This window comes from Pantoea sp. EA-12, assembly GCF_030053355.1.
Lineage (GTDB): Bacteria > Pseudomonadota > Gammaproteobacteria > Enterobacterales > Enterobacteriaceae > Pantoea > Pantoea vagans_C.
Window position 1 is genome coordinate 1 of sequence record NZ_JASGBY010000013.1, and the last position, 57,671, is coordinate 57,671.

Below are 57,671 nucleotides of genomic sequence, written 5' to 3' on the forward strand. Positions count from 1 at the left end.
TCTTAACCACCTCGCCAAAACCTACCAAAATATGGTGTTGGTTTATTAGCGCTGATTTAGTGGGGATCCCTCAGCGCTTCGGCGGGGTTTTTGCTTTTTTGAATCTGGAGAACTTACAATAGAGCGAATGATGCTGTGAGGAATAACTGTGATTTTTGCCGGTAAAGAGATCGCCACCGATGCGGAAGGCTATCTAAAAAGTAGCGCAGACTGGAGCGAAGCCCTCGCTGCAGAGATTGCAAAAAACGAAGACATTGAGATGAGCGAAGCCCACTGGGAAGTGGTGCACTTTGTGCGCGCCTTCTATCAGGAGTTCAATACCTCGCCAGCGGTGCGCATGCTGGTCAAAGCCATGGCACAGAAATATGGCGAAGAGAAAGGCAATAGCCGCTATCTTTTCCGACTCTTTCCCGAGGGTCCGGCCAAACAAGCCACCAAAATCGCCGGCTTACCTAAACCAGCTAAATGTCTGTAGTTAGCCAGTGGTAAACCGCTTCGGAATTTGCGCTGGCTGATGCGGCTCAACCAAGACCTTATCAACGCGTGCGCTGCGCGGCCCACCCGCTTTCAGCCACGCGACTAACGCTTCAACCTGTTTATCATCACCCGCTGCCAGCACTTCCACGCTGCCATCGCGGAGATTGTGCGCATAGCCTGTTACCCCGAGTTCATTTGCCTGCGCTTGGGTGTAATAGCGAAAGCCAACCCCTTGCACAATCCCATGTATCCAGATTTTGTAGCACGTGTTCGCCATGGCATTCTCCCCTTTGTACATTGCATTTTGCCGCCATCCACCGGAAAATGGCGCCTCATTTTTTCAGGTAAGCATAGCAAACATGACCGTTCGATTGATTCTCGCAAAGGGACGTGAAAAATCCCTGCTCCGCCGCCATCCGTGGGTGTTCTCTGGTGCTGTTGCACGTATGGAAGGTAAAGCCCAGTCTGGCGAAACCATTGATATCTGTGATAGCAATGGCAAATGGCTGGCCCGTGCCGCTTATTCTCCGCAATCACAAATTCGCGCACGCGTCTGGAGTTGGCAGCAGGATGAGTCAATCGATATCGCATTCTTTGTTCGCGCCTTTGAAAAGGCACAACAGTGGCGCGAGTGGTTGGCGAAGCGTGACGGGCTTGATAGCTATCGTGTGATCGCCGGTGAGTCCGATGGCATGCCAGGCGTGACCATTGACCGTTTCGGCAACTTCCTGGTGTTGCAGCTTCTCTCTGCAGGTGCTGAGTACCAGCGCCCTGCCATCCTCTCTGCCTTGCAGCAGTGCTTCCCAACCTGTTCGATCTACGATCGTTCCGATGTTGCAGTGCGTAAAAAAGAGGGTCTGGAGCTGGCACAAGGTCCGGTAACCGGCGAACTGCCGCCTCCGTTGCTGCCGATCACTGAACACGGCATGAAACTGTTGGTGGATATTCAGGGCGGCCACAAAACCGGTTACTACCTCGATCAGCGTGACAGCCGATTCGCCACCCGTCGCTATGCGGAGAATGCCCGCGTGCTGAACTGCTTCTCTTACACCGGCGGATTTGCAGTGTCTGCGTTGATCGGTGGCTGCCGCGAAGTGATCAGCGTCGATACTTCACAGGATGCGCTGGATGTCGCAAAGCAAAACGTAGAGATAAATGGCCTCGACCTTTCTCGTGCACAGTTCGTGCGCGATGACGTGTTCAAATTGCTGCGTCGTTACCGTGACAGCGGTGAGAAATTTGACCTCATCGTGATGGATCCACCCAAATTCGTTGAGAATAAGAACCAGCTGATGGGCGCTTGCCGTGGTTATAAGGATATCAATATGCTGGCGATGCAGTTATTGAATCCCGGCGGTATCCTGCTGACGTACTCTTGCTCAGGCCTGATGGCGACTGATTTGTTCCAGAAAATCATTGCCGATGCCGCCGTCGATGCCGGTCGTGATGTACAATTTATTGAGCAGTTCCGTCAGGCAGCCGACCATCCTGTGATCGCCAGCTATCCTGAAGGGCTTTATCTGAAAGGGTTTGCCTGCCGCGTGCTGTGACTTGAAAACCTGAACCCTGCCTCCATATTGGTAGCAGGGCAAAGTTTTGGGAGGTCACAATGATTACCAGCAAATTTGGAATTGGACAGCAAGTCCGACACCGTCTCTCCGGGGTGCTCGGCGTTATCGTGGATGTCGATCCGGAGTTTTCGCTTGATAAACCCGAGTTGGATGATGTTGCGGCCAGTGAAACATTGCGAATGGCACCCTGGTACCATGTGGTGATGGAAGATGAAGAAGGCGAGCAGGTTCATACCTACGTCGCTGAAATTCAGCTGGCAGGAGAAACCTCCTTCGAACATCCTGAGCAGCCGTCCATGGACGAGCTTGCCGCTTCGATACGGCAGCAGCTGCAGGCACCCAGCCTGCGCCATTAAAGTAAACGGCGACCTATGTCGCCGTTTCTGTTTAGTGAGTTGACTGCAATAATCCCAGTCGCGGAATTTCAATTTTAGGACATCGGTCCATAATCACTGTCATACCCGCATCCTGCGCCAGTACCGCCGCCTGTTCATTAATGACACCCAGTTGTAGCCAAAGCGTATCTGCACCAATCGCAATCGCTTCTTGCGCTACGCCCCACGCTGCTTCCGCATTACGAAAAACATCAACCATATCGACTTTACCCGGAATATCCGCCAATGCCGCATAGGCGGTTTGGCCCAGCAGTTGCTGCCCAGCCAGTTTTGGGCTGACCGGAATCACTTCATATCCCTGATCGAGCAAGAACTTCATCACACCGTAACTCGGGCGGTCAGCACGATCGCTGGCACCCACCAGGGCAATGCGTTTGGTCTTGTTCAGCACATCGCGAATCGTTTGGTCATTCATGCAATTTCTCCTTTTTCACTCGCCTGAGTGTAGATGGCTATGCCTTACCTGTTGCAAGCCTTACAGCAGGAATCTTTGCGCGGCAGCACGAATAAATATGTAAAAATGTAAATTTACTGCCATAATGTAATAATTTGCTACACATCACCGATTTATCCCCACCTTCCGGGAGTTGAAATGAAGCTGTCTTTGGCTGTTACGGGTTTACTCGTGTTGCTCGTATCGGCATCCTGCCATGCCATCACCTTAAAGCTCGATCCTGAGATCGATCTGCTGGTGCTGGATGGCCGCAAAATCTCAGGCTCGCTGCTGAAAGGCGCGGACAGCCTTGAGCTGGAGCGTGGACAGCATCAATTTCTGTTTCGCGTTGAAAAACCGGGGTCAGACGCCACGCATTTTCAGTCGGTGCCGATGATTGTCACGTTTAATGCCAACGCCAGTTCGGTTGCCATTCGTTTACCCTCGCTCGATAATCGCCGTGAACGTAACGCCTTTGATAAGGCACTCAATTTCCAGCTGATTGATGAACGCGGTAATGAAATCGCCAGTGTGCGCGACCGTTTGCCAAAAGAGAGTGATAGCGATCTTGAAAAGGCGATGGTGAATTATAACCGTAATGCTCAGGCGGCTTCCGTTCCACGTTTTGCTCTGCAATCAGCCAGTTTGCCTGATGCCAAATTGGACCTCGATTTTGCCTGGCAGGATGCGGGCGACCTCCCCTCCCTCCAGCGCTGGTTTGAGCGTTTTGATGCCGCCACGCGTCAGCGATTTATTAGTTGGATGAAAACCTTACGCGCAAGTTGATAGTGATGAAATGCCAAGGGTAAACTCGTGCCTTAATCACTATCGCATGAGAAGAAACAGGAAGCCCTATGGAGCAGACCGTTCGTACCCTTGAAGTCAAAAAGCATATTGCCCTCGTCGCACACGACCACTGCAAAGCCTCGCTGCTGGAATGGGTCAAAGCCAATCAAACCGCGCTGCAACCCCATACCCTTTATGCCACCGGAACCACCGGCAATCTGATTAATCGCCATACGGGTTTAGACGTGAATGCCATGCTGAGCGGCCCGATGGGCGGCGATCAGCAGGTCGGTGCATTGATTTCAGAAGGGAAAATTGATGTGCTGTTTTTCTTCTGGGATCCGCTGAACGCGGTGCCCCACGACCCGGATGTTAAAGCACTGCTGCGCCTCGCCACGGTATGGAATATCCCGGTGGCGACCAATCGCGCCACCGCGGACTTTATTATTCAGTCACCGATGTTTGCGCAGCAGGTTGAGATCCAGATTCCTGATTATCAGCGTTACCTCGCCGAGCGCTTAAAAGCCTAATCCTCAGGCCTTCCGACTCTGCGGTACACCTAATTCGCGGAAGTGATCGACAAAGACGGAAGGCCGATCTTTATCAAACAGCAGCCACACCTGCTGTCGTGCACGGGTTATTGCCACATAGGCCAGCCGACGCTCCTCAGCATCCGGAAAGTCCTCTGGTTGCGGTAACAAGCCCTCTTCCATGATCGATTCAGGTGCCTGCGCAGGAAAACCATCGCGCCCCTCGTGAAGCCCAAGCAGCATGACAAAATCGGCCTGCTGTCCTTTGCTGGCGTGAATAGTCATAAAATCAATCTGTAATTTCGGCCAACGCGTTTTGGCTTTTTCCAGTATCGCCGGGCGCAGATGATGGTAGCGGGCTAACAGCAACACACGCTCTTCTGGCCTGGCATAACCGCTCAATTTATCTAACAACGGCTCCAGTTGCTCTTGTGGCAGCAGCGTCACGGATTTCTTATTGCCCTTGCTCAGACTGTTTAACGGCTTACGCAACTGGTGTGGATTCTGCTGCACAAAGCGGTTGGCAATCTCACCGATCCGGTCGTTAAAGCGATAGGTGGTGTCCAGCACACAGCGATCGCCCTCACCGAAATAGTGATGGAAAGCGGTAGTCAAACTCATTTCTGCCCCGCTGAAGCGATAGATTGCCTGCCAGTCATCCCCCACCGCGAAAAGGCTCGTACGCTTATTTTGCTGGCGCAGTGCGGTTAACAAGGCTGCACGCTGCGGTGAGATGTCCTGGAACTCATCCACCAGAATATGTTTCCACGGGCTGATAAAGCGTCCTTTTTCCAGAATGGCAATCGCCTGATGAATCAGCCCAGAGAAATCGACTGCACCCTCTTCTTTGAGTGCGGTTTTCCAGGCTTTCAGCAGCGGAGCCATCAGCTTAACGCGCTTACTGAAATTATCGCGGAAATCTTCGGGTACATCCGCTATCATCGCCGCTTGTGCGCCGCCATGCATGCGCATCAAGCCAAGCCAGCGTTCCAGACGCGAAGCCAAACGTTGCGCCAGCTTGTCATCTTGCCAGTAAGGCCCTTCTGCAACATCCCATTCCAGTTCATCTTGCAGCCATTGCCGCCAGCCGCTCGCCTGCGCTTTTTTGCTGTTGCACTGTTCACGCCAGGTATCGATCAATAATTGACGGCGCGCCTTACTGTCGCTTTCCAGCTTGCTGATCACCGGCTGCTTATTGCTGCCTTCACGGATAATATGCAGCGCCAGGGCGTGGAATGTGCGGGCCTGAATGGCGCTTTCGCCTAAGCGCGACTGAATGCGCTCGTTCATCTCTTCCGCCGCCTGGCGGCCAAAGGCCAGCAGCAATATCTGATCTGGCTGCGCCAGTTTGCGCTTTATCAGCCACCCCGCCCGTGCCACCAGCACTGACGTTTTACCACTTCCCGCCCCGGCCAATACCAACAGGGCATCCTCGCCGTTGACCACGGCTTCACATTGTGAGGGATTAAGCGGTGTGGTTTCGACCGTAGAGAAGAATTCGTGATAATCCTTGATAACCTTCGCCGTCCATTCACGATTACGCTGGCGGATGGCTGCGTCACCTTGCTCAAGCCACTGCTGACAGAACTGCCACAGTGCACGGCAGTTTTCAAAGCTCGCGAGGCGAGATAGTGGCAGCGGCAAAGCTGAGAACTGGCGTGTAATGTTCTCTTTCACCGCCGCTAACTCACTGCGTTTCAGCCAACGGTCCTGCTGGGTGAAGGCCAAAATTTCGTGTTCCAGCGCGGTTAACACCTCCGCACTGACCTCACTCATCTCCTGGCTCCACTGCTGCCAGGCCTGCTGGAGATAATGGAAGAAGCGTTGAGTTTCCTGCCATTCGGTACCATGCAGACGCACCACTTTCTCGTCTGGTAGCTGAAATTCAAGCTCTCCCCAGACCATGCCGCGCTTGCAGGTAATATTAATTAATTGGTTAAAAGGGATCAGATATTCATGACGATCGCCACTGACTTCCACTCCGGCGGCCAGCAACCGTACCCGATTGTAGGGATGCTGAGCCAGGCGCTTACCCATTGATGTTGCTTTCAGTTCCATGTCCGCACCGTCATGTGGAATTCGATTATCGCGCAGTTTACCTGTCAGACTCTTGGCGCTCCAGCCTTAAAACGCGCTAAACTTGGCGGCACATATTGCGGATTGCAAAAGGAAAATCGCGTTATGCGCACCGTACTCAACATTCTTAACTTTGTTTTGGGTGGCGTGTTCACCACGCTAAGCTGGCTGTTTGCCACTCTTGTCAGCATCGTGCTGATTTTTACCTTGCCATTAACGCGCTCCTGCTGGGAAATCACCAAACTGTCATTGTTACCCTTTGGCAATGAAGCCGTACATGTGGATGTACTGCGCCCAGACAGCAAAAGCAACGTGATGAATGCCGGCGGCACCTTCTTAAATATCTTCTGGCTGGTGTTTTTTGGCTGGTGGCTGTGCCTGATGCACATCTCTGCCGGGGTTGTGCAGTGCCTGACTATCATCGGCATTCCCGTTGGCATTGCTAACTTTAAAATTGCCGCTATTGCGTTATGGCCGGTCGGTCGTCGCGTGGTGTCGGTGGAAGAGGCTCAGGCTGCGCGTGAAGCTAACGCGCGTCGTCGTTACTGAGGCCGCCTCCAATGCTTCAGAACGCGATGCCTGGCTGGCGACGTTATCTGTTCAATAGTAGCCTGCGCTACCTGCTGCGCATCTTTTTCGCGCTTGCAGGCTGTGCGGCAGTGCCGTGGTGGTTGCAGCAGATCGAATGGACGATTCCCTTAACGCTTGGCGTGGTGGCTGCCGCGCTGGCAGATCTTGATGACCGATGGACCGGTCGCCTGCGCAATTTACTGATTACGCTGGTGTGTTTTTGCGTTGCGTCGGTGTCGGTTGAGCTGCTATTTCCTTATCCATGGGCCTTCGCTATTGGTCTGGCGCTCTCCAGTTGGGGATTCATTCTGCTGGGTGCATTGGGGCAGCGTTATGCCACTATCGCGTTTGGTGCGCTGTTAATCGCCGTCTATACCATGCTGGGGATTGGTCTTTTTCCTCAGTGGTGGATGCAACCCGCGCTGCTATTGATTGGCGCATTGTGGTACAACCTGCTGACTTTTATCGGTCACCTGATCTTTCCTGTGCGGCCCGTGCAGGAACAACTGGCAGCCAGCTTCTCGCAACTGGCGCGCTATCTGGAAGCTAAAGCGAATCTGTTCGATCCCGACGCAGGTGAACAGGACGACGCCAATATGGTCGCCACAGCCATGGTGAATAGCCAACTGGTCGCGCAACTTAATCAGACAAAAACCGCCATCCAAAGCCGATTGCGGGGCGATCGCGGTTCACGCAGCACACGTCGTAGCCTGCACTATTACTTTGTCGCACAAGATATTCACGAACGCGCCAGTTCTTCTCATCTCCAGTACCACTTGCTGCGCAGCGACTGGCGATATAACGAAGTGCTGTTCCGCTTCCAGCGACTGCTCAATATGCAGGCGCAAGCGTGTCGTAAGCTGGCTGAAAACATCTTATTGCGCCAGCCGTGGCATCATGACAGTCAGTTTGAACGCACCTTCACCCGGCTTGAAACCGCCCTTGAACGTCTGCAACAGCAAGACCCGCAGGATCCTCACATTCGCGCGCTATTTTGGTTACTGCGTAATCTTCGCGCGATCGATGCGCAGTTGGCCTCGATTGAATCGGAGCAAATGCTGGCCGATCCTCCCGCTTCTGGCGATACCCACCTGTCTCGCGAGGGACTGAGCGGATGGCAAGATATTCGTCTCCGTTTGAGTCGCCATCTGAGCCCCGGCTCTGCACTGTTTCGCCATGCCGTGCGCATGTCGCTGGTGCTTTGTGTCGGGTATGCCTTCATTCAGATTACCGGTTTGCATCGCGGCTACTGGATTTTGCTAACCAGCTTGTTTGTCTGCCAGCCTAACTACAATGCTACGCGCCGACGTCTTGCCCTGCGTATTGGCGGTACACTGGCCGGCATTGCCATTGGCTTGCCGGTTTTGTGGTTAGTGCCGTCAATTGAAGGGCAACTGGTGTTGATTGTGTTAAGCGGCGTGCTGTTTTTTGCCTTCCGCCAGATTCAATATGCGCAAGCCACGCTGTTCATTACCTTGCTGGTACTGCTTTGCTTTAACCTGTTAGGTGAAGGCTTCGAGGTCGCTCTGCCACGCATAGTCGATACGATACTAGGTTGCGGATTAGCCTGGCTGGCAGTCGCCTTTGTCTGGCCAGACTGGCGTTTTCGCAAGATTAGCGCGGTAGCTGACCGCACGCTTAACGCCAACTGCCGTTATCTCGATGCCATTATGGAGCAATATCATCAGGGCAAAGATAATCGCCTGGCCTATCGCGTGGCACGACGTGATGCCCACAATGCTGATGCTGAGCTTGCTTCGGTGGTGTCGAATATGAGCAGCGAGCTGAAGTTGCAGCAACCGCTGCGCGAAAATGCGTTTCGGCTGTTGTGCCTCAACCATTCGTTCCTGAGCTATATCTCGGCTTTGGGGGCACACCGTGAGCAACTCACAGACCCTGAACTCCTGAGCACATTAGATGATGCCGTGTGCTTTGTTGAGGACGTCCTGCAAATTGAGCGTGTGACGGATGCACAAGCGTTAGAGATGCAACAACAGCTAATGCAACGCTTAAGCACGTTAAAAAACAGTTCAGAGATGCAGGCACCCTTAGTGATGCAGCAGTTAGGTTTGCTAATCGCGTTGCTGCCTGAAATTGCCCGCCTGCGTCGCACCCTGGCCAGCCACTAACGTTGTGAACGCTCCACTTTGGGATCGAGGTGGAGCGTTTTTACATACCAGGCGTACAACTCTTCTCGCGTGACCACCGGCAGTGCTGCCTGATGATGGCCCGAAATGGCGCCTTCCAGAGCCAGCAATGTTTTTAAGCCAATGTGCTTGTTGACTGCACGCAGTTTCAGCCAGCTCTGACGTGATCCCATTTCGTGCAGCAACCTTACCGAACTGATGCCAACTCGATGCAACATCATCTCCATGCGTAAACTCAGGTTAGGCAAATCTTTTAAGCGCAAGGTGACGGTGCGCGTGGCGATTTCGTCCTGAGCGGCTTGCAGTGCACTGGCAGAGAGCTGCAAAAGTTGTTCAGCGTCCTGCCATAACGTTGCATCTACCTTGTAGTAGTTCAATTGCACAGGTATGCCACGTTTACGATACACCAGCGGCTCAAGTGCGCGTCTGGCGTGGTAGACCTGAAGCGCTTCACTCGCACGCAGGTAAAGTGCATCTTCATTGATGTAGGCAAAAATCACCTTCTCTACCGTCAGCGCATATCCCCCAAACTGGGTGCGCGATTCGATCTTTCCGAGAGGTGCTAACTGCGTTTTCGACTGCATAACCATAGATTTGTTGGTTTTCATTACATCTCCTTTCCGTGAATTCTCATTAGAGAAAATTCCATAAAAACCTGGATATTCATTTGGTTAGAAGATAAAAAAATCCCATTAGCTGTTCAATGAATAAAAACATTTTGGCAGGATGTTGTGCAAAATTTGCGAGGTGTTTTCAGAAATTGAGGTTGATCTTTATCCAGGAAGGCATTACTGTATATTCATACAGTCAATCACTGAGTGATTAAATTATGCGTACTCAATACTCTGGCCTTGCTGATCGTTCTTCCCGTTTTGCGACCCCAAGCTTAACGCAACCTTCTCTGGGTGGAATCACTGAACTGCGCTACAGCGAACAACCGGGTATGATGCAGATGCTGCTACTGCCGGTGCTGAAACAGCTCAGTGAACAATCGCGCTGGCAGCTATGGTTAACTCCTGCCCACAAGCTGAACCGTAGCTGGATGCAGCAGTCGGGTCTGCCGTTAGAGAAGAGTATGCATATTACCGAATCAGAGCGACTCAGCACGGTGGAAAGCATGGTGAAAGCGTTGCGTACCGGTAACTACAGTGTCGTATTGGCCTGGATTCCATACGAATTGAACGATGAAGAACGTCTCGAACTTGAATTAGCGGCGTCGGAAGGTGAAGCGCTTGGCTTAATAATGCGTCCACAAGGTCATGAACGCGTCCTGACAAGACAACCCAATCCGTCAAAAATTCCGTCAGATTTGTTTCATTAAGTAAAACCAGGAATTTTCTCACGCTATTTTTTCTTTAGAATGCAGCTAAGCCACTGATTCTTTTCCCGCCAGCTTTGACAATGGTTTAGCCGCTTTTTCTCAATCTGCTAGCGAAGATTTTGCCATGTGATTTGTTAAAATGTGTGTATAAATCCCTGTTTTTTTACTCGCTGACCTCACATCATACTTGTAACTTTCCAATCTCGTTGTAGACTTTATCTCGCCAGGGTGCTCAATAACCTCCGTTTTTTCGGTAGAGTCAAAAGCGAGCGTTTAGACCCGGCGAAGGATTAACACAAAGAGCAACCTTTTTGCTCATTGCCTATTTGGATGATAACGAGGCGCAAAAATGAAAAAGACAGCTATCGCAATTGCAGTGGCACTGGCTGGCTTCGCTACCGTAGCGCAGGCCGCTCCTAAAGATAACACCTGGTACACCGGTGCTAAACTGGGCTGGTCTCAGTATCACGATACTGGTTACTACGGTAACGACTACGAGAACAACAACGGTCCAACTCACGAATCTCAGCTGGGTGCTGGTGCCTTCATGGGCTATCAGGCTAACCCATACCTGGGCTTCGAGCTGGGCTACGACTGGCTGGGCCGTATGCCTAACAAAGGCAGCGTGACCAATGGCGCGTTCAAAGCACAAGGCGTCCAGCTGGCAGCTAAACTGAGCTACCCAATCACTGACGACTTCGACGTGTACACCCGTCTGGGCGGCATGGTATGGCGTGCAGACTCTACTCAGACCAACCCAACCGTTGGCCGCATCAGCAACCACGACACCGGCGTTTCTCCGCTGGCTGCTGTTGGTGTTGAGTACGCACTGACCAAAAACTGGGCAACTCGCCTGGACTATCAGTGGGTTAACAACATCGGTGACGCAGGTACCGTTGGTGCGCGTCCAGACAACAGCATGCTGAGCGTCGGCGTTTCTTACCGTTTCGGTCAGGATGAAGAAGCTGCACCAGTTGTTGCTCCGGCACCAGCTCCAGCGCCAGTTGTTGAAACCAAGCGTTTCACTCTGAAGTCTGACGTGCTGTTCAACTTCAACAAAGCGACCCTGAAGCCAGAAGGCCAGCAGGCTCTGGATCAGCTGTACAGCCAGCTGAGCTCAATGGATCCTAAAGATGGTTCTGTTGTAGTACTGGGCTTCACTGACCGTATCGGTTCAGAGCAGTACAACCAGAAACTGTCTGAGAAACGCGCTCAGTCTGTAGTTGATTACCTGGTATCTAAAGGTATCCCTTCTAACAAGATCTCTGCACGCGGTATGGGCAAATCTAACCCAGTGACTGGCAACACCTGTGACAGCGTGAAAGGCCGCAATGCCCTGATCGACTGCCTGGCGCCAGACCGTCGCGTTGAAATCGACGTGAAAGGTATCAAAGACGTTGTAACTCAGCCACAGGCTTAAGTTATCACGCAATAAAAAACCCCGCTTCGGCGGGGTTTTTTTATGTCTCTGACATCGCGAATGAACAATTTCGCTATTCGTTCTCCGTTCCGCCTTTGCCCAGAATCGCTTGCAAATCCTGCTTCAGAGTCGACATCTGACTGGCATACTTCTCTTTACGTTCTGCATCTTCAATCAACTGCACAATGGTCTCTGACAGCGTGTTGCTGCGTCGCTGGGCCAATCCCGCCAGTCGTTGCCACACAAGATACTCAAGATCGATAGACTTTTTGCGCGTATGCTGATGCTCCGCATTGAAGTGGCGCTTACGGCGTGCACGGATGGTTTGCTTAAGTCGATTCTCGAGATCAGGATGAATATGCTCAGCAATCCACTCACCAACGTCAACGGGGCTATTTTCCATCGTCAGTAAGGTATCCACCGCCGCCTGGGCAGCGCTGAGCTCAAGGTGACGGGTGATCGGCTCACCTTCCCGATGCTTTTTCACCAGGTATTTCCACTTCCATCCACTTTCAAGATTTTCGAGTTGCTGGTATTTCATCGGAATCTCATCGTGATCACGTAACAAACTAAGAATAACAGCTTTTTTCATGGATGCAGCAAGGAAAAACATGTTGCGGTCATCACATTTCGGGCTGGAACTCCGCAGTGCTTAACCCGGTTGATTCCTGTATAATCGCGCTTTTCCTGAATCTGACTAATGCGAATATTTTGACCAGCACTCAAATTACGTGGCAAGCCCTGCAGCCGGATAGCACCCGCTACCAATCCATTTTCTCACATGTCTCACTGGAGGATAGCGATAGTCTTGCCGCGGTTCAGCCGCGTCTGCTGAATGCGCTGGCGCATTTGCATCATCAATCACTGGGTTTTCCGCTGCTGTTACTGCGTAGTCAGGAAAACAGCGACTACCTCGCCTGCATTGCCGAAGCCGCCCAACGCTTCCAGCCCGACGACGTCACGCTGTATGGTGGTGATTATCATGTGATGGGCGATAACATCAGCTTGATACCACCCAGTGACGCCAATCGCCCTTTCACCAGCCAAGGCGGTGTGCATTACGCTGACTGGATTGAATCGGAACAGCTGTTTGGCTGCGTTCGTCAATACAAAGACCGTATTCAGCCGGAACCGGGCCTGATTCACCGTGCCAACGGCGGAACCCTGATCCTTTCCGTCAACACATTGCTGGCTCAACCGCTGCTGTGGCTGCGTTTGCGTAAGTGCATCGAGCAAGAACGCTTTGACTGGTACTCACAGGATGAGCGCCAGCCGCTGCCGGTCAGCATCCCTTCTTTGCCACTGCAACTGCGTCTGGTGCTATGTGGTGACCGTGATGCACTGGCCAGCTTCCAGGAACTGGATGCTGAAGTGCATGAAATGGCGCTGTACAGCGAGTTCGAAGAGAACCTGCAGGTCAATGATGAAGAGGACATGACCTTCTGGTGCCAGTGGACACTCACACAGGCAGAGCAAGCTGGGCTGGAGCATCCTGAAGCGGATTTCTGGCCGCTGTTGATCACGGAAGGCGTGCGTTTTACTGGCGATCAGGACACGTTACCGCTCTGTCCACGTTGGTTACGTCGCCAGTTGCAGGAGACTGCGCTGCACGGTGACAACATGAATGCTGAAGCATTGAAAGATGCTTTGGAAGCGCGTGAGTGGCGCGAGAGCTACCTTGCTGAGCGCATGCGCGATGAAATCCTGCTTAATCAGATCATGATTGAAACGGAAGGTGAAGTGGTTGGGCAGATCAATGGTCTGTCCGTGGTGGAATTCCCAGGCCATCCGCGCCCGTGGGGCGAGCCTTCACGTATTACCTGTGTGGTGCATCCTGGCGATGGCGAATTCACCGATGTTGAACGCAAAGCGGAGTTAGGCGGCAACATTCATGCGAAAGGCATGATGATTATGCAAGCCTACCTGATTGCCGAGTTGGAACTTGAGCAGCAGCTCCCCTTCTCTGCGTCGCTGGTGTTTGAACAATCCTATTCCGAAGTGGATGGTGATAGCGCCTCACTGGCTGAGCTGTGCGCCTTAATCAGCGCCCTGGCGAATCAGCCGCTCAATCAGCAGATTGCTGTAACCGGTTCGGTTGATCAGTTTGGTAATGTGCAGCCTGTCGGTGGCCTGAATGAGAAAATTGAAGGCTTCTTCCAGATTTGCCAGTCTCGCGAATTGACCGGTAAACAAGGGGTGATTCTGCCTGCCAGCAACGTACGTCATTTAAGCCTCAGCCAGGCAGTGGTCGATGCGGTGAAACAAGAGCAGTTTCACATCTGGGCGATCGAAAGCGTTGATGAGGCACTGCCGCTGCTGACGGGTGTGGCGTGGCAAAGTGAGAACGGTGAGTCACTGTTAAACACCATTCAAGAGCGCATTGCCCAGTTCAATCAGCAAGAAATACGCCATCGTCCATGGCCGTTACGCTGGCTCAACTGGTTTAACCACCGCTGATTGATTTGCCCAGCGTACAACTGTTCGCTAATATTCGGGCTTCACTAAAAGAAGGCATATTGAGAACATGGTAGATAAACGCGAATCCTATAGCAAAGAAGACCTGGTTGCCTCAGGTCGCGGCGAACTGTTTGGCGAAAATGGACCGCCGCTTCCCTCTGATAACATGTTGATGATGGACCGCGTGGTCATGATGACCGAAGACGGCGGTAAATTTGACAAAGGTTTTGTGGAAGCCGAACTGGATATCCGCCCTGACCTGTGGTTCTTCGATTGCCACTTTAAAGGCGACCCGGTAATGCCTGGCTGCCTCGGCCTCGATGCCATGTGGCAGTTGGTTGGCTTCTACCTGGGTTGGCTGGGTGCCGAAGGTAAAGGCCGTGCACTGGGCGTGGGTGAAGTGAAATTCACTGGCCAGGTTCTGCCAACGGCGAAAAAAGTGACCTACAAAATTCACTTCAAGCGCGTGATCAACCGTAAACTGGTGATGGGCGTGGCTGATGGTGAAGTGTTTGTCGACGGTAACCTGATTTATACCGCGACCGATTTGAAAGTGGGTCTGTTTAAAGACACCTCTGCTTTCTAATCTGCCAAACGAAAACCTCCGCACGCAGCGGAGGTTTCTTCCTTATTGATAGACATTCGACAGTGCTAGGCCACCGCCGACCTGTCCTCCATGGCCTGACGCCAACCTCCCAACCAGTAAGACCGCGCATCGATCATTTGATAAGGGCATATCTCTTTTGAGCGCCCCGTAATCCCGGCTTGATAGCCTCGTGAATGTGCTCGTTCCAGGCGGTCTCTCTTCTGTCTCTTCATGCCTCGTTTCCCTCATTTCAGGTCTGGTGGAATCTGGGTGGAAAGAAAGAGTGGTGTTTTAATGTTCAACCACAGTAATGTTCTAACCCCAAGCAGAAGAAAGGTCAATGCGCAAAATTCACGCCAATGTCATCATTTCGCCGTTAAATCGACATATATAATTGTCAATTCCCTGTATATCTGGCTGATTCGACAATAAAAAAAGCCCCTGATTTGACTGCGATCACACAACAGCAAATCAAGGACTTAGCATAAGCATCGAACAAATCTTAATTTAGCGAAATGACACTATTTGCGATTTGTTGCGCAGTTTGCTGCCAGCCGAGAGCCAGAGTGCGTACTAAAGCATCATAGCCATCTTCCGATTGCGGCAGCGTCAGATTAAAGCCATGTTTGATTAGTCGCCCTTCATGTTGCAGTAACCACTCGCCGCTGACCACCACCTGACCATCATAACGCCCCTGGAATCCAGTGACGTTAACGGACAACGTATCGTGGGTATCACCGAGCGGTGAACCGGAGACGAGGCGCCCCGGCAGTGCTTTACTTAAGTTTGTCACCAGCGTTTGCTGCAGTTGCTGGTCAAGCGGGCTGGCCCACAAGTTATTGGCGGCAATCACATATTTCACATCGCTGGTTTGATACACCAACCCATTGCCCGCCATGTAATCGGGCACCGTCACCTGCTCGACCCAAATCATCGGCTGGTTGCCACTGGATGCACTGTCCACCCGAGCCATATTGCTGCCCGAAGGCAGCTGGTAATAGGTGTTTTCGATGGTGCTGCTGCACCCTGCCAATAGCAGCAGCGCACCCATAATCAGCCCTTTTCTCACTGTTTCGCCCTCTTTGGCTGCGGGTCCTCGCCCGGTTTAGCTTCAAACACCAGCGCGTTGCTCTTGGTATTGAGCGTCTTCAGTACCGGCTGCAGTTCACGAAGTACCTGATCCAGTCGCTGCATATCCCCCACCAGCTTGTTGTAAGCTGGCGATCCCGGTTGCAGCCCTTTCATACTGCGATTCAGCTCACGTAAGGTTTGCTGCATATCCTCAGGTAACTTTTTCATCGCCGGGCTGGCAGTGATTTGATTCAGGTTATCCAGCGTTTTCTGCATGTGCTGCATCGTACGCTGGCTCTCTTTCAACGTTCCGGTTGCTTGCTCAAGCAACGGATTGAGAGGAAGCGCGTTGATCTTATCCAGCGCGGCGACCAACTTCTGTTGAATCTGACTCAGCCCACCGCTGACGGTTGGGATCACTTCCAGACCCGCCACTTCGTTCGGCCCTTTGTACGCCGGCGCATTGTCGTAGAAATCCAGATCCACAAACAGCGCACCTGACAGCAGGTTACCGGTTTTTAGCGTGGCGCGCAGGCCGCGCTTCTTACCATCCTGCAGATGTTGCTCAAGATTGAAATCACCACCCAGTCGACTGATAAAACGATCGGGTTCGATGCGAATCAATACAGGTACACGATAATCCGTGTTCAACGCCTGATTCACACCGGGAATGGTGTAAGGCACCTGAGAAACAGTTCCCAGACGAATACCGCGGAACTCAACCGGAGCACCCACCTGCAGGCCACGAATTGAATCGGTGAAGAACAGCAGGAAATCTGTGTGCTGAGTGTAGAGTGAATCCTGGATGCTGCGCTGATCGTCAAACAGGTGGTACTCCGCCTTGTTAGCCGCCACCTGCCCCAGTTCCGCGCCATCTGGCACGTCAAAACTGACGCCACCGCTAAACAGCGTGGTCAGCGATCCCATTTCAACCCGCATGCCGGATGCCGACATATCAACGGCAATGCCGCTGTCTTTCCAGAAGCGCACATTGGTAGTGACAAGACGATCATAAGGTGCGGCGATAAACAGCTGATAGGTCATCATTCGCTTTTCGGTATCAAAGGTACTTGTTTCAACCGTACCGACACGGTAGCCACGGAACAGCACTGGATCGCCTGCATTAAGCTGGCCGGCCTTTTTGCTATCCAGCGTCACACGAATACCTTTAGCATCCGGCGGAGCCAGCGGAGGCGCATCAAGTAGCTGATAACGTTCAGGTTGGTCGCCTTTAGTCCCCGGCTGAAGTTCGATATAGGCACCAGACAGCAAAGTGCCAAGGCCGGTGATCCCTTCGCGACCAATCTGCGGTTTCACCACCCAGAACACGCTGTCACCATGCAACAGTTTTTCCATACCTGAATTGAGGCGTGCCTTGATCTCCACGTGGTGCAGATCATCCGTCAACACCGCACTCTCCACCACACCGACGTTAACGCTGCGGCTTTTAATGGTGGTTTTTCCGGCCTCGATGCCTTCAGCGCTCTCGGTGATCAACGTCACTTCCGGGCCCTGATGGCTAAAATGATAAAACAGGATCCAGCCACCAATTAATAGCGTGACGATGGGTACGATCCATACCGGTGACCAGCGTTTAATCTGGTCTACCTCAGCAGTCCCGTGATGGTTGTCCGTCAAGACGCGGCTCCTTACGTTCAGTTTCCCGTAGTCGATCCCAAATCAGGCGCGGATCAAAGGTCATGGCTGCAAACATGGTGAGAATCACCACCATTGCAAACAGCAGCGCGCCTGGCGCAGGATAAACACTCATCAACCGTCCCATCCGCACCAGCGCGGAGAGAATGGCGATCACAAACACATCGATCATTGACCAACGGCCAACAAATTCCACCACCTCATAAATCAGGTGCATTTTTTCGTCATCGCGCTGCCCGCGCCCGCTGGCGTGCCAGCAAAGCCAGGCAATCGCCAACATTTTCAATGTCGGCACCATAATACTGGCGACAAAGATCACCAGCGCTACCGGCCATGACCCATCACTCCACAGCAGAATCACCCCGGCCATGATGTTTGACGGATATTGTGAACCCAGCGTTTCGGTCACCATGATCGGCATAATATTTGAGGGGATGTAGAGCATCACGGAGGTGACCAGTAGCGCCAGCGTCCATTGCAAACTGTGTTTCCGCCGAGCTGGCGCGACTACGCCACAACGTGGGCACTCCCCCTGCGCACTGGATAATATCGCGGTACAACAAGGGCAACTGCGTAGTCCCTGCTTCAGGCCACTGATCCCCGCCATTGGCACGATGGGCAGTGGAGGAAGAGGGTCGATGCGCTGCCATACCCAGCGGCGATCGACACACTGAAAAGCACGCAGTTGCAAGACACAAAACAGGCACCACGGCCAGAAGCTGCTGCCCAGACCAATATCGCCATATGCCATCAGCTTGACGAAACTCACCAGCACACCAGCCATAAAGATTTCGGCCATGCCCCAGCTACGCAGCTGGAAAAGAATACGCGCCAGCCCCAGCCTGAGGCTATGCGGCATCCGTACCCGATTGACCAGCAAAATAATGGTGATCATGCAGAAAGCCGGAATGCCCTGCACAAACAGCATAAACAGCGTGGCCAGGCTGCGATAGTCTTCGCGGTCCATCACTTGAGGAATTTCGAGCAGCGAAATCTGGCTGCTCAACCCGGCAACATGCATGTTAATGAACGGAAAAAGATTCGCCAGCACCAGCATAAAGAGTGCCGCGCAAGCGTACCCGGTTGGGCGTTTGCGCGGCTCATGCCAGTTAGCGGTGAGCGTGGTGTGACAACGTGGACAACGCGCGCGGCTGCCCACCGGCACGGCAGGCAGTTTCACGGTTAAATCACATTGTGGACAGAGTATCCACTGATGCGCCTGATCCGTTGCACACATGCTGACTTCCTCTGTGTTACGCGCCGTTTTTCAACGCTTCTAACTCTTCCCAGCGCTCAAACGCCACTTCCAGCTCTTGTTCGGTTTGCGCTAATGCATCCAGGACAGGCTGGGTTTTATCGTGTGGCTGGCTGAAAAAGTCCGGATGGCTCATTTTCGCCTGCAATTCACCGATACGTGTTTCCAGTTGCTCCAGTTTTTGCGGTAGCTGTTCCAGTTCACGCGTCAGGTTATAGCTTAGCTTGCCTGCGCTACGTTTGGACGCATCGGTTTTTTCGACCGGTTTTGCCGCTGGAGAAGCGCTTTTCACCGCAGACGATTTAGTCTGTTTGTAAGCACTCCGCTGCAGCTGCGCATCATGGTAGCCGCCGACAAAGGCACCGATCTCACCATTACCCTCAAAGATCCAGCACTCAGTGACGGTGTTATCCACGAATTGACGGTCATGACTGACCAGCATCACGGTGCCCTGATAGCCATCCACCAGCTCTTCCAGCAACTCCAGCGTTTCCACGTCGAGGTCGTTGGTCGGTTCATCAAGAATCAGCAGGTTGCTTGGCTTAAGGAACAGACGCGCCAGCAACAGGCGATTACGCTCACCGCCAGACAATGCACGCACCGGCGTCATCGCACGTTTAGGATGGAACAGGAAGTCTTGCAGATAACCCAGCACGTGGCGCGGTTTACCGTTAACCATCACTTCCTGTTTGCCTTCCGCGAGGTTGTCCATCACGGTACGATCCGGGTCCAGTTCAGCACGGTGCTGGTCAAAGTAAGCAATTTCTAACTTGGTGCCACAATGCACGCGGCCGCTGTCGGCTTTAAGCTGATCCAGCATCAGGCGCAGTAAAGTGGTTTTACCGCAGCCGTTCGGACCAATAAGCGCAATTTTATCGCCGCGCTGCACCTGAGTAGAAAAGTCACGCACCAGCGTTTTGCCCTCCACGCTGTAGTTCACATTCTCCAGCTCGAAGACAATTTTACCTGAGCGCGCGGCTTCGCCGACCTGCATATTGGCTTTGCCCATCACATCGCGGCGCTCAGAGCGTTCACGACGCAGCGCCTTCAAAGCACGCACACGGCCTTCGTTACGGGTACGACGCGCTTTGATGCCCTGACGGATCCACACTTCTTCCTGCGCCAGTTTGCGGTCAAACTCAGCGTTCTGCATCTCTTCCACACGCAGCGCTTCTTCTTTACCCAACAGGAACTGATCGTAGTCACCTGGCCAGGAGACCAGTTTGCCGCGATCGAGATCGACAATGCGCGTCGCCATATTGCGGATGAATGAACGGTCATGCGAAATAAACACGATGCTGCCGGTAAAGGTCTTGAGGAACGTCTCCAACCAGTCGATGGTTTCGATATCGAGGTGGTTAGTCGGTTCGTCGAGCATCAACACGCGCGGATTGCTGACCAGCGCACGGCCGAGCGCCGCTTTACGCAGCCATCCGCCGGAGAGTGAAGAAAGCTCGGTATCCGCTTCTAAACCAATCTGCTGCAAGACGTCGTTGATACGGCTGTCCAACTGCCACAGATTCTGGTGATCCAGAATGGTTTGCAGACGCCCCATCTCATTCAGGTTTTTCTCGCTCGGATCCTCCATCACCAGATGGGAAATCGCGTGGTAAGCCTTGAGGTGCTCCGCCTGCTCCGCCACACCTTCAGCAACGAAGTCATAAACCGAACCGGTAATATTGCGGGGAGGATCCTGTTGCAGGCGCGAGACCACCAAATCCTGCTCATAAATAATGCGGCCATCATCCAGCGGTTGTTCACCGTTGATGATTTTCATCAGCGTGGATTTGCCTGCGCCGTTACGGCCGACCAGACAGACACGTTCGCCTTCTTCGATGTGCAGTTCGGTGTTATCCAACAGCGGCGCATCGCTGAAAGAGAGGTAAGCGCCATGGATACTGATCAGTGACATAAAACTTATTCCTTACCGGCGTGGCTAACCAGCCAGCAGTTGTGAATTTGACGATTGCGCGCAAAATCTTGCGACAACGTTTTTTGGGTAATTTCCTGCGCCTGCAGACCCAGACGGGCTAAACCATCGAGATCCATTTTGAAGCCGCGCTTGTTATTAGAGAACATAATGGTCCCACCGCGACGCAGCAGACGTTTCAGATTCTGCATCAGCATCATGTGATCGCGCTGCACGTCGAAATCCTCTTCCATACGTTTGGAGTTAGAGAACGTCGGCGGATCGATGAAGATCAAATCAAACTGCTCGTCACTGTCACGCAGCCAGCTCAGGCAATCCGCGTGCATCAAACGGTGTTGGCGTCCGGTCAGGCCATTAAGACGCAGGTTACGCTCAGCCCACTCCAGATAGGTACGCGACATATCCACTGTGGTGGTGGTTTTTGCCCCACCTAAACCGGCGTGCACACTGGCCGTACCGGTGTAAGCAAACAGGTTAAGGAAATCTTTGCCCGCGCTCATTTTACCCAGCATCTGACGCGCCAGACGGTGGTCGAGGAACAGACCGGTATCCAGATAGTCAGTGAGATTCACCAGCAGACGCGCGTCAAACTCTTGAACTTCGAAGAAGTCACCCTTCTCGCCTAATTTCTGATACTGGTTTTTTCCTTTCTGCCGCTCACGGGTTTTCATCACCAAACGGTTGGCGGGGATCTCCAGCACGCTCAGAGTCGCACTGATGACGTCAAACAGACGCTGGCGCGCTTTATTGGCATCGACCGTTTTAGGCGGTGCATACTCCTGAATCACCACCCACTCACCGTAACGGTCAACCGCCACGTTATATTCTGGCAGGTCGGCATCATACAGGCGATAGCATTCGATGTTGGACTGACGCGCCCACTTCTCCAGCTTCTTCAGGTTTTTGCGCAGACGGTTGGCGAAGTCTTCCGCGATCTGTGCGCTACCTTCACCACTGTTCGCGGCCAGCTGGTAGTTTTTCTGCACGCATTCCAGCGGGCCATTTTTCGCTTTGAACTGGCGATCGGCGCGCAGTTGCAGGCAGCTCAACAGTTCGGGGGAAGCGCTAAACAGCGACAAATTCCAGCCACCAAATTGCTGTTTCATGATACGGCCAAGCAGGCTGTGCAGGGCGATCAGTGCTGGTTCACTTTCCAGACGCTCACCGTAAGGGGGGTTGCTCAGCACCGTGCCCGTCACATCCTGACCCGCCAGCGGATTTTTCAGCTTGATGACATCCTGCTGCGCGAAGGTAAAGAGTTCGAACACCCCTGCACGACGCGCATTAGCACGGGCGGACTCCAGCACACGGCTGTCATTGTCATAACCATAGAAACGGGCAGTCGCGGAAGCGGTACCGATGCGCGCTCGCTCTTTCGCTTCGCTGTGCACTTCCTGCCAGACCGCTTGATTGTGTTTTTTCCAGCGATTAAAGCCCCAATGGGTACGTAACAGGCCTGGTGCGCGATCGGTGGCGATCAATGCGGCTTCCAGCAGTAAGGTGCCGGAACCACACATTGGATCGATCAGCGGCGTGCTGCTCTGCCAGCCTGAGCGCATCACAATGGCGGCGGCCAGCGTTTCTTTCAACGGCGCCGGGCCGGTTTGCTGGCGATAACCACGCTGATGCAGCGCATCGCCACTAAGATCCAACGCGATGCTCACGCGATCTTTATTCAGCCACGCATTAATACGAATGCCCGGCTGTTCACGATCAACGCTTGGACGTTCCAGGTTCTGACGCGTAAAGCTATCTACAATTGCGTCTTTGATGCGCAACGCACCAAACTGGCTGTTGCGGATCACTTCGTTGGTGCCGCTGAAGTGGATAGCAAAACTGGTGTTGCTGTCGAACATCTCGGTCCAGGGGATACTTTGCGCCCCAACATACAGGTCGAGATCGCTCCAGACGCCAAATTCTCCCAGCGGCAGCAAAATACGCGAAGCCAGGCGGCTCCACAGCAGGCTTTGGTACATTACACGGTCGTCGGCTCGGAAGTGGACGCCGCCCTGCACCACCTGCAAATCCTGCGCACCCAGCGCGTCCAGCTCAGTTTTTAACAGCTCTTCGAGCCCACGCGCCGTACTGGCAAACAGAGAATTCATATCGTCACTTTTTACTCTTGCTAAAATTGTTGCGCATTATAGCGAATCAGCGTCCTATGTCATAAAGTTAGCTTCTTTTTGTCTTGTTGGAGTTTTGATGATTACGCTCTCTCGCCTCTACATTCATCCGGTCAAATCCATGCGCGGTTTGCAACTGTCTCATGCTCAGGTGCTGGAGAGCGGTTTAGCGTTTGATCGCATCTTTATGGTGACAGAATTAGACGGGACGTTTATTACCGCCCGGCAGTATCCGGAGATGGTCCGCTTTACCCCAGCGCTGTTGCCCGATGGCTTATTTCTCAATGCGCCCGACGGCAGCCAGGCGCTGATCCGCTTCAGCGATTTCACCGCCCAGCAGGCACCGACTGAAGTGTGGGGCAATACCTTCACTTCACATATCGCGCCTGCAGAGATTAACCAGTGGCTGAGCGGTTTCTTCCCGCGCCCGGTACAGTTGCGCTGGACCGGAATCGCGCCAACCCGCCGGGTGAAACGCTTTGAAAGCGTGCCGCTCAGTTTTGCTGACGGTTTTCCTTTCCTGCTGGTGAATATGTCGTCTTTACAGGATCTCCAGCAACGCTGCCCCGCCAGCGTCCGGGTTGAGCAATTCCGTCCTAATCTGGTGGTCAGTGGTGCCGATGCCTGGGATGAAGACAGCTGGAAAACCCTCAAAATTGGCGATATCACCTTTGAGATGCCCAAGCCCTGTAGCCGCTGCGTGTTCACCACCGTTGGCACCGAAAGCGGACGTAAACACCCTGAGGGCGAACCGCTGGCCACGTTGCAACGCTTCCGCAGCGGCCAGGATGGCAGCGGCGATATCGATTTTGGCTTGAATCTCATCGCGCTGAACAGCGGCGTGATTCGGGTGGGCGATGCCGTCACCATTCTTGAGCGACAGACGCCGCGAGCTTATGGTCCAGGTGAGGTGGTAGAAACGCTGAAGCCGGCCGCCAGCAACCAGGCTGAAGTGACCATTGGCTATCAGGGAAATGCGTTTATCGGTGACAATCAGCAAGTGTTGCTGGAACAGCTGGAGATGCAGGGCTTTCGCATCCCTTACTCCTGTCGTGCCGGGATTTGCGGCAGTTGCAAGGTAACGCTGGTATCTGGCGAAGTAAAAGCGTTGAAGAAAAGTGCAGTGCGTGCAGATGGCACCATTCTCAGCTGCAGCTGTATTCCGGCAGGTGACATCGAACTGGCGTAAGCCTTTAAACAGCTCTCGCCAGGTGGGCCGCTTGTTCCTGCTGGTGAGGATGCAGGCGATCGTTCATAATCTTGATTGCATCGCCTAGCTGCATGCCTTTACCGGCAACCGATAACGCATTTTGTGCCAGCAGGCACAGCGCCGCATTTTCACCGCTCTCAACCACCAGCAACTGCGCCCGCTCTCCGCTGTCCGCTAATGTCACGGCGACCATATCGCCCGCACTGGGCTGCCAGCTTTGCGCATGGCTGGTGAAATGCCAGCTTTTCGGCATAAGAGGTTTGAGAAAACGGCTGGCGACCAAGGCATTTAATACTAATTCGGCACGTTGATCGCCTTTTAATCCACTCTGACGGCAACGTTCTTCAAAAGTAAAATAGAGCGCGGCGTCATCCACACAAAAACCGCTTTCATTAAATGCATCCGGCGTCAGCATTTTACGCGAGAAGCGCGAGCGAAATAACATGCCGTCTGCCAAATCCAGCATCATGCGGTCATGCTCTGCGTCGAAATACCAACGCCAGTTGTCATCAGGTTTAATTTTCATGATGTGCCCTGTAGTTTATCGCTGCGCTAAACGGCGCTTAATTTTAAAAATATGATGCTAAAGAAAAGCTGAAAAGTGCATCAGCAGCACAAAATATAAACGAGCCGAAGGGATAAATAAACCCCCCGGCGCGGGAAAGTGAGAAATGTCTTAGAGGTGGGTCACGATATCTTTAATTAACGTTGGGCCTTTATAAATAAAACCGGAGTATATCTGTACCAAGGTTGCACCGGCGGCGACTTTTTCACGCGCAGAAACCAGTGAATCAATGCCACCCACACCAATAATCGGCAGACGGCCCTGCAGCTCCTGCGACAAGCGGCGGATCACTTCCGTGCTGCGGGATTGCACCGGACGGCCACTTAATCCACCCATTTCGTCAGCATATTTTACGCCCGCCACCAATGCACGATCGAGGGTGGTATTTGTCGCAATCACACCGTCAATTTCATGGCGCACCAAACTGTCGGCAACCTGGATCAATTCTTCTTCTGAAAGATCCGGCGCGATCTTCACCGCCACCGGCACATATTTAAGCTGCCGTTCTTGCAGTTCTTTTTGTTTTAATTTGATCGCAGACAGAAGATCGTCCAGCGCTTCGCCATATTGCAGCGTGCGTAATCCCGGCGTATTCGGTGAGGAAATATTGATGGCAATATAACCAGCATGGGCATACACCTTCTCCATGCAGATCAGATAATCGTCTTTACCCTGCTCTACCGGCGTGTCTTTATTTTTGCCAATATTGATACCGAGGATACCTTTAAAGCGCGCCTTTTTAACGTTCTCGACTAAGTGATCGACACCGTGATTATTAAAGCCCATGCGGTTAATAATCCCTTCCGCTTCCACTAAGCGGAACATGCGCGGCTTATCATTACCCGGTTGTGGGCGTGGCGTGACAGTCCCCACTTCAACAAAACCGAAGCCCATCGCACCGAAAGCATCAATGCACTCCGCATTCTTATCCAGCCCTGCGGCCAGGCCCAGGGCGTTCGGGAAAGTCAGTCCCATGCAACTGACCGGGCGCGATGGCAACGACTGGCGAATCAGCCCTTCCAGCGGGGTACCGCTGATAAAACGTAATTGTTGCAAGGTAAGTTCGTGCGCACGCTCTGGATCAAGCTTAAACAGCGCCGGCCGGACAATAGGATATAACATGCACTCTCCTGAATAGCGGAAGCGAGGGAAGTCGGGTGCACGCAAATTTGTGCGCCAGAATGGTAAAGGCCTCCGGCGCAAAAGTAAATTACTCAACTACATGGCGATTTGATCGGTGTCAGCGACGCGTAGAATAACGTCCAAGTTGAGTGCGGCACGCCTGCAGCCCCAGATAAATTGGCGGGCAATACCACAGCAGTTTGAGGCGCGCACTGTTTCGCAGCACCTTGCTCACAAGTTGATTCACCTGCGGCTGCCATTCGGCCGGGATCACCATGTGGTTTTTTCGTATCTGTGTGAGGCAACCGTGCATCACCGTTTGGTAATAGTTATCGAGCAAAGCTTCATCCAGCGGCAATTGTTGATCGCGCAAAAACTGTTCGCTGCTGTTGCGTGCAATAAAGTAATTTTTCACCCAAGAGAAATCGCGGGTGCTTTGCGACAACGAGCTGAACATAAAGCGTTTGTAGTAATAACTCTGGCTGGTGCAGTAAATACCGCGTGCAAGCATATAAAGCGCGAACATAAACGGTGCGTCTTCGTGGTTCTGAATCGGCAGGAAACGCAAACCAAGTTGGTCGATTAGACGGCGCGAAATAATGCTACTCCATACCACGCGATGTGCCGACTGATACTGCATCAAACTACGCAAACTGGCGCTGCCGCCTGGCAGCAGGCCGTAAACGTGGCGCTGATGAATGGTCTGATAATGGCGCTGTGCAACGGGCACATCGTAAAACATTTTTGCGCCGAAACAGAACAGATCGATTTCTGTATGGCGCGCCTGCACGCGACGAAAATCGGCGAACAGCTCGCTGGATACAAAATCGTCGGCATCCATGAAATAGACAAAGTCGCCAGTGGCCGCCGCCAAACCCTTCATGCGTGCCGCGCTGACGCCATCGCGTTCGCCACTCAGAAGCGTGACTTGCGGATACTGTTCAGCAAAAGCCGTCAACCACGCCACGCTGTTATCGCTTGAGCCATCATCAATAATGATGATCTGTTCGGGCGGCGATGACTGGCGCAGCAGTGAACCCATCGCTTCTGCCAGCCAGGGGGCGCAATTCCAGTTCGGCACAATCACCGATACGGTAGGAACACGACGTGCAGTGATCATGTTCATCCTCTTTCCTCAACGTTAAACAGCGGAACTTTCAGACGCTTCAGCACCACACTGTGCAGCAGGCAGCACACGCCTAAATTGAATAAGCCGATCGCGCCCAACCACAACAGGTTGATCCAGCGGTTTTGATCCCACGTAATTGGCAGGAAAGTGCTCAGCCAAGCGATCAGCGCTGAAACCGCCCAAATCAGCATCACGTCGCGCGTTAACCAGGTAAAATGGATGCCCGGCGCAAAACGGCGGTGTACCAGCCACGCCCATCCCACTAAGTAGAAGATGTTTTGCCCCAGCCACAGCCAGCCGGTGCCCAACGCACCGAAGTGCATAGCGCACCAGATATTAAGCGGCACCAGAATAATGGCAAAGCAGGTGAAACCTTGCATATGCAGCTTGAGGTTGCCGTTGATGTATTGCAGGTGATATAGCAAACCGCAGATCGCCTGAATGCCGCTGCCCAACGCATATAAACTGAGCACAAATGCCATCTCATCGACGATCTGGGTTTTCTGTGTCCATGCCCACAGCAGCGGCCCGGCATAGCAGGCAATAGTCATACTCAGCGGTGCCATAAATATCGACACGGCTTGCGTGGTGTAGCGATAGAGTCTCAGGGATTCAGCATCCCCCTCTTTACGGGTTTTCATACCGGTCATGCGGGGCACTATCGCCTGCATGATCGGGCTACTGAGCAGAAGAATCCCTGTCGCAGCGGTAGCGACCACGGTAAATGAACCGTACTCGCTGAGCGGTAAAGTTTTCGACAGCACCAAACGGTCAATCTGGGAAATAAAGGTCCATACTGCGCTGGAGAAAGCGGCACTCAGTGCGAAGCGTATAAATGGTTTCAGCACCTCTTTCAAATCGTCGCGCTTCTCTTTACGCGCCGCGCTCGGAATAAGCTGGCAAGATTTGTAAATGCAGCACGCCGCTTCGACAATTGACACCAGTAGTTGCCAAATAAAGAACGCCAACACTGGATTAGAGAACAGCTGAATCACCAGAACCGCGCCAAAAGTACGCAGCGTTGTGATAATCAAGTTGACTGCGTTCAGCCATACCTGATGCTCAAAGCCAACAATCACGCTGCGATAGGGGCTGGTGCGCCAGCGAATCGCGGCGGTGATGACCATGATCGCCACACAAATCACCACGTCGTTGGCAGGCAGATGACGCGCATCAAGCCAGTGTGTAGCAATCCACGGCGTCGCCAGCCAACCCAACATCACTAGCACAATAGTTGAAAGCAGGAAAAATTTGGTGAGCGTGTTGAACAGCGCCGGAAACCACACGTACTCTGTCTGATTAGCGCGGTATCGCGCCGCTTCACGCATCAACGTGGTGGAGACGCCAGCATCCAACAATTGTAACCAGGTTAACAAGATCGAAAAGAAACCCACTAAACCGTAGGCTTCCATTCCTAAGTGCTGAATATAAAGTGGTACAACCAAAATACCTGACAGAGTCAGATAGATCTGCCCAACATAGTTGGCAATTGCGTTACGTTTTATAGACATAGGTATTTAGGCATCTGGGTATTAATCTCAGTAGCCTTCAGCGTGACATAAATTTATTCAGCCGCACACAGGAGTTATTCTTAAAATTAACTCTGGCGCTAAGCTCCAGGTTTTTTCCTCATCTTCATTAATAAAAAATAGATGTCCGGTTGTTTCAACATCAGTTTTTCCATCGAATTGCGTGCGGGAAAGCTTGCGGAAAAGTACGTTATGGCGTGCCGCACATTATTAGAGAATTTCCCGGCGGTGTTCAACTCTTGCTGAACCAACTGGAGTAAACCATTGCGCAAATAAGTTTCGCGATAGTGTTTTCGCTCCGGGATATAGTGTGATAAACGGGTGATTTTTTCATAATCAGTAATAAATTGTTGATAGGAAAATGGCGACTGATCCTGTAATGACGTCTTCATTGCCATTTCGCTGGCGTAATCGAGCAGCCAAACCGATTGTGTATTCAGCAAACCCACCAACATCACATCCTGTACGCTTTGCAGCGGCTCGGCCAGTTTGGCTATACCGGAACGAAGCACCACGGCGAATGCACCCTGCTGCCACCACTGCTTCTCCTGCAATTGTTGAAACAACTGTGATGAGCCATGTAAACCATTCGCCAGCTCACGGGTAGCCAGCGAAATGATGAAGCAATTCAGCTCCGGTCGCTGGTCGCTAAGCTTCGCGATATCCTGCAATAAACTGGCTGGCAATGTGCCACACTCGGCGCTAAACAGTACGAAGTCATCTTCTGCAGGCGCGCCGTGCGGAAAAGTGGGTAGCAACGACGCGCACAATCCGTTATTCCCCGCATCGGCCTGCAACCAATAACTCACCAGCTGAGGATCGGCCACATCAGGTGATGAATCACGGGCATAAGAAGCAGATGTGGCCCGCACTTCAGTAGAAGACTGAGCCAGTGAAGTTCTTCCCATATTCCTCTCCCCAACGTAATAAGGTTGACGCAATGGCGTCACTTGCCACACCAGGTGGCGTAAATGAAAAAGAAAATTTCGTTATCGATATTTAGCGGAATTAAACTCAACCGATTATAAACAGGCATGAAATGATAATTCCAACGTAGCCAGGCCAGATAACTGGGATCAGACTCTCAATTGTTCAATACGACTACAGAAAAGGGAGAATCGTGTCATATAAATACCCAATAATTGTAAGCAGAATAAAATATAATTTGTAAGACTGTTAACCTTTGATGTATCCAACACCCTTTAATTGCCCGCTAAAAAGCCACGCTATGATAGAGTCGAAAACCGTTTCCCTGGCGATATTCCGAATCTGCGCATTTCCAAAAAACATCAAACTCATTTTTATACTTTATTTTCAGACGTTACCCTGACAATGGGGTTGCGATTTAAAAATGTTTAAGGATGTATCGGTGGTTACACCTCTAATTTAACCATGCATCATATTTTTTAATCATTGATTGCAGTTTTTACCCGGTGCGGCTTAATTGAAATGCATCTATTGCAAAGTACTTTTAGGAATAAACCTAACTTTTTCTGTCGCTCATCGCCCCCTCCCTTGTATGCCTGGCGTAATCCCACTTCGCGACTAAAGATTTCCGGATAAATCATTTAAGCCTCGCAGGCTGCTCTGCCAGTATTGAACACATCAGTTCTCAATATCAGATAATTAATAACTTTCAGTTATAAGGAGTGACCATGCGGGTTATTACGCTGGCGGGCAGCCCTCGCTTCCCTTCACGCTCTACGGCACTGCTCAGCCTGTGCCAACACGCGCTGGAAACACGCGGTGTTGAGGTGATTCCATGGAATATTCACAACTTTCAGCCGGAGGACCTCCTGTATGCACGCTTTGATTCCCCCGCACTGGCGGCACTTAAAGCCGATCTGGCGATCGCCGATGGCCTGATTGTCGCCACGCCCATTTATAAAGCCTCGTTTTCTGGCGCGTTGAAAACGCTGCTCGACTTGCTGCCGGAACGAGCCCTGGAACATAAAGTGGTGCTGCCACTGGCCAGCGGTGGCAGTGCTTCGCATTTACTGGCGGTGGATTATGCCCTCAAGCCGGTGCTTAACGCCCTTAAAGCGCAGGAAGTACTGCACGGCGTATTTGCCACCGACGGTCAGATTCTACATTACGACCGCCAACCAGAACTGGACCAACAACTGGCCGATCGCATTGATGATGCCTTGGATACCTTCTGGCATGCGTTGCATCGTCGCCATCAACCCTATGCTCACGCGGTTTAAAGGAAGAACAATGAAAAGGATGTTTACGGGCTTACTGTTACCGGCATTTGCCGCGCTCTTTTCTTTGAGCGGCAGTGCTGGCGCGTCTGATACCCCAGACCAGTTGCGCATTGGCTATCAGAAGGGTTCCGTCAGTATGGTGCTGGCCAAATCACACCAACTGCTGGAGCAGCGTTTCCCGCATACCAAAATTAAATGGATCGAATTTCCAGCGGGACCGCAGATGTTGGAAGCCCTGAATGTCGACAGCATTGATGTGGGCAGCACCGGCGATATCCCACCGCTGTTCGCGCAGGCTGCAGGCGCCGATCTGCTGTATGTCGGTTCGGAGCCACCCAAGCCGCAAGCGGAAGTGATTCTGGTGCCGAAGGATAGCCCGATCAAAACCGTTGCCGACCTGAAAGGCCATAAAGTGGCGTTCCAGAAAGGTTCCAGCTCGCACAATCTGCTGCTACGCGCACTGGAGCAGGCTGGGCTGAGTTTTAAAGACATCCAACCGACTTATCTGACCCCTGCCGATGCCCGCGCCGCTTTCCAGCAAGGCGATGTGGATGCCTGGGCGATTTGGGATCCTTATTACTCTGCCGCACTGCTGCAAGGCAATGTGCGGGTCCTGGTGGATGGCAGCAAGCTCAATCAAACCGGCTCCTTCTATTTAGCCACGCGCAAATACGCGCAAGCTAATGGCCCTTTTGTGCAACAGGTATTGCAGGCATTTAGTGATGCCGATGCACTCACTCGCAGCCAACGTGACCAAAGCATCGACTTGCTAGCGCAAGCCATGGGCTTACCGAAGCCGGTGATTGCCAGCTACCTCGACCACCGTCCACCGACAACCATCACGCCGGTCAGCGCCCACACCGCGCAGGCCCAACAGCAAACGGCCGATCTGTTTTACGCCAACCATTTGATGCCGGTAAAAGTGAATATCGCTGACCGTATCTGGCATCCACAATCGGCCCAGCCATAAGGAATTGAATCATGAGCGTATCCGTATTCTGGTTTCTCCCGACCCACGGTGATGGGCACTACCTCGGCACCGCAGAAGGCTCACGTCCTGTAGACCACGGCTATCTGCAGCAAATTGCACAGGCCGCCGATCGCCTCGGTTTTGGTGGCGTACTGATCCCTACTGGCCGCTCCTGTGAAGATGCATGGCTGGTGGCGGCGTCACTGATTCCGGTGACACAGCGTCTGCGCTTCCTGGTGGCGTTACGTCCTGGCGTGATTTCCCCCACGCAAGCGGCACGCCAGGCTGCAACGCTGGATCGTCTATCCAATGGCCGCGCACTGTTTAACCTGGTAACCGGTGGCGATCCCGAAGAACTGGCGGGTGATGGCGTGTTCCTCGATCACCGTGAACGTTATGAAGAGTCCGCTGAGTTCACCCGCGTATGGCGTCGTGTTTCCGAGGGCGAGACGGTGGATTACGAGGGCAAACACGTCAAGGTGCGTGGTGCGCGTTTGATGTTTAAACCGGTGCAGCAACCCCGTCCGCCACTGTGGTTTGGCGGTTCGTCAGACGCTGCCCAGGATCTCGCCGCAGAACAGGTCGATGTCTATCTCACCTGGGGTGAGCCTCCGGCATTAGTGAAAGAAAAAATTGACCAGGTGCGGGCCAAAGCCGCCGCACAGGGCCGCAAAGTGCGTTTCGGTATTCGCTTGCACGTGATTGTGCGCGAAACCAATGAAGAGGCATGGCAGGCGGCCGATCGTCTGATTGCCCACCTCGATGATGCCACCATTGCCAAAGCGCAGGCTGCCTTTGCCCGCACCGATTCCGTCGGCCAGCAGCGTATGGCTGCGCTGCATGGCGGCCGCCGTGACAAGCTGGAGATCAGTCCGAATCTGTGGGCCGGTGTCGGTTTAGTGCGTGGCGGAGCCGGTACCGCGCTGGTGGGTGATGGCCGCACCGTGGCGGCGCGCATGCAGGAGTATCAGGACTTAGGCATTGAGACTTTTATTCTCTCGGGCTATCCGCATCTCGAAGAGGCTTATCGTGTCGGCGAACTGCTGTTCCCGCATCTTGATTTAGCCATCCCGGAAGTGCCGAAGCCACGCGTAGTGCAGGCACACGGTGAAGCGGTGGCGAATGATTTCACACCACAGAAAGTGTCACAGAGTTAAGGAGTTGATGATGGCAAAGATACAAAAACAGCTGACGAATGCCCTGCTCCCCTGGGCGCTGCCGGTACTGCTGATTGTGGTGTGGCAACTCGCTTCACAAGTGGGTTGGCTGTCAACCCGCATCCTTCCGTCCCCGGAAAACATCATCATTACGTTCTGGAAGCTGACCGTTAGCGGAGAGTTATGGCAAAACCTGGCAATCAGCGGCTGGCGTGCCGCCATTGGTTTCGCCATCGGCGGATCGATTGGTTTGATTCTCGGGCTGATAACCGGCACATCACGCGTGGGCGAACGTTTACTGGATACCTCGGTGCAGATGCTGCGCAACGTGCCGCATCTGGCTCTGATTCCGCTGGTGATCCTGTGGTTCGGCATTGATGAATCGGCCAAAATTTTCCTGGTGGCATTAGGCACACTGTTCCCGATCTACCTCAACACCTATCACGGCATTCGCAATATTGATCGGGGTCTGGTGGAGATGGCGCGTAGTTATGGTCTTTCCGGCTGGAGCCTGTTTATCCAGGTGATCTTGCCCGGCGCCCTGCCTTCCATCATGGTCGGTGTCCGCTTTGCTCTTGGGCTGATGTGGTTGACGCTGATTGTTGCCGAAACCATCTCTGCCAACTCCGGCATTGGTTATCTGGCGATGAATGCCCGTGAATTCCTGCAAACCGATGTGGTGGTAGTTGCCATCATTCTCTATGCGCTGCTCGGCAAGCTGGCCGATGTTGCTGCCCAACTGCTGGAGCGCGTATGGCTGCGCTGGCATCCGGCTTACCAATTAAAGGAGAACGCATGAGCAACGTAACTTTGAGCCCGTCGCGCCTGAACAGCGGCACCCCAGTGGGTGTGAACGGTGTCAGTAAGCAATACGGCGATCGCACCATTTTGAATAACATCGACCTGCATATTCCAGCAGGCCAGTTTGTCGCCGTGGTTGGCCGCAGTGGCTGCGGTAAAAGTACCCTGCTGCGTCTGCTTGCCGGGCTGGAGTCCTCCACCCGTGGCGAGTTACTGGCAGGAACTGCGCCGCTGGCTCAGGCGCGTGAAGATACCCGTTTGATGTTCCAGGATGCCCGCCTGCTGCCGTGGAAAAAGGTGATTGATAATGTTGGTCTGGGTTTAAAAGGGCGTGAATGGCGCGCTGCCGCGCTGGAAGCGCTGGATGCCGTTGGCCTTGCCGATCGTGCCAATGAGTGGCCCGCTGCGCTCTCAGGTGGACAAAAACAGCGTGTGGCACTGGCGCGTGCGCTGATTCATCGTCCGGGGTTGCTGCTGCTGGATGAACCGCTGGGCGCACTGGATGCCCTGACGCGTATCGAGATGCAGGGATTGATCGAGTCGCTGTGGCAACAGCATAACTTCACCGTGCTGCTGGTCACGCATGATGTGAGCGAAGCAGTGGCCATGGCCGATCGTGTACTGCTAATAGAAGAGGGCCAAATTGGCCTGGATTTAACCATGGATCTGGCGCGTCCACGTCGCCGTGGTTCGGCGCGTCTGGCCGAGTTAGAAGCGGAAGTTTTGGATCGCGTGATGAAACGCAGTACTTCCGAACAACCGCTGAAATTCGCGCAACAGCGTTAAGAGAAAAGCGCGATAAATCGCACCGCTACAGATTGGTGCATACCCTGTAGCGGCGCAATTTTATCAGGCATTCAACGCCTTGGTGATCTTCTCATACAGATCGCCCGACAGTTTATCCAGTCCTTTCAGAGTCTCCAGTGCCTTGCGCATCAGTGCCTGGCGCTCAGCATCATAGCGTTTCAGGCGAATCAACGGCTCGATCATACGCGCCGCCACTTGCGGGTTACGCGTGTTGAGATCGGTCAGCATCTCCACCAGGAACTGATAGCCACTGCCATCTTTAGCGTGGAACGCGGCTGGATTACCCGCAGCAAAAGCGCCAATCAGCGAACGAATACGGTTCGGGTTGCCCATGGTGAAGGAGCGGTGGTTGAGCAATTCGCGCACCTTATTCAGCACGTCATCGGCTGGGCTGGTGGCCTGCAGCACAAACCATTTGTCCATCACCAGACCATCCTGATGCCAGCGCTCATCGTACGCCGCCAGCAACGCGTCACGGCAAGGCAATTGCGCCGCCACCGCCGCTGAAAGCGCCGCCAGTGCATCCGTCATGTTATTCGCCTGCAGATACTGCGCCTGCACCAGCTTATCGGCCTGCTCCGCATCTGCGAAGGCCAGATAGCTCAGACAAACATTTTTCAGCGAGCGCTTACCGATTTCCGCATGCTCAATATGGTACGCCTGGCTCTGATTCGCCAGATACACCGCATAGAGTTCATCACTCAACTCCGTGGCCAGCGCATGGACTAACGCCGCACGTACTGCCGAGATCGCCTGCGGATCAATCACCTCAAATAGTTCGGCGATTTCGTTCTCTGAAGGCAGTGACAGAATCAGCGCCGTCAATGCCGGATCGCCCTGCTCATCCAGCAACACGGCACGGAAGGCATCCGCGACATGCAACGGCAATGACAACGGTTGTCCCTGCTGATGGCGCGCCACGTTCAGACGAATATAAGTGGCCAGCAGGCTCTGTGCCGCATCCCAGCGTGAGAAATCATTGCGTGCGTGACGCATCAGGAAGGTGAGCTGTGCATCGCTCCATTTATAGTCGAGCTTCACCGGAGCCGAGAATTCACGCAGCAATGAAGGTACCGGCTGGAAGTGGACGTTATCGAAGATAAAGGTCTGGAACTCTTCCGTGACACTTAATACGTGATGTACCGGATGACCATTGTGCTGCAGCGGAATCACTTTGCCTTCGTTATCGTACAGTTCAATATCCAGCGGAATGTGCAGCGGTAATTTCTCTTTTTGTTCAGCAGTCGCCGGGGTGCGCTGCGTCACGTGCAAGGTGTATTGCTCCAGTTCCGGGTTATAGTCATCGCGTACTGTCAGCACTGGCGTCCCCGCCTGGCTGTACCAGCGGCGGAACTGCGACAGATCGACGTTAGAGGCATCTTCCATCGCCTGGACAAAATCGTCACAGGTTGCTGCGCTGCCATCATGGCGCTCAAAGTAGAGCTGCATGCCTTTCTGGAAGTTTTCCTCACCCAGCAAGGTGTGCATCATGCGAATCACTTCTGAACCCTTCTCGTAAACGGTCAGGGTGTAGAAGTTGTTCATCTCAATCACCTGATCCGGGCGGATCGGGTGTGCCATTGGACTGGCGTCTTCAGCAAACTGCGCACCGCGCATCACGCGCACGTTATCAATGCGGTTCACCGCGCGTGAACCCAGGTCCGAACTGAACTCCTGATCGCGGAACACGGTCAGCCCCTCTTTCAGGCTGAGCTGGAACCAGTCACGGCAGGTAACACGGTTACCGGTCCAGTTATGGAAATACTCATGCCCGATCACCGCCTCAATGCCGAGATAGTCTTTATCCGTCGCGGTTTCCGCTTTCGCCAGCACATATTTGGAGTTGAAGACATTAAGGCCTTTGTTCTCCATTGCGCCCATGTTGAAGAAATCCACGGCGACGATCATGAAGATGTCGAGATCGTATTCAAGGTTAAAGCGCTCTTCATCCCATTTCATGCTGGCTTTTAACGAGGTCATTGCCCAGTCAGCACGATCAAGGTTGCCGCGATCGACAAAGATCTCCAGCGCCACATTACGGCCTGAACGGGTGGTAAAACTGTCTCGCAGCACATCGAAGTCACCTGCTACCAGTGCAAACAGGTAGCAGGGTTTCGGGAACGGATCCTGCCATTTCACCCAGTGGCGGCCATTTTCATGCTGTCCACTCTCCAGCTTGTTGCCGTTAGACAGTAAGAACGGATAAGTCGCGGCATCGGCAATGATGGTGGTGGTAAAGCGCGCCAGCACATCAGGACGATCCAGATACCAGGTGATATGGCGGAAGCCTTCGGCCTCACACTGGGTACAGAGCGCATCACCCGATTTGTACAACCCTTCCAGCGCGGTGTTCTTGTCTGGATGAATGTCATTAATAATGGTCAGCGTAAAGTTGTCCGGCAGTTGGCTGATCACCAGTGCCCCTTCCTCTTCACGGTAGTGCGGCCATGGCTGCCCTTCTACCGCCAGCGACACCAGCGTGAGGTCTTCGCCATCCAGACGCAGTTCGGCATCCGCAGCGCCAAGGCGCTTCACCTGGCTTACCGCAGTGACGCGCGTGCTGGCAGCATCCAGATCAAAGGTTAAATCGATATCGGTGATGGTGAAATCTGGCGCACGATAGTCGTGGCGATATTTAATTTGCGGCTGTTGCGTCATAAGTCCTTCTCGCATCGTTGAATTATCTACCCGTCAAAGTCTAAGCGGGTTGCGCCTTCGTTGCCACGCACAATGCGTGCCTTCACTGAAAAGGCTACAATTCATTAACAATGGCACAAATGACCCTCGACCTGCCACCCGCAATTATGGTGTGATCCCGGTCATTACTGTTTTATACTCCTGCGTCTTTATGACTTTGTTGACACCGGGCTCTGCTCCGCGGAAGAGGATGCTGAAACGCACCATGACTGGACACGCTTCCCCGATTTTGACCACGCTGCTTGATACCGATGCGTATAAGCTTCACATGCAGCAGGCCGTTTATCATCGTTATTACGATGTCCCGGTTACGGCAGAATTTCGCTGTCGCGGCGATGAATTGCTCGGCCAGTATGCCGACGAGATTCGCGCACAGATCGATACCCTGCAATCTCTCGCCCTGAGCGACGATGAATATAATTACCTCAGTGGCTTACCTTTCTTTGAAACCGATTACCTCAACTGGCTACGCCAATTCCGCTTCGATCCTGCGCAGGTTAAGGTGCGTAATGATAATGGACGCCTGACGATTCAGATCAGCGGACCGTGGCGTGAAGTGATTTTATGGGAAGTGCCGCTGCTGGCACTGATCAGTGAAGTGGTGCACCGCCATCGCACGCCGCAAATGGGCGTTGATCAAGCGGTCACACATTTGCAGCAGAAGCTGGTGGATTTCCGTCAGCAGGTGGGTGAGCTGGATATGTCACGCTTCCAACTGATGGATTTCGGCACTCGTCGCCGCTACTCCAAAGCGGTGCAGGAAGCGATTGTCAGCACCCTGAAAGCCGATTTCCCCTGGTTAGTGGGCACCAGCAATTACGATCTGGCCCGCCGCTTACAGCTCAATCCGGTGGGTACCCAGGCACATGAGTGGTTCCAGGCTCATCAGCAGATCAGCCCCGTGTTGGCGAACAGCCAACGTGCCGCGCTGCAATCCTGGCTGGATGAGTATGATGACCAACTGGGTATCGCCCTCACTGACTGTATTACCATGGATGCCTTCCTGCGTGATTTTGGGCCAGGCTTCGCGCACCGTTATCAGGGGCTGCGCCATGACTCCGGAGACCCGGTGGAATGGGGTGAAAAGGCCATCGCACATTATCAGCGCCTGGATATTGACCCGAAAAGCAAAACGCTGGTGTTCTCCGATAACCTGAATCTGGATAAAGCCTTGGCGTTATATCGTCACTTTGGCCAGCGCGCCAACGTGGTGTTCGGTATCGGCACGCGCCTGACCTGCGATATTCCCGGCGTTACGCCGCTGAATATCGTGATCAAACTGGTGAGCTGCAATGGCAAACCAGTGGCAAAACTCTCGGATAGCCCCGGCAAAACCATCTGCCAGGATAAAGCCTTTGTCCGTGCACTGCGCAAAGCTTTCGACCTTCCACTGGTTAAAAGAGCCAGCTGATCACCAATGCAGGGTGCTCGCACCCTGCTCTCTTGCAACAAATCTCCCCTTCTCCCGGCAAAATTGCTTGTTTCCTGTTGGCTCGCAAGTAACATAGCAAAACCCCAAAAAGGGGCTTTTACCCACTTATATAGAGAGATATTTATGAGCGTAGTGCCTGTAGCGGATGTACTGCACGGCCGTGTCGCGGTTGACAGTGAAGTCACCGTACGTGGTTGGGTGCGTACCCGAAGAGATTCCAAAGCCGGTCTTTCCTTTATCGCCGTTTATGACGGTTCCTGCTTTAATCCCGTTCAGGCCGTCGTCAATAATTCTCTGAATAATTATCAGGATGAAGTGCTGCGTCTGACCACCGGCTGCTCGGTTATTGTCACCGGTAAAGTGGTTGAATCACCGGGCGAAGGCCAGGCATTCGAACTGCAGGCGACGAAAGTGGAAGTCACCGGTTGGGTTGATGATCCAGACACCTATCCGATGGCAGCTAAACGTCATAGCATCGAATACCTGCGCGAAGTGGCTCACCTGCGCCCGCGTACCAACCTGGTCGGTGCCGTAGCGCGTACACGTCATACGCTGGCCCAGGCGCTGCATCGCTTTTTCCATGAGAATGGCTACTTCTGGGTTTCCACCCCGCTGATCACCGCATCTGATACTGAAGGCGCGGGCGAGATGTTCCGTGTTTCCACACTGGACATGGAAAACCTGCCGCGCGATCCGCAAGGTAAAGTCGATTACGACAAAGACTTCTTCGGTAAAGAAGCCTTCCTGACCGTTTCCGGTCAGCTGAATGCGGAAACTTATGCTTGTGCGCTGTCGAAAGTCTATACTTTCGGCCCGACCTTCCGTGCCGAAAACTCTAACACCAGCCGCCATTTAGCGGAATTCTGGATGCTGGAACCGGAAGTGGCATTTGCTAACCTTGACGATGCCGCGGCGCTGGCAGAAGCCATGCTGAAGTATGTGTTTAAAGCGGTGCTGGACGAGCGTGCGGATGACATGGCGTTCTTCGCAGAGCGCGTAGACAAAGATGCGATTGCGCGCTTAGAACGTTTCGTGACTACCGATTTTGCTCAGGTAGACTACACCGATGCAGTGGAGATCCTGTTACAGAGCGGTCAGACGTTTGAGAACCCGGTGTCATGGGGTGTAGATCTCTCTTCTGAGCACGAACGCTATCTGGCAGAGAAACACTTTAAAGCACCAGTGGTAGTGAAAAACTACCCGAAAGACATCAAAGCGTTTTACATGCGTATGAACGACGATGGTAAAACCGTAGCGGCGATGGACGTTCTGGCGCCAGGTATTGGTGAAATCATCGGCGGTTCACAGCGTGAAGAGCGTCTGGATGTGCTGGATGCACGTCTGGCAGAGATGGGCCTGAATAAGGAAGATTACTGGTGGTATCGTGACCTGCGTCGCTATGGCACCGTTCCACACGCAGGTTTCGGATTAGGTTTCGAACGATTAATCGCCTATGTCACCGGCGTACAAAATGTAAGGGATGTTATCCCCTTCCCACGTACTCCGCGCAATGCTAATTTCTAAAATTAGCCATTAAATATAAGTAATTCATATATATAACGAGGTCGGCACTGCCGGCCTTTTTTTATTTTTGTAAATTTTGAGTTCTCTCACAAAGTTCCCGATATTTTACAAATTGTAATACATAATTTCTTTTTGATACGTAATTGCGAGATTTGAATCATTTTCGGGCTAGAAATAGCAACCCTGTGATGGAAAGATGCGTGCAGACACAGGAGACATCAAACTTCTTTCAAGGTTCTGTAAAGGTTTCTTGACGGCAGTGGCAGATGTCCAAATAACTCCAATGAGGGTAATAAAAAATGATGAAGCGCAACATTCTTGCAGTGGTTATCCCTGCTCTGTTAGCTGCAGGCGCAGCAAACGCAGCAGAAATCTATAACAAAGACGGCAACAAACTGGATCTGTACGGTAAAGCTGTTGGTCTGCACTACTTCTCTGATGATTCTGCTAACGACGGTGACCAGACTTATGTTCGCTTCGGCTTCAAGGGTGAAACCCAGATTAACGACCAGCTGACCGGTTACGGCCAGTGGGAATACAACGTTCAGGCGAACAACTCTGAAGGTTCTGACGCACAAGACGGTAACAAAACCCGTCTGGGCTTTGCTGGTCTGAAATTCGGCGACGCAGGTTCATTCGACTATGGTCGTAACTACGGCGTAGTGTATGACGCAATCGGCTGGACCGACGTACTGCCAGAGTTCGGTGGCGATACCGGTTACTCTGATAACTTCCTGGTTGGCCGTTCTACTGGTCTGGCCACCTACCGTAACACCAACTTCTTCGGTCTGGTTGATGGCCTGAACTTTGCTCTGCAGTATCAGGGCAAAAACGACCGTGACGACATTCGTCGTGCAAACGGTGACGGCTGGGGTACCTCAATTTCTTACACCTCACCAATCGGTGTTGGCATCGTAGGTGCTTACGGTTCAAGCGACCGTACCAACGCACAAGATTCTGCTTACTACGGCGGCGGTGATAAAGCGCAGCAGTGGGCAACTGGCCTGAAGTATGACGCTAACAACGTATACTTGGCGGCTATGTACAACGAAACCCGTAACTCTACCTACATCTCTAACACCAATGCAGGTAGCGTTGGTTTCAACCAGGTTGGTTTTGCTAACAAAACTCAGGGCTTTGAAGTTGTAGCTCAGTACCAGTTTGACTTCGGTCTGCGTCCATCCCTGGCATACGTTCAGTCTAAAGCCAAAGATGTTGAAGGCATCGGCGATGTTGATCTGGTTAAATACATCGATGTGGGCGCGACCTACTACTTCAACAAAAACATGGCGACCTACGTCGACTACCGCATCAACCAGCTGAACGACAACAACGCGCTGGGTCTGAGCACCGACGATATCGTTGCCCTGGGTCTGGTATACCAGTTCTAATCACCTGATTAGAAACTTGTAAGACCTAAAAACGGAGCCTTCGGGCTCCGTTTTGCTTTTCAGTGATCGGCTTCTCAATTAGCGCCACTACTTTATACGCGCGGCTTATTTCTTTTTTATGTCAGCGGTTGGCAATAGTATCATCTGACGTTACCCTGATAGCTCAATTCGCTAAAGTTCACCCACACGGAACTGACTCATGTTTGAATCGATCTCTGCCGCACCCGCCGATCCTATTCTGGGACTGGCTGACCTGTTTCGCGCCGATGACCGCCCGAATAAAATCAACCTTGGCATTGGTGTCTATAAAGATGAAACCGGTAAAACCCCGGTTCTGACCAGTGTTAAAAAAGCTGAGCAGTATCTGCTGGAAAATGAAACCACCAAAAATTACCTGAGCATTGATGGTCTGGCTGATTTCGCCAGCTGCACTCAGGCATTGCTGTTTGGTAAAGAGAGCAGCTTGATTGCTTCGGGCCGTGCCTGCACGGCGCAGACGCCTGGTGGTACCGGTGCATTACGTGTCGCGGCAGATTTCCTGGCTAACCAGACCAACGTTAAGCGTGTCTGGGTGAGCAATCCAAGTTGGCCAAACCACAAAAACGTATTCAACGCAGCCGGTCTGGAAGTCTGTGATTACCAATACTACGATGCGGTCAACCACAGCCTCGATTTTGCGGGCATGGTAGCATCGTTGCAGGAAGCCAAAGCAGGTGACGTGGTACTGTTCCACGGCTGCTGCCATAACCCTACGGGTGTCGACCCTTCCGCGGAACAGTGGCAGAAGTTGGCTAAACTGTCGCAGGAAAAAGGCTGGTTGCCACTGTTTGACTTCGCTTACCAAGGCTTCGCCCGTGGATTAGACGAAGATGCAGAAGGCTTGCGTATTTTCGCTGCCTCACATCAGGAATTGCTGGTTGCCAGCTCCTACTCCAAGAACTTTGGCCTGTACAACGAGCGCGTGGGTGCGTTGACACTGGTGGCTGCGGATAGCAGCACCGCTAAAACGGCCTTCAGTCAGGTGAAGTACAGCATCCGTGCTAACTACTCTAACCCGCCTTCACACGGTGCCGCTGTGGTGGCGACCATCCTGGGCAACGATGCGCTGCGTACCATTTGGGTGCAGGAGCTGAGCGATATGCGTCAGCGTATCCAGCGCATGCGTCAGCTGTTTGTGAATACGCTGGCAGAGAAAGGCGCAACGCAGGACTTCAGCTTTATCATCCAACAGAACGGCATGTTCTCGTTCAGCGGTTTGACCAAAGATCAGGTGGTACGCCTGCGTGAGGAGTTCGGTGTCTACGCTGTTAACTCAGGTCGCGTTAACGTTGCCGGTATGACGCCAGACAATATGTCTGCGTTGTGCGAAGCGATTGTCGCCGTGCTGTAAAGCGAATCCTCATTAGATGAAAAATGGGCCTGAATGGCCCATTTTTTATTGCAGAAAAGGATTACTGATTCGCTCTCGGCCCAGGGTTGAAATGGGCCCATGTCCTGGCACAAAAGTCACATCATCGCCTAACGGCAGCAGCTTGGTATTGATCGCCGCGATCAGGTCGCTGTGACTGCCCTGCGGGAAATCGGTACGTCCAACGCCTCCATTAAAAATCACATCACCTGAGATTAACAGACGGCCGGCGCGGTCGAAAAAGACAATGTGTCCCGGCGTGTGGCCAGGGCAAAGCAGCACCTCAAGCGTGACATTTCCCATCTGTACCGTTTCACCCTCTTCCAGCCAGCGATCCGGCGTTAACGGCGCACACTCGGGCAAACCAAACATACGGCTTTGGGTCGGCAAATTATCCAGCCAGAAAGCGTCCAGCTTGTGTGGACCGACAATCGGCACCTGATAATGCGCGGCGAGTTCGGCAGCCGCGCCAACGTGGTCGAGATGCCCATGCGTCAGCAGGATTTGCGCAGGCGTTAAGCCACGCTCGGCCAGCTCGGCAATAATGGTTTCTGCATCGCCGCCGGGATCGACTAAGGCTGCTTGCTGGGTCTCTTCATCCCAAATGACCGAGCAATTCTGAGAAAAAGCCGTAACCGGAATAATGTGGTAATTCATAGCGCTCCATGACCGACACACGCAGCGCTGCCGGTATCAGGACCAGTGCCTTGCGGGCCCGGTATCAATGTGTACGAAGTTGCTGCGCGGGTAATATCCTACACCACCGGCGCGCATAGATAACGCCGCTTTGCGAACATTGCTCAATGAAATTCCCTCGATATGGAAATCCATCGCCTGTCCTTTGGTGTGATAGCTGTGTTTTGCCACGCCGGGGCCAGATTCACGCAGCATATTGTTGGTGGCGAGCGTGCGGTAACCTGAGATTAACTGCACAGGCTTGCGCGTATTCAGTACCATCTGCAAACGGTAAAGCTGGTCAAACAGATGCGGATCGATGTGTTTTACCTGATTGGCGCGGTAATCACGGAAGAAGTGGTTCAAACGGGCTAACTCATCCTTGTCATAACTCTTGCCGTTAAAAAACTCTGTTTTAAGGGTTTCACCGGTGTGAAGGTTATTAAGCGTCAATACTCGTGGGCGAGCGGTGGAAAGCGAAGCCAGAGCTGAACCTGGAAGCAGTGACAAACCTGCCGCTGCGCCTCCAATCAGGAGTAATCGACGACGTTGAGAATCAAAATTAGCCATGTTGCGGGGTTACCTAATCTAAAACGATAAAAATATGTGTAAAAAGTACACAAGGCCGAACAGTAACCTCAGCCCAAGAGTCAGTCAACCCGGAATGCGTCACAGAATGGTCAAAACCCGTCTGAGAAGGTATTTCACAGACGGGTCTTGGGGTTTTTATCGGCAGGTGATAACAGATAAATCAACCACTAGAGTAGCAGTTTGCCCGCTTTTGCCAGGACCTGGCTACCGGAACGGGCGGTGTTATCATAATTGTAAATATCTGTACGATATTGCGGTTGGCCATCTGCGGCGACCCATGCCGTCAGATAGTAGAGATTCACCGGGATACGATGACGAATCGGCACGTAACGGGTGTCGCCCTGTTTTAAGGTGTCGGAGATCCGGCTGTCGTTCCAACCCACATCCTGCAACAACAGATCGGCCAGTTCCGAAGCTTTATTCACGCGGACACATCCTGAACTTAACGCTCGGATATCACGCTGGAATAGGCCGTGATTCGGCGTATCGTGAAGGTAGATGGCATCCGAACTTGGCATATTGAATTTATAGCGACCCAGTGAGTTCATCGCACCTGGAGCCTGACGAATGCGATACGGGAAGCTCGCGGCGGAAACCATGTGCCAGTCAATCATCGAAGGATCGATCACCTCAGCATCAGCACTCCAGCCGGACAACAAAGTATAACCATGCTTGTAGAGATAACCGGGATCCTGTTTGACCTTGGGCACTATATCCTGGCGCACCAACGTAGTCGGCACATTCCAGGGCGGGTTCAGCACCACATTATTTAGCGCGCTGCGCATCAGCGGGGTTTTGCGATCCGGACGCCCCACAATCACACGCGATGAAAGGATGGTGGCACCGTTGTTGTAATAGGTCAGCGAATAGTTGGGAATATTCACCATGATGCCGTTATGCATATCATCCGGCAGCAGGCGCAGACGCTGAATATTGAGTGCCAGCAAAGAGGCGCGCATTTGTGGCGAGACATTCAGCCATTCGCGGGTACGTGGACCGATTGCGCCATCATCCGCTAAACCTTGCCAGTGCTGGAAGCGCTTCACGCCCTCCACCAGCGCAGCATCGTAAACATTATCGCCTGCTGGGGTCGGATTTGCCGCCACATTACCGGCGGTCTGCGGGCTCTGCGACGGGAGATCACTGACGTTGGCCGCTGATGGGCTCACCGCCACAGGTTGATTGCTCTGACTTACCGGCACCGATGCCGTGGGCACCGCATCGTCGGCTGGCGTAGGCGTGCTGCTGTGCGTGGCTGTTAACATGCCGGTACGTTGGAGAATCTCACGCAGTTCCGGAATATCATTGCTGATTTGGCCTGGCCTCAAAGTGCCGCTGTCGCGCAACTGCGGCCATGGACGGTTATCAGTGAGCAGGGCCTTTAGCGCACTGTGCATCGGCGCGTATTGCGGATGCTGTGGCGCTAAAGACACAACAAAAGTACGGCTACCGCCGCCGTTCACCGCATTCTGCCATTGGTTAATCGCGGCGATGCCGGGCATAGCGAGTTTGTAAGGCACATTACTGTATAGCCAGGTTTCACCCTGCGTTGGCACATTCGCCACAAACTGCAGATAACCCAGCATGGCATCACTCAGAACGATATCGCGCGCCAGCCCCGTAATGTTTGGATTGGTGAGCCGTTCAACCCAGCGTGTGAACTGCGGCTGGACGCCTGAAAGCGCCACTTCCGCCAGCTGTTGCTGAAACGCCTGCACCGCGTCTCGGTCTTGCCACAGCGGCGCCATATTGCGTGACGCATAAATGCCCGCCAGACCGGGAAGATAAAACGGTTGTTCACTCGGGCTGAACGCCTGCTGAATCTGATGCTGGCTCGATGCCACGCTCATGGCACTATGAGAAGTCCCCGGCAGTGCGGCAATGATCGCTGCGTGGCTGGTGGCCAGTGGCGATAAGACCAGTGAAACACTGAGTGCTAATGCAGCACGTTTAATTCTGCTTCTTTTGTTCAGCAACATCCCTGCCCCCTTCTCACCTAAGACACAGCGCCCTGTTATCGCTATGTACAGCCTTACTCTTATTGTTGAGTATACAAATAAAAAACGGCATCTGCCTCAGTGTGCAAATGCCGTTTACAGATTAAACGGTGCGCTGTTTTTTAACCAGATTCAGCGCTAGGTATTTTCTGTTTCCAAATCGATATCGCTGTTCTCACGCTTCACCGGTGCCGGGTCCGCTGAGAAGCCACGCAGACCGACAACGTGAACGTGTTCCGTGTTATTGAACACCTTACGTACCAGCTTGTAAGTGGTGCCTTTTTCCGGGCTGATGTTCTCTGGCGCAGCAATCACCAGCTGCATCTCCAGACGTTCACAGAGTTCGAACAGCGTGGCAATCGAGCGGGCATCAAGACGCGCGGCTTCATCAAGGAACAGCAGACGGCACGGCGAAATATCCTTACCGCGCAGGCGACGGGACTCCTCTTCCCAGCTTTGCACTACCATCACCAGAATCGACATACCGGTACCGATCGCTTCACCGGTCGACAGCGCACCACTCTCGGCTCGCTGCCAGCCATCCGAGCCACGGTTAACCTCCACTTCCATCTCCAGATAGTTGCGGTAGTCGAGCAGCTCTTCACCGATGGTTTGCGGCGTGCGCTGACCCATATCGATTTGCGGGTTGAGGCGCTGATACAATTTTGCCAGCGCTTCAGAGAAGGTCAGACGATTGCTGGTAAACAGATCCTGATGCGCCTCGTGCTGCTCTGACAGCGTATCCAGCAGCGTTGAGTGCGCTTCACGGACGTTGACGTTGAGACGCACACTGCGCACCTGGCCAAAGCTCACCGCCTGCAGGCCTTGGTTCAGTTGACGGATACGGTTCTGCTCGCGCTGAATGGTCTTGCGAATGATGTTGGCCGCACTGCGTGAACTGATAGCCAGTGTTTGCTCGCGCGCGGTCAGCTCTTCCGTCAGTCGATTCAGCTCGATTTCCATCTGTTCGATGGCTTCAACCGGATCGTCGGTGCGAATGATATCCTGGCGGATACGCTCGCGCAGATGCTGGTACACCGCGATAAAGAATTGAACCTTGCGCTCCGGACGTTTGGGATCTTCAGACATACGCAGTACATCACGTAAATGCTCGTTATCCGCCACCGCCAGACGCAGCGCACCCAAGGCCTTATCGGACATTGAACGCAGCTCGTCACCGCTCAGATAAGCGAGTTCACGACGATGTAGACGACGCTCAACACCATTCTCTTTCACCAATCGCAGTACCGTGCACCAACCCGCTTTCGCACTAACCACCTGCTCGCGAATCACATGGTAATCGCGCTCCAGCTTACGCAGTTTCTTCTGCAGGCTGTCCATTTCGGCTTCGCAGAAGGTCAGCTGTTTTTCCAGCTGATTGCGACGCGCACGGTTATGGCTCAGCGCCGTGTACAGCTCATCACGGCGAATACGTGCACGCTCTTCGGCGCTGGCATCGGCATGAACCCCAATGTCCTGCATCTCTTGCTGCATCTCTTTTAGCATGTCGCGCTTGGCATCGTAGGAACTTTTCAGTGACGCCAATACTTGCGAATACTGCGTGAGCTGGGCCTGATGGCCACGCAGGCGTTCACGCGCGCTGCTGCGCTCGGCTTCCGCTTGTTCAAGACGACGGCGCAGTTTCTCGTTGAGATCGGTGTTGCCATTCAGCATGCCCGCTGAATCTTCATAGCTGAAGTGCGCGCGGCGCTGCACCACTTCCGTCAGGGCAAAGGCCTGCTGACGAGCATCGCGCTGCTGCTGTTGTGCCTGCTGGTAGTCACGTTCCAGTTGGTCATGCTGCTGAGGGTCGCTTTGCAACACGGAGACCAGGGGCTCCAGCTTGCTGAGTTTAGTGCTGTGCTGATGTAAGAAACGCGCCGCTTCCTGCGCTTCTTCCACGCGCTCGCGGATCTCTTCGCAGCGATCGCCCAGCGAATCGTCCAACAGCAGGTTTACGCGCGGTAACAGGCGGTTCAACTGGCTGACACCTTCTTTGGCCTGCTCGAACTGCACACGCTGTTGCTGATTGTCATTCTCATGCTGCGCCAAAGCGCGCTCCAGCTCGCCACGACGGCTATTGAGCTGACGGATTTGCGCTTCCGGATCCTCATCAAAGGCCACCGCCAGATGACTGCCGATAAAACGGCTAAAGGATTGATGCAAACGCTGGGTTTTCTGCACATCGAACGAGAGCGTGGCAAAGCGCTCCGCCAGTTGCTCGCGTTCATTGTTCAGCAGCTCCAGCTGATTTTCACGCGCAGCGCGACCAAACAGCGGCACTTTCGGGAAGCGAGAGTAACGCCACTGGCGCTCTGCCACCTTCACCACGACCGCTTTTTCCAGTTCATCGACGCTGAATACGCTGTCATCAAAGGACTGCGGATCCCCTTCGATTAAATAGAGATCTTCCGGACAATCGTCGAGGCCATCCAGCAACTCACGCACTAGCGACAGATCCGGCACCACGATGGCGTGGCGAGAAGGACCATACAGCGCCGAGAAATAGGGCGCGTCGTCGAGCGTGACGTCATCATAGATTTCCGACAGCAGCACACCGCCAAAACGCTCCGCAAGCTGGGTCAGGCGGGCATCTTCGGCACCGCCAGGCTGGCTGAGGCGCTCGATTTGCTGCTCCACCTCACGCTTGCGTGCCGCCACGTCGTCGCGCTCGACGGTGGTTTCACGTTCACGCTCCAGCAATTGCTGCATAAATTCGGTGATTTGCTGGCTATTGGTCAGCGCTTGTCCGGTCTGCTCACTGAGCTGAGTCAGGATTTCCTGCGCGGCCAACCAGTGCGGCGCACGTGCGGTGAGCGCAGTAATACGTTCACGCAGCTGTTCCAGCTCCTGACGCATCAGCATGCGGCGTTCACCGGCATCTGCGACGCTTTCATTCAACTGCTCAATCTGTGCTTCTAATTCACGTTGCAGCCCTTCCAGCGCATCCGCGTCGTACTGCTGCCCCTGGCGTTTGCAGAAGTCAGCCAGCAAACGCTCGGCGTCATGCTGTTCACGCAGACGCGTTTCCAGTTCGTTGAGACGTAAACGCAGTGAAGAGAGTTGATCCGCGTGATGGCGCTGATTGGCCGCATCGCGCAGTAACTCGCGCCCGACTTGCCATGCATCCTGACGGCTAACCTCACCGGCAATGCTGGTGACCAGCGCCAGTGCCTGCTCAAACTGGCTGTGGGCCGCTTCGGCGACGCTGAGTTTCTGTTCCAGACGCAGCAGTTGCTCAGTGGCTTCTTCCTCACGCGCCTGGAACGTTTCCTGCCATTCAGCCGCGTTATCAATGGTCAGATCCGGCAACTGACACTGCGTACGCGCTTTTTCCAGTGCCTGTAAGGCTTGCTGATACTGAATCGCGCGGGTTTGCTGCACATCAAGCGCCTGCTGGAAGTCGGCTAACTGGCTTTTCAGTTCATCCACTTCGATTTCTGCTGCTTCGGCACGCGCTTCGTTCTCTTCCTGCACTTCACGCGCTTCTGCTACCACCTCATTCTGCTCTTCGAGGCGGTAAGTCAGCTCTTCGATATCGGCATCATAACGCTCAATCTTCTCCTGCTGGCGCATGGCGGTCTGCACCAGATTCAGGTGATCGCTGGCACCCTGATAATCGGTTTCCAGATCGTTTTCTGCACCGTTGTGCTCAGACAACTCACGTGCCATCTCGATATGGCGATACTGCTCCGATGCCAGTTGATTGCGGCTGGTAAACAGCTCATTACGCAGTTGCAGCGCACCGTCGAGATGAATGCGTCGCTCATTGGCATGACGCATATAATCCGCAGAAACGTAGCTGGTCGATTCAGAAATCAGATGCTTAAACAGGTCGCGATCGGATTGCGTGACGCGAATCGCTTCCAGCGTCATGCGGTTCTCACGCAGCGCCGCTTCCATATCCTGGAAAGCTTTGCGCACGCCGCCATTTTCTGGCAGCAGGTAATCGCGCAGCGATCGGGTGATCGCGCTGGAGATACCGCCGTATAGCGATGCCTCAATCAAACGATAGAATTTGCTACGGTCACCAGCGGTGCGCAGACGACGCGGCACCACGCCCAGCTCAAACAGCACCGCGTGGTAATCGGTAACGGAATTGTACTGGCGGAACTGTACACCTTCCTGTGCTTCGACTCGTTCTTTCACTTCCGCCAGCGGTAACACGCGCGCCTGACGGCTGTTGAGAATTTCGGTCAGCATATCTGTCGGCTGAGAATCCGTCGGCAAGCCGTGAATACTGAAAGGCTTGATATCGACTTTCTTATCGCGACCGGCCACTTGCTGCAGGCGTACGCCAACCACCACACGCTGATGGCGTGAGTTGACGACATCCAGCACCGAATAACAGACGCCCGCACGCAGTTTACCGTGCAGACCTTTGTCACGTGAGCCAGAGGTGGCACCCGCTTCGGTGGTGTTACGGAAATGCAGCAGCGTTAAATCGGGGATCAGCGCCGTGACAAAAGCGGCCATGGTGGTGGATTTACCGGCACCGTTACCGCCGGAAAGCGTGGTCACCAACGCATCGAGATCAAAAGTACGGGCAAAGAAACCGTTCCAGTTGACCAGCGTTAGCGAACGAAATTTACCGCGTTCAATCATTCCTGTTCATCCTCCGCGTGATCATTCGCATCGCTTTCAGCGTCCTGTTCATTTTCTGCGTCATCACTCTCATTGGCTGCGGGTTTTGTCTCCAGCGTCATGGCTTCACCGTCACGGATCAGGCGCAGTTGCGCTTCGCGCGCATCATCACCGCTGCGCACATCCGCACCAAAGCGGAATACGGACTCCATAATGCGAAATTTACTGCTGTCGTTGCCCATAAACCACACCATGCCCAAACGGCGCAGGCGGCTCAATGAAGCACGCATTTTTTCCTGCAGTTTAGCGCGGTCAAGGTCAGAACCGGTCGAACGCTGATTCACCAGCTTCAGCAATTTGCTCTCATCAGCCAGCGACAGCAGCTCGTCATACAGCTCCTGCTGGGTGAAAATTCCTTCATTAGCCAGACGTTCCGGGCTGAGGTAGAGGTAGCACAGGATTTTGCCCACCATCATGTCCAGTTCTGAAAGTACCGAGCGAGGAATCAGCGTGGTTGAGCGCGGACGCAAATAAAAGAAACCTTCGGGTGCGCGCATCAGTTCAACGTTGTAGCGCGCATAAAACTCTTCCAGGTACTCCTGGTAATCCATCAAAAAAGCGTGATTATCCAGCTCTTCGATGCCGATGTGGCGTCCCGCACGCAACTGACTGTCAAGCGCAGGGAAAATCGGGTTTGCCAGTGCCAACGCCAGCTTAACTGGCATCACTTGTTCAATATTTGTCGATGACATGTGCCTGCACCTTGGCTCCGTAATCATTAATGGTCTGCCACTGCGCGGGCAGACCGGCTAAATCAGCTTCCGCCACACCCAGTCGCACCGCTTGATCGATAACAATGCGCGCCAAATCAAAGTGGCGCGCACGCGGATACTGTGACAGGTAGTCACGCATCACGGTGGCGAGGTTGAGCGGCTTTTGCTCTTGCTTATAAATCTGTAAGGCTTCTTCGATCATCGCGGCCAGTTGCTCGCGAATCTCGTTAAACTCTTCGTATTCCATCTCTGGCGGCAGTTCACCCATCACCTCGTCATTACGCAGCGTCATCTCTTCATCACGCATATCGTAGAGGCGGTCGGCATTGGCGTAGGTCAGCGCCCAGGGTTGATCGAAGTAGTTCTGCACCGACAGGCGTAAACGCTGCGCGAACACGCGGTTCTTATCCATATCGATGGCGGTACGAATAAACTTATGCACGTGGCGGTCGTAGCCGATCCACAAATCGATGGCCTGCTGGCCCCAACTGATGATGCGGTCTAGCTTGCTTTGCAGGTCATACACCAGCTTATCGACAAAACCGAGATCCGGGCTGCTCAGCGTGGCGTCCTGAATGCGTAACAGATTAGCCTGCAACTTATCGCCCGCTGCTTCCAGCGTATCCTGCAATTCACGCAGCGTGCCGGAGGTTTCTGACAGCAACAGCTCACAGCTGGAAATCGCCGCGCGCCAGTCTTGATTGAGTAGATCGGCGATGTCCGTTTTCACCGCTTGCTGCTGCTCATCCATCAAACGTTGTGTCATATCGATGCTGTCGAAGATCTCCGCCACGGAGTATTTCAGCGGCGCGAAGACGTTACGATGCCAGTGGAATTCGTCGCCATCCTCTTCAGCGGCATCGGCGGCGCGCTTCAGTTCCTGGGCTACGATCGACAACTGCATCGACAGACGCAGCGTAGAAAACTCACGCTGACGGATGTAGTAGTCGGTAATGCCGATGGCGAGCGGCGTCAGGCGATAGATGGCATGCCCTTCCGTCAGTTCGCTGGTAAAGCGGTTCAGCAAGCGTTGACGCACCATGTCGTTGATGGCGTTATTGGCACGCACCTGCACGGTTTCGTTGGTTTGTTCGAACGCTTTACTAACGTGACGAAACGCGTCGATCAGTTCACCTTCACTCATTTCACCGTCCATGCGCTCACCGTTTAAGGTGGCGATAGCCAGCAAAAAGGCCAGACGTTCTACCGGCAACGCAAGTGAAAAGTCATTCTTGCGCGCCCATGCCACCAATTCGGGGACCGTCTGGGAAAATTCGCTCATAGTTGATCCTTCTACCTGGGTTTGCGCGCGGTCACGTGGATATAGCGCCCTAAGCTTAAAAAGGGCTCCTGACGACAGTAGCGCCGTTCCATTTCAATAATGTCTTCTATGCTCTTCACAACGCCCGGCGGTGGGGGTTTCATGTAATCACAAAACACGCGAATCCCGGCTCGTTGCTCAATCTCAAAACCTGACTCGACCAACCAACGGTTGACGTCCTCAGGATCGCGTGGGAAATCCGGCGATAGCGTCCGCTTTTTACGTTTGGTCATATTGGCACGCAGGTAGCCGAAATTACCGAGTTGCAGCGTGCGGAACGTCAGGCTGTGGGCGTTGTAAAACATCAACGACAGCACTCCACCGGGCTTCAGCGTTTGCCACAGCGCACGCAGCACCGCTTCTGGTTCAGCTACCCACTCCAACACAGCGTGAAACAATACCAGATCAACCGGCTTATCCAAATGTTCGCCAACCTGCTGGGCGCTAATTTGTTTGAATTGCATGTTGTGGCTCACACCCTCGGTGTGGGCATGGGCTTCCGCCAGTTTCAGCATCTCAGCAGAGAGATCGCACAGCAGTACCTGATGGCCACGCGCCGCCAGACCACTTGAGATTTGTCCTACGCCGCCGCCGGCATCCAGCACGGCAAGCGGGCCATCTGGCAAAGTGGGTAACAAGGCATCAAGCTCGTCCCACAGGATCGCCTGACGCACCTGCCCTTTGCGCGTGCCATAAATGTTCTGCGAGAATTTGTCCGCCAGATCGTCAAAGTTACGATCCTGCATGATGATGGCTCCGATCTGCTGCATTCAACTTGTGCTATTTTGTCACAGGCTCGACAAGAATGAACCTTTCACGCCACCGTAACTGTCTGGCTGCTGTTTTTTCGGACAAAAGGAGCGATTTTCAATGTTTTTTGCATTAAAAAAATGGATTGGCGCGATGTTATTGCCTTTGCCACTGCTGCTGTCACTGATGGCGGCGGGACTTTTGCTACTCTGGTTTAGCCGTTGGCAAAAAAGCGGCAAAATCCTTATCTCAGCCAGTTGGCTAATGCTCTTACTACTGAGCCTGCAACCCATCGCCGACCGCTTACTGCTGCCGCTGGAACGTCACTATGCGACCTGGAACGGCTCGGAACCGGTGGATTATATCGTGGTGCTCGGCGGTGGCTATACCTTCAATCCGAATTGGGCTCCCAGTTCTAATTTGATTAACAACAGCCTGCCGCGTGTCGCGGAAGGGGTTCGCCAGTGGCGGCGCTATCCGCAAGCCAAAATGATCTTCACCGGCGCTGCCGCAGGATTTAATCGTCGCAGCAACGCCAGCGTGGCGGCGGAAGTGGCGGAGAGTCTGGGCGTACCGCCTGAGGCGATCATCACGCTGGATCAACCCCACGACACCGGTGAAGAAGCGCAGGCAGTGAGGCAAACCATTGGACAACACCCTTTTCTGCTGGTCTCTTCTGCTAACCATCTGCCTCGTGCAATGCACTTTTTCCAGAGCGCAGGCATGAATCCCATTGCCGCCCCCGCTAACCAACTCGCGATCACTTCACCTATTAGCGCGTGGGATCGTATTCTGCCTTCACCGCTGTGGTTGAGTCACAGTGAGCGCGCCATTTATGAAACCTTAGGGCAAATCTGGCAGCGGCTGCGCGGTGATGACCTTAACTCAGCCGAGCCAGGGCAGTAGCTGTTCACGGGCATTGTTGAAGCGCGGACGGTCAAACTGTCCGCTGCTCACCAGGGTATCCACACAATCCCACAGCTGGTAGAGCCAGCGCCGCCAGACAAAGCCTTCTGCCACCGGCGCACGCTGCAGATAGTGTCGCAGTAATGAGGCTTCGGCACCGCTGTCAGCCAGCCGCATCAGCTCATATTCTCGGGGTGCCCATAGAATATTGCCGGGTTGCATCATCGCCACCAGTTGGTCGCTGTGCGCATCCTTCAGCATACTGGCCAGCCGCAGATTGCCGTGCATCAGCACGCAGGGGTCATCGAAATCGTCAAACAATTGAGTTAACTGCTGGCGACTGCGGAATAAAATCTGTCGATCTTCTAACGTAAATGAGGGCGGTGAGAGGTAGCCGAGCGTCGACCACAACACTTCAACACGCTGGCGATACCACGCAGGCCAGCTGTTCTCCTGCACACTATCGACACGGCCCACTAAACCGTGGCTGTCGATTCGATGCCAGCCCAGCACACCTTCAACGATCTGTTCGCACAGTTGCTCCCAACGGAGTGAGGTACGGGCCGGCGCCTCCGCCGATACGCCATTGAAACGTGCCATCAGCAGCATTTCATGCACCGGTTGCTGCTGACTCAGCACTAAACCAAAGACCGCAGGCACTGGCACCAGGCCATCATGGCCCAGCATTGTAAGTTTTTTGGCTTCTAGCGCGGCGCGTCCCTGATGACGGAAATACTTCGCTACCAGCGGCATAGGCTTACCGTCGTTGTCATAGAGTGCATACAGACGCGATTGCGCCTGTTCGCTGATGGTTTCGAGGCGGCTGATACCTTCACCCAGTACCAGCGCCAGTTCTGAACGGAGCTGTTCCATGCGTCATCCTCCGCGGTCAAATGAATTAACTATCCTGGAGGCCATGGTGGCGTAATACTTAGCGCCAGATCAAACTTTGTGGCCAGCACGCGTGGCTGGCCGATCGGAGATTAACCTTGCATGGCCGCACGTACGCGCGCCAGGTCTTCCGGAGTATCCACGCCAACGCTTGGCACGGTTTGCGCCACCGCAACATGAATCTTCTCGCCGTACCACAATACGCGCAGCTGCTCGAGCAACTCAATGTGCTCCAGCGGACACGGCTCCCAGGCGATATAGCGACGGACAAATCCGGCACGATAGGCATAGATCCCGATGTGTCGTAGTAATGTGTCACCAATTTGCTCACGCGATTTCGCGTAACGCTCACGATCCCAGGGAATGGTGGCGCGTGAAAAATAGAGCGCGTAGCCTTTGGCATCCATCACCACTTTAACGGCATTGGGATTGAATGCTTCCTCAGCATCGGTGATCGGCACCGCCAGAGTCGCCATCCCTGCATCGGCTTGTGCCAGATTATTCGCGACCTGGCGGACGATTTCAGCCGGGATCATCGGCTCATCACCCTGCACGTTGACGATGATGGTGTCATCGGCAAACTGGTATTTTTCGATCACTTCTGCCAGACGTTCGGTGCCAGATTGGTGATCGGCGCGCGTCATACAGACTTCACCACCCGCTGCTGTCACTGCTGCAGCCACTTCTGGGTGGTCAGTGGCGACAATCACCCGATCCGCTCCCGATTCGCGCGCTCGCTCCATCACATGCACCACCATCGGTTTGCCGTGAATATCCACCAGCGGTTTGCCTGGCAGGCGCGTTGATGCATAACGCGCAGGGATGATCGCGACGAAACTCATGGATGGATCTCTTCAACTGACAGGGTACGAGCTTCCACTTCCAGCAGCACGGGAATACCGTCACGCACCGGGAAGGCCAGTCCGTCAGGTTTGCAGATCAGCTCCTGCTGCTCTTTGTTGAAATACAGTTTTCCGTTACAAACCGGACAAGCAACAATCTCAAGTAAACGGTGATCCATCATTTTCTCCTTTAGCACCGATTCGTCAGGCACTAAGCATACCATAGCGCACCCGGCCACAGTGCGCTGGGCGCGGCAATATTCGTGTGTTGTCAGCGGTTGATATCCCACTGATGGGACCAGGCAGCCAGCAACGCGGGCGGCGCATTTTCCAGTATCACCTGGCTCGCACCCTGCCATTGTGCAAAACGATTAATCGCTTTTTGCACATCCTCAAGAAACGCGTTGCTCACCCGCGTGCCGGGTTCGAGCCAGAAGGCACGAATCACCAGTTGCTGGGACTGGCGCTCCATTTTGGCATCAATACGCGCTTTTAAAGCGCCACGATGCAAGACTGGCAAAACAAAATAGCCATACTTGCGCTTCTCGGCCGGGGTGTAGCACTCGATGCGATAATCGAAATTAAACAGTTCCAGTGCACGGCGTCGGTCCCACACCACGGGATCAAAGGGAGAGAGCAGCGCAGTGTGCGTGGCTGTCGGCATTTTTTCCAACAGCGGCAACAGACCTTTGTGCAACCACATTTCACCCAGTTGCTCCACTTCGACACGCACAATGTCACCCCGTGCCTCTGCCTTTTCCAGCCAGGTTTTGATGGGGGCGCGTTTCAGCCGGTAATAGTCCGCCAGCCAGTTCGCGCGGAAAATACCCAGGCTGCGTGAGCTATGATTCAACATCGCCAGCACCGCTTCAGCTTCGCTAAGCGCATGTTGTGCATCATTCCATTCTGGCATCACGCGGCTGCGCAGATCGTAAACACGTTGGAAGTTGCGCCGCTCCACCACCATCAATTCACCGGCACTGAAGAGATTCTCCAGATGACGCTTGTGGGGCTTCCATGCCCACCAGCCGGGTTTCGTCTGCTTATCGTTGGCGAAATCCGCGGCGCGAACCGGGCCGTTTTCACTGATATGAGCCAGTAAGTCGGTAATCTCCTGCTGATGCGCTTCCACCCACTGCTCACTGTATTTCCAGCCAAGCCGTTGTGGCTCCAGCATACGATGGCGCAGCAGCGGGTAATCCTCAAATGGGATAAAACAGGCTTCGTGTGCCCAGTACTCAAACAGTTCCCCGCCAGCTAACGTCTCTTCCAGCCAGTTTGTTGGGTAAGCGCCAAGACGGCTAAATAACACCAGATAAGGGCTACGCGCCACCACGTTGATGGTGTCAATTTGCAGCAAAGACATTTGGCGCACGCTGGCGTGAATATCCGCAAAACGCGCGCGGCGGCCCAGCGGACGTAACAGTCCCTGGGCAGCCAGATGAAGATGACGAGCGGTTTGCAGCGAGAGGGAATTAACGGTAGTCATACTCGGTTCCCTGTGACGGTTATACGCGCGAGCGGGTTTCGCGCACAGTAGTGCAGAGTTGTGTTAAATCATCGAGTAGCGCATCAAGTGTTGCGCCCG

At 53.5% G+C, this 57,671-nt stretch carries 51 protein-coding genes (1 of these 51 running past the window's edge); 22 read left to right on the forward strand and 29 right to left on the reverse strand.

Annotated features, from left to right (window positions below; genetic code table 11):
- The first annotated feature begins 148 nt into the window (after positions 1–148).
- Entirely contained in the window at positions 149–475 is a 327-nt protein-coding gene (tusE, locus tag QMZ30_RS18355) for a sulfurtransferase TusE (protein ID WP_283228494.1), read from the forward strand.
- On the opposite strand, the gene yccX is transcribed toward tusE, so the two are convergent.
- Entirely contained in the window at positions 476–754 is a 279-nt protein-coding gene (yccX, locus tag QMZ30_RS18360) for an acylphosphatase (protein WP_283228495.1), read from the reverse strand.
- An 82-nt stretch (positions 755–836) separates the two neighbouring features.
- Between yccX and rlmI the strand changes: the two genes are divergently transcribed.
- Positions 837–2,027, forward strand: a complete 1,191-nt coding sequence (rlmI, locus tag QMZ30_RS18365; protein WP_283228496.1) for a 23S rRNA (cytosine(1962)-C(5))-methyltransferase RlmI — start codon at positions 837–839, stop codon at positions 2,025–2,027.
- Positions 2,028–2,086: 59 nt separating this feature from the next.
- Complete coding sequence (gene hspQ, locus QMZ30_RS18370) at positions 2,087–2,404, forward strand: heat shock protein HspQ (RefSeq protein WP_058969369.1); 318 nt, start codon at positions 2,087–2,089, stop codon at positions 2,402–2,404.
- Between the two features lie 31 nt (positions 2,405–2,435).
- On the opposite strand, the gene QMZ30_RS18375 is transcribed toward hspQ, so the two are convergent.
- The gene (locus QMZ30_RS18375) at positions 2,436–2,858 is read right to left on the reverse strand and encodes a CoA-binding protein (protein WP_283228497.1); all 423 of its coding nucleotides are present in this window, start codon (positions 2,856–2,858) and stop codon (positions 2,436–2,438) included.
- A gap of 177 nt (positions 2,859–3,035) precedes the next feature.
- Here QMZ30_RS18375 and QMZ30_RS18380 point away from each other — a divergent pair, with 177 nt between their 5' ends.
- Together QMZ30_RS18380 and QMZ30_RS18385 are read left to right on the forward strand one after the other, a co-directional pair.
- Entirely contained in the window at positions 3,036–3,662 is a 627-nt protein-coding gene (locus QMZ30_RS18380) for a YccT family protein (RefSeq protein ID WP_283228498.1), read from the forward strand.
- Positions 3,663–3,730: 68 nt separating this feature from the next.
- On the forward strand, positions 3,731–4,192 hold the full coding sequence (locus tag QMZ30_RS18385; protein ID WP_283228499.1) for a methylglyoxal synthase: 462 nt from the start codon (positions 3,731–3,733) through the stop codon (positions 4,190–4,192).
- Between the two features lie 3 nt (positions 4,193–4,195).
- On the opposite strand, the gene helD is transcribed toward QMZ30_RS18385, so the two are convergent.
- Positions 4,196–6,250 carry a DNA helicase IV gene (gene helD, locus QMZ30_RS18390; RefSeq protein ID WP_283228500.1) on the reverse strand — a complete coding sequence of 685 codons (2,055 nt, stop codon included), beginning with the start codon at positions 6,248–6,250 and terminating at the stop codon, positions 4,196–4,198.
- Positions 6,251–6,373: 123 nt separating this feature from the next.
- Here helD and QMZ30_RS18395 point away from each other — a divergent pair, with 123 nt between their 5' ends.
- Both QMZ30_RS18395 and yccS read left to right on the forward strand, forming a co-directional pair.
- Positions 6,374–6,817 carry a YccF domain-containing protein gene (locus QMZ30_RS18395; RefSeq protein ID WP_283228501.1) on the forward strand — a complete coding sequence of 148 codons (444 nt, stop codon included), beginning with the start codon at positions 6,374–6,376 and terminating at the stop codon, positions 6,815–6,817.
- Positions 6,818–6,828: 11 nt separating this feature from the next.
- The gene (yccS, locus tag QMZ30_RS18400; RefSeq protein WP_283228502.1) at positions 6,829–8,967 is read left to right on the forward strand and encodes a YccS family putative transporter; all 2,139 of its coding nucleotides are present in this window, start codon (positions 6,829–6,831) and stop codon (positions 8,965–8,967) included.
- Here yccS and QMZ30_RS18405 read toward each other — a convergent pair.
- Entirely contained in the window at positions 8,964–9,593 is a 630-nt protein-coding gene (locus QMZ30_RS18405) for a TfoX/Sxy family DNA transformation protein (protein WP_283228503.1), read from the reverse strand. The genes yccS and QMZ30_RS18405 overlap by 4 nt on opposite strands.
- Positions 9,594–9,814: 221 nt before the next feature.
- On the opposite strand from QMZ30_RS18405, the gene sulA reads away from it, so the two are divergent.
- The gene (gene sulA, locus QMZ30_RS18410) at positions 9,815–10,306 is read left to right on the forward strand and encodes an SOS-induced cell division inhibitor SulA (protein ID WP_039328957.1); all 492 of its coding nucleotides are present in this window, start codon (positions 9,815–9,817) and stop codon (positions 10,304–10,306) included.
- A 349-nt stretch (positions 10,307–10,655) separates the two neighbouring features.
- Entirely contained in the window at positions 10,656–11,726 is a 1,071-nt protein-coding gene (gene ompA / locus QMZ30_RS18415) for a porin OmpA (protein WP_283228504.1), read from the forward strand.
- Between the two features lie 73 nt (positions 11,727–11,799).
- Here the strand turns inward: ompA and matP are convergent, their stop codons facing one another.
- A complete protein-coding gene (gene matP / locus QMZ30_RS18420) occupies positions 11,800–12,267 on the reverse strand; it encodes a macrodomain Ter protein MatP (protein ID WP_282997114.1) in 468 nt (155 codons plus the stop codon).
- Positions 12,268–12,320: 53 nt separating this feature from the next.
- Here matP and QMZ30_RS18425 point away from each other — a divergent pair, with 53 nt between their 5' ends.
- Both QMZ30_RS18425 and fabA read left to right on the forward strand, forming a co-directional pair.
- Positions 12,321–14,183, forward strand: coding sequence for an AAA family ATPase (locus QMZ30_RS18425; RefSeq protein WP_283228505.1), 1,863 nt, complete (start codon positions 12,321–12,323; stop codon positions 14,181–14,183).
- Between the two features lie 67 nt (positions 14,184–14,250).
- Positions 14,251–14,769: a bifunctional 3-hydroxydecanoyl-ACP dehydratase/trans-2-decenoyl-ACP isomerase gene (gene fabA, locus QMZ30_RS18430; protein ID WP_034820448.1), complete on the forward strand. Its 519-nt coding sequence runs from the start codon at positions 14,251–14,253 to the stop codon at positions 14,767–14,769.
- Positions 14,770–14,834: 65 nt separating this feature from the next.
- Here the strand turns inward: fabA and rmf are convergent, their stop codons facing one another.
- From rmf to rlmKL, 6 genes are all read right to left on the reverse strand, one after another.
- Entirely contained in the window at positions 14,835–15,002 is a 168-nt protein-coding gene (rmf, locus tag QMZ30_RS18435; protein ID WP_007887362.1) for a ribosome modulation factor, read from the reverse strand.
- A 269-nt stretch (positions 15,003–15,271) separates the two neighbouring features.
- Positions 15,272–15,838, reverse strand: coding sequence for a membrane integrity-associated transporter subunit PqiC (gene pqiC / locus QMZ30_RS18440; RefSeq protein ID WP_283228506.1), 567 nt, complete (start codon positions 15,836–15,838; stop codon positions 15,272–15,274).
- Positions 15,835–17,478, reverse strand: a complete 1,644-nt coding sequence (gene pqiB / locus QMZ30_RS18445) for an intermembrane transport protein PqiB (protein ID WP_283228507.1) — start codon at positions 17,476–17,478, stop codon at positions 15,835–15,837. Before pqiB ends, pqiC begins: the two co-directional genes overlap by 4 nt.
- Entirely contained in the window at positions 17,450–18,733 is a 1,284-nt protein-coding gene (gene pqiA / locus QMZ30_RS18450) for a membrane integrity-associated transporter subunit PqiA (protein WP_283228508.1), read from the reverse strand. The genes pqiB and pqiA overlap by 29 nt, the downstream gene beginning before the upstream one ends.
- Positions 18,734–18,749: 16 nt before the next feature.
- Positions 18,750–20,663, reverse strand: a complete 1,914-nt coding sequence (locus tag QMZ30_RS18455) for an ABC transporter ATP-binding protein (RefSeq protein ID WP_283228509.1) — start codon at positions 20,661–20,663, stop codon at positions 18,750–18,752.
- Between the two features lie 5 nt (positions 20,664–20,668).
- Entirely contained in the window at positions 20,669–22,786 is a 2,118-nt protein-coding gene (rlmKL, locus tag QMZ30_RS18460) for a bifunctional 23S rRNA (guanine(2069)-N(7))-methyltransferase RlmK/23S rRNA (guanine(2445)-N(2))-methyltransferase RlmL (protein ID WP_283228510.1), read from the reverse strand.
- 97 nt (positions 22,787–22,883) lie between these two features.
- Here rlmKL and QMZ30_RS18465 point away from each other — a divergent pair, with 97 nt between their 5' ends.
- Positions 22,884–23,993, forward strand: coding sequence for a YcbX family protein (locus QMZ30_RS18465; RefSeq protein ID WP_283228511.1), 1,110 nt, complete (start codon positions 22,884–22,886; stop codon positions 23,991–23,993).
- Positions 23,994–23,997: 4 nt separating this feature from the next.
- On the opposite strand, the gene QMZ30_RS18470 is transcribed toward QMZ30_RS18465, so the two are convergent.
- The 5 genes from QMZ30_RS18470 to QMZ30_RS18490 form a co-directional block, all read right to left on the reverse strand.
- Positions 23,998–24,540 carry a cell division protein ZapC gene (locus QMZ30_RS18470; protein WP_283228512.1) on the reverse strand — a complete coding sequence of 181 codons (543 nt, stop codon included), beginning with the start codon at positions 24,538–24,540 and terminating at the stop codon, positions 23,998–24,000.
- 150 nt (positions 24,541–24,690) lie between these two features.
- Positions 24,691–25,701, reverse strand: coding sequence for a quinone-dependent dihydroorotate dehydrogenase (pyrD, locus tag QMZ30_RS18475; RefSeq protein ID WP_283228513.1), 1,011 nt, complete (start codon positions 25,699–25,701; stop codon positions 24,691–24,693).
- A gap of 118 nt (positions 25,702–25,819) precedes the next feature.
- Positions 25,820–26,827, reverse strand: a complete 1,008-nt coding sequence (locus tag QMZ30_RS18480) for a glycosyltransferase family 2 protein (RefSeq protein ID WP_283228514.1) — start codon at positions 26,825–26,827, stop codon at positions 25,820–25,822.
- Positions 26,824–28,341 carry a lipopolysaccharide biosynthesis protein gene (locus tag QMZ30_RS18485; protein WP_283228515.1) on the reverse strand — a complete coding sequence of 506 codons (1,518 nt, stop codon included), beginning with the start codon at positions 28,339–28,341 and terminating at the stop codon, positions 26,824–26,826. The genes QMZ30_RS18480 and QMZ30_RS18485 overlap by 4 nt, the downstream gene beginning before the upstream one ends.
- A 98-nt stretch (positions 28,342–28,439) precedes the next feature.
- Entirely contained in the window at positions 28,440–29,300 is an 861-nt protein-coding gene (locus QMZ30_RS18490; protein ID WP_283228516.1) for a hypothetical protein, read from the reverse strand.
- Between the two features lie 714 nt (positions 29,301–30,014).
- On the opposite strand from QMZ30_RS18490, the gene ssuE reads away from it, so the two are divergent.
- The 5 genes from ssuE to ssuB are packed head-to-tail and all read left to right on the forward strand — an operon-like array spanning position 30,015 to position 34,280.
- Complete coding sequence (gene ssuE / locus QMZ30_RS18495) at positions 30,015–30,566, forward strand: NADPH-dependent FMN reductase (RefSeq protein WP_283228517.1); 552 nt, start codon at positions 30,015–30,017, stop codon at positions 30,564–30,566.
- Positions 30,567–30,585: 19 nt separating this feature from the next.
- Entirely contained in the window at positions 30,586–31,536 is a 951-nt protein-coding gene (locus QMZ30_RS18500) for a sulfonate ABC transporter substrate-binding protein (protein WP_502921490.1), read from the forward strand.
- An 11-nt stretch (positions 31,537–31,547) separates the two neighbouring features.
- Entirely contained in the window at positions 31,548–32,693 is a 1,146-nt protein-coding gene (ssuD, locus tag QMZ30_RS18505) for an FMNH2-dependent alkanesulfonate monooxygenase (protein WP_283228519.1), read from the forward strand.
- 10 nt (positions 32,694–32,703) lie between these two features.
- Complete coding sequence (gene ssuC, locus QMZ30_RS18510) at positions 32,704–33,492, forward strand: aliphatic sulfonate ABC transporter permease SsuC (RefSeq protein WP_039328981.1); 789 nt, start codon at positions 32,704–32,706, stop codon at positions 33,490–33,492.
- The gene (ssuB, locus tag QMZ30_RS18515) at positions 33,489–34,280 is read left to right on the forward strand and encodes an aliphatic sulfonates ABC transporter ATP-binding protein (protein WP_283228520.1); all 792 of its coding nucleotides are present in this window, start codon (positions 33,489–33,491) and stop codon (positions 34,278–34,280) included. Before ssuC ends, ssuB begins: the two co-directional genes overlap by 4 nt.
- Positions 34,281–34,343: 63 nt before the next feature.
- Here ssuB and pepN read toward each other — a convergent pair whose 3' ends face one another.
- On the reverse strand, positions 34,344–36,959 hold the full coding sequence (gene pepN, locus QMZ30_RS18520) for an aminopeptidase N (RefSeq protein WP_283228521.1): 2,616 nt from the start codon (positions 36,957–36,959) through the stop codon (positions 34,344–34,346).
- A 244-nt stretch (positions 36,960–37,203) separates the two neighbouring features.
- On the opposite strand from pepN, the gene pncB reads away from it, so the two are divergent.
- The 4 genes from pncB to QMZ30_RS18540 all read left to right on the forward strand — a co-directional run bounded on the left by pncB (position 37,204) and on the right by QMZ30_RS18540 (position 42,735).
- A complete protein-coding gene (gene pncB / locus QMZ30_RS18525) occupies positions 37,204–38,409 on the forward strand; it encodes a nicotinate phosphoribosyltransferase (RefSeq protein WP_502921491.1) in 1,206 nt (401 codons plus the stop codon).
- Between the two features lie 144 nt (positions 38,410–38,553).
- Positions 38,554–39,954 (forward strand): asparagine--tRNA ligase, encoded by a 1,401-nt coding sequence (gene asnS / locus QMZ30_RS18530; RefSeq protein ID WP_283228523.1) that lies wholly within the window; start codon positions 38,554–38,556, stop codon positions 39,952–39,954.
- Between the two features lie 299 nt (positions 39,955–40,253).
- Entirely contained in the window at positions 40,254–41,345 is a 1,092-nt protein-coding gene (gene ompF / locus QMZ30_RS18535) for a porin OmpF (RefSeq protein WP_283228525.1), read from the forward strand.
- A gap of 199 nt (positions 41,346–41,544) precedes the next feature.
- The gene (locus tag QMZ30_RS18540) at positions 41,545–42,735 is read left to right on the forward strand and encodes an amino acid aminotransferase (protein WP_283228526.1); all 1,191 of its coding nucleotides are present in this window, start codon (positions 41,545–41,547) and stop codon (positions 42,733–42,735) included.
- A gap of 45 nt (positions 42,736–42,780) precedes the next feature.
- Here QMZ30_RS18540 and QMZ30_RS18545 read toward each other — a convergent pair whose 3' ends face one another.
- The 7 genes from QMZ30_RS18545 to cmoM form a co-directional block, all read right to left on the reverse strand.
- Complete coding sequence (locus QMZ30_RS18545; protein WP_283228527.1) at positions 42,781–43,410, reverse strand: MBL fold metallo-hydrolase; 630 nt, start codon at positions 43,408–43,410, stop codon at positions 42,781–42,783.
- Positions 43,411–43,446: 36 nt separating this feature from the next.
- Positions 43,447–43,998 (reverse strand): peptidoglycan L,D-endopeptidase MepK, encoded by a 552-nt coding sequence (gene mepK, locus QMZ30_RS18550; protein WP_039328994.1) that lies wholly within the window; start codon positions 43,996–43,998, stop codon positions 43,447–43,449.
- A 188-nt stretch (positions 43,999–44,186) separates the two neighbouring features.
- On the reverse strand, positions 44,187–45,998 hold the full coding sequence (ldtD, locus tag QMZ30_RS18555; protein WP_283228528.1) for a L,D-transpeptidase: 1,812 nt from the start codon (positions 45,996–45,998) through the stop codon (positions 44,187–44,189).
- A gap of 156 nt (positions 45,999–46,154) precedes the next feature.
- Positions 46,155–50,621 carry a chromosome partition protein MukB gene (gene mukB / locus QMZ30_RS18560; protein WP_283228529.1) on the reverse strand — a complete coding sequence of 1,489 codons (4,467 nt, stop codon included), beginning with the start codon at positions 50,619–50,621 and terminating at the stop codon, positions 46,155–46,157.
- Entirely contained in the window at positions 50,618–51,352 is a 735-nt protein-coding gene (gene mukE, locus QMZ30_RS18565; protein WP_058969319.1) for a chromosome partition protein MukE, read from the reverse strand. Before mukE ends, mukB begins: the two co-directional genes overlap by 4 nt.
- Positions 51,333–52,655, reverse strand: coding sequence for a chromosome partition protein MukF (mukF, locus tag QMZ30_RS18570; RefSeq protein ID WP_039332444.1), 1,323 nt, complete (start codon positions 52,653–52,655; stop codon positions 51,333–51,335). The genes mukE and mukF overlap by 20 nt, the downstream gene beginning before the upstream one ends.
- Before the next feature lie 11 nt (positions 52,656–52,666).
- Entirely contained in the window at positions 52,667–53,440 is a 774-nt protein-coding gene (cmoM, locus tag QMZ30_RS18575) for a tRNA uridine 5-oxyacetic acid(34) methyltransferase CmoM (RefSeq protein ID WP_283228592.1), read from the reverse strand.
- 124 nt (positions 53,441–53,564) lie between these two features.
- Between cmoM and elyC the strand changes: the two genes are divergently transcribed.
- Complete coding sequence (elyC, locus tag QMZ30_RS18580) at positions 53,565–54,350, forward strand: envelope biogenesis factor ElyC (RefSeq protein ID WP_283228530.1); 786 nt, start codon at positions 53,565–53,567, stop codon at positions 54,348–54,350.
- On the opposite strand, the gene QMZ30_RS18585 is transcribed toward elyC, so the two are convergent.
- From QMZ30_RS18585 to lpxK, 5 genes are all read right to left on the reverse strand, one after another.
- Complete coding sequence (locus QMZ30_RS18585; RefSeq protein WP_283228531.1) at positions 54,330–55,223, reverse strand: YcbJ family phosphotransferase; 894 nt, start codon at positions 55,221–55,223, stop codon at positions 54,330–54,332. The two genes, elyC and QMZ30_RS18585, sit on opposite strands and share 21 nt — an antisense overlap.
- Positions 55,224–55,333: 110 nt before the next feature.
- Positions 55,334–56,083 carry a 3-deoxy-manno-octulosonate cytidylyltransferase gene (kdsB, locus tag QMZ30_RS18590; RefSeq protein ID WP_283228532.1) on the reverse strand — a complete coding sequence of 250 codons (750 nt, stop codon included), beginning with the start codon at positions 56,081–56,083 and terminating at the stop codon, positions 55,334–55,336.
- On the reverse strand, positions 56,080–56,262 hold the full coding sequence (locus QMZ30_RS18595) for a Trm112 family protein (RefSeq protein ID WP_039332435.1): 183 nt from the start codon (positions 56,260–56,262) through the stop codon (positions 56,080–56,082). Before QMZ30_RS18595 ends, kdsB begins: the two co-directional genes overlap by 4 nt.
- Before the next feature lie 92 nt (positions 56,263–56,354).
- Positions 56,355–57,572 carry a winged helix-turn-helix domain-containing protein gene (locus QMZ30_RS18600; RefSeq protein ID WP_283228533.1) on the reverse strand — a complete coding sequence of 406 codons (1,218 nt, stop codon included), beginning with the start codon at positions 57,570–57,572 and terminating at the stop codon, positions 56,355–56,357.
- Positions 57,573–57,591: 19 nt separating this feature from the next.
- Positions 57,592–57,671, reverse strand: partial view of a tetraacyldisaccharide 4'-kinase gene (lpxK, locus tag QMZ30_RS18605; RefSeq protein ID WP_283228534.1) — the final stretch only. The gene runs 925 nt beyond the window's last position; 80 of the gene's 1,005 nt are visible here — the last part of the coding sequence; its start codon lies beyond the right edge, outside the window; the stop codon is at positions 57,592–57,594.

Coding starts and splice junctions, on each gene's coding strand:
- yccS (WP_283228502.1), top strand. CDS start 6,829: ATGCTTCAGAACGCGATGCCTGGCTGGCGACGTTATCTGTTCAATAGT.
- rlmKL (WP_283228510.1), bottom strand. CDS start 22,786: ATGAATTCTCTGTTTGCCAGTACGGCGCGTGGGCTCGAAGAGCTGTTA.
- helD (WP_283228500.1), bottom strand. CDS start 6,250: ATGGAACTGAAAGCAACATCAATGGGTAAGCGCCTGGCTCAGCATCCC.
- ompA (WP_283228504.1), top strand. CDS start 10,656: ATGAAAAAGACAGCTATCGCAATTGCAGTGGCACTGGCTGGCTTCGCT.
- QMZ30_RS18375 (WP_283228497.1), bottom strand. CDS start 2,858: ATGAATGACCAAACGATTCGCGATGTGCTGAACAAGACCAAACGCATT.
- ldtD (WP_283228528.1), bottom strand. CDS start 45,998: ATGTTGCTGAACAAAAGAAGCAGAATTAAACGTGCTGCATTAGCACTC.
- ssuB (WP_283228520.1), top strand. CDS start 33,489: ATGAGCAACGTAACTTTGAGCCCGTCGCGCCTGAACAGCGGCACCCCA.
- elyC (WP_283228530.1), top strand. CDS start 53,565: ATGTTTTTTGCATTAAAAAAATGGATTGGCGCGATGTTATTGCCTTTG.
- QMZ30_RS18465 (WP_283228511.1), top strand. CDS start 22,884: ATGATTACGCTCTCTCGCCTCTACATTCATCCGGTCAAATCCATGCGC.
- kdsB (WP_283228532.1), bottom strand. CDS start 56,083: ATGAGTTTCGTCGCGATCATCCCTGCGCGTTATGCATCAACGCGCCTG.
- pncB (WP_502921491.1), top strand. CDS start 37,204: ATGACTGGACACGCTTCCCCGATTTTGACCACGCTGCTTGATACCGAT.
- QMZ30_RS18425 (WP_283228505.1), top strand. CDS start 12,321: ATGCAGCAAGGAAAAACATGTTGCGGTCATCACATTTCGGGCTGGAAC.
- QMZ30_RS18585 (WP_283228531.1), bottom strand. CDS start 55,223: ATGGAACAGCTCCGTTCAGAACTGGCGCTGGTACTGGGTGAAGGTATC.
- QMZ30_RS18455 (WP_283228509.1), bottom strand. CDS start 20,663: ATGTCACTGATCAGTATCCATGGCGCTTACCTCTCTTTCAGCGATGCG.
- QMZ30_RS18500 (WP_502921490.1), top strand. CDS start 30,586: ATGTTTACGGGCTTACTGTTACCGGCATTTGCCGCGCTCTTTTCTTTG.
- QMZ30_RS18600 (WP_283228533.1), bottom strand. CDS start 57,572: ATGACTACCGTTAATTCCCTCTCGCTGCAAACCGCTCGTCATCTTCAT.
- mepK (WP_039328994.1), bottom strand. CDS start 43,998: ATGGCTAATTTTGATTCTCAACGTCGTCGATTACTCCTGATTGGAGGC.
- mukF (WP_039332444.1), bottom strand. CDS start 52,655: ATGAGCGAATTTTCCCAGACGGTCCCCGAATTGGTGGCATGGGCGCGC.
- mukE (WP_058969319.1), bottom strand. CDS start 51,352: ATGTCATCGACAAATATTGAACAAGTGATGCCAGTTAAGCTGGCGTTG.
- hspQ (WP_058969369.1), top strand. CDS start 2,087: ATGATTACCAGCAAATTTGGAATTGGACAGCAAGTCCGACACCGTCTC.
- cmoM (WP_283228592.1), bottom strand. CDS start 53,440: ATGCAGGATCGTAACTTTGACGATCTGGCGGACAAATTCTCGCAGAAC.
- QMZ30_RS18545 (WP_283228527.1), bottom strand. CDS start 43,410: ATGAATTACCACATTATTCCGGTTACGGCTTTTTCTCAGAATTGCTCG.
- QMZ30_RS18480 (WP_283228514.1), bottom strand. CDS start 26,827: ATGAACATGATCACTGCACGTCGTGTTCCTACCGTATCGGTGATTGTG.
- mukB (WP_283228529.1), bottom strand. CDS start 50,621: ATGATTGAACGCGGTAAATTTCGTTCGCTAACGCTGGTCAACTGGAAC.
- pepN (WP_283228521.1), bottom strand. CDS start 36,959: ATGACGCAACAGCCGCAAATTAAATATCGCCACGACTATCGTGCGCCA.
- ompF (WP_283228525.1), top strand. CDS start 40,254: ATGATGAAGCGCAACATTCTTGCAGTGGTTATCCCTGCTCTGTTAGCT.
- QMZ30_RS18595 (WP_039332435.1), bottom strand. CDS start 56,262: ATGGATCACCGTTTACTTGAGATTGTTGCTTGTCCGGTTTGTAACGGA.
- matP (WP_282997114.1), bottom strand. CDS start 12,267: ATGAAATACCAGCAACTCGAAAATCTTGAAAGTGGATGGAAGTGGAAA.
- QMZ30_RS18385 (WP_283228499.1), top strand. CDS start 3,731: ATGGAGCAGACCGTTCGTACCCTTGAAGTCAAAAAGCATATTGCCCTC.
- QMZ30_RS18405 (WP_283228503.1), bottom strand. CDS start 9,593: ATGAAAACCAACAAATCTATGGTTATGCAGTCGAAAACGCAGTTAGCA.
- QMZ30_RS18485 (WP_283228515.1), bottom strand. CDS start 28,341: ATGTCTATAAAACGTAACGCAATTGCCAACTATGTTGGGCAGATCTAT.
- QMZ30_RS18380 (WP_283228498.1), top strand. CDS start 3,036: ATGAAGCTGTCTTTGGCTGTTACGGGTTTACTCGTGTTGCTCGTATCG.
- rlmI (WP_283228496.1), top strand. CDS start 837: ATGACCGTTCGATTGATTCTCGCAAAGGGACGTGAAAAATCCCTGCTC.
- QMZ30_RS18470 (WP_283228512.1), bottom strand. CDS start 24,540: ATGAAAATTAAACCTGATGACAACTGGCGTTGGTATTTCGACGCAGAG.
- pqiA (WP_283228508.1), bottom strand. CDS start 18,733: ATGTGTGCAACGGATCAGGCGCATCAGTGGATACTCTGTCCACAATGT.
- pyrD (WP_283228513.1), bottom strand. CDS start 25,701: ATGTTATATCCTATTGTCCGGCCGGCGCTGTTTAAGCTTGATCCAGAG.
- ssuD (WP_283228519.1), top strand. CDS start 31,548: ATGAGCGTATCCGTATTCTGGTTTCTCCCGACCCACGGTGATGGGCAC.
- sulA (WP_039328957.1), top strand. CDS start 9,815: ATGCGTACTCAATACTCTGGCCTTGCTGATCGTTCTTCCCGTTTTGCG.
- yccX (WP_283228495.1), bottom strand. CDS start 754: ATGGCGAACACGTGCTACAAAATCTGGATACATGGGATTGTGCAAGGG.
- fabA (WP_034820448.1), top strand. CDS start 14,251: ATGGTAGATAAACGCGAATCCTATAGCAAAGAAGACCTGGTTGCCTCA.
- asnS (WP_283228523.1), top strand. CDS start 38,554: ATGAGCGTAGTGCCTGTAGCGGATGTACTGCACGGCCGTGTCGCGGTT.
- ssuC (WP_039328981.1), top strand. CDS start 32,704: ATGGCAAAGATACAAAAACAGCTGACGAATGCCCTGCTCCCCTGGGCG.
- QMZ30_RS18540 (WP_283228526.1), top strand. CDS start 41,545: ATGTTTGAATCGATCTCTGCCGCACCCGCCGATCCTATTCTGGGACTG.
- ssuE (WP_283228517.1), top strand. CDS start 30,015: ATGCGGGTTATTACGCTGGCGGGCAGCCCTCGCTTCCCTTCACGCTCT.
- rmf (WP_007887362.1), bottom strand. CDS start 15,002: ATGAAGAGACAGAAGAGAGACCGCCTGGAACGAGCACATTCACGAGGC.
- QMZ30_RS18395 (WP_283228501.1), top strand. CDS start 6,374: ATGCGCACCGTACTCAACATTCTTAACTTTGTTTTGGGTGGCGTGTTC.